The organism is Rhodococcus wratislaviensis (genome assembly GCF_041228765.1).
In the GTDB taxonomy this organism is placed as follows: Bacteria; Actinomycetota; Actinomycetes; order Mycobacteriales; family Mycobacteriaceae; genus Rhodococcus_F; species Rhodococcus_F wratislaviensis.
Genome location: NZ_CP150488.1, coordinates 6,906,346 through 6,963,459, shown reverse-complemented (window position 1 = coordinate 6,963,459; position 57,114 = coordinate 6,906,346). Strand labels below are relative to the sequence as shown.

Below are 57,114 nucleotides of genomic sequence, written 5' to 3'. Positions count from 1 at the left end.
CACCGACGGCATGTTCGCGAACTCGGGAGCCGAGCGCGCAGTCTTGTTCACCGGGATCTGTCCGACGCGCTCGTTCCAGTACGCCTGCGATTCCTGAGACGTCATGAACTCGACGAACTTCCACGCCGCGGCCTGATGCCGGCTGCTCTTGAACACGGTGTACGACGGGAACGGGTCCGTCATGACGGTGCGCTTTCCGTCCTCGTTGCGCGGCAGCGCCACAGCTCCGGCCTTGTCGCCGAGAGCCTTCTCGTGGTTGCTCAGCGAGCCGAGGTTGTGCTGCATCATGGCCACCGAGCCGCCGCCGAAGCTCGCGACCATCTGCGGGAAGCCGTTGTTGACGTCGGCGGTCGGGGTGTCGACGTCGTAGAGCGCTGCGAAGCGTTCGATGGCGTCGACCATCTCGGGACGGTTCAGCGTCGATTCGCCGTCTTCGAAGAAGCTCTCGACTCCGGTGCTGGCGAACATGTACTGCAACAGTGGGTAGATCGATCCGGCCCCGCCGCGAATCGTGAATCCGTAACGGCCGTCGTCCTTGTCGGTCAGAGTCTGTGCGGCTTGGTAGAACTCGTCGTAGGTGTCGGGGGGTTCGATCCCGGCTTCGGCGAACCAGTCGGCGCGGTACCAGAGGGTGGCGTTGTTGCTGGTGTAGGGGAGACCGTACAGGTGCTCGCCACCGCCGGATTCACGCGCCGACTCGAGAATTCCGGCGTCGTATTCGTCGTGCTGCGGTGACGCCGCCACGAAGTCGTCGAGTGAGATGACGGCGTTCTGGGCGACGAGCGGGGCGAGGTAGGCGGTCGAGACGATCCCGAGATCGGGTGCCGAACCGCCGGCGAGCGCGGTCTGGTACTTCTGCTGGGCGCTGTCCGACGGCAGGCCCACGTATTCGATGTCGATGCCGGGGTTGGCGGTCTCGAATCGCCGGATGAGCTCCTCGTACAGCGGAGTGCGGTCCGGACCGGCGTTGTTGTCCCAGAAGGTGAGCCGGGCGTTGTTCGGGTCGCCGAGGGCGCCGTCGGGAAGTGAGGTTTCGGAACTGCAGGAGGCGAGCACGAGCGTGGCCGCCGCGCCTACCAGGGTGGTACGCAGGAGCGTTCGCCGGTTCATGGGGGTCCTCTTTTCGAAAGTCATGATCAGCCCTTGACCGCGCCGGCGCTCAGGCCCTGGACGAGGTACTTCTGGATGACGGCGAAGACGGCGACGACCGGCACCGCGGCGATCAGACCGCCGGCGGCGAGAACTCCGAAGTCGACGTTGTAGGAGCCGATGGTGTAGCTGAGCCCGACCGGCAGGGTGAACTTCTCCTGGCTGCTGATGAACATCAGGCCGAACAGGAAGTTGTTCCAGCTGCCGATGAAGGCGAACGATCCGACGGCGATCAGGCCGGGCCGCAGCAGCGGCAGCATGATGATGCGGAACGCGCGCAGGCGTGAGCAGCCGTCGACCATCGCGGCCTCTTCCAGTTCTACCGGAATCTGCGCGATGAAACCTGCCATCAGCATGGCGGCGAGTGGAAGCTGGAACACGGTGTCGGCGATGATGAGGCCGGTCAGATTGTTGACGAGGTTCATCTCGCGGAACACCTGGAACAGGGGGATGAGCAGCATGGCGCCGGGCACGAACTGGCTGCAGAGCAGCGCCATCACCAACGGGATCTTGGCGCGAAATTTGAAGCGGGCCAACGCATATCCGGTGGCCAGTGCGACGAACGTGGTCAGGACGAGCGACAACGCGGCAACGATGAGGCTGTTCTTGAAGAAGAAGCTGAAGCCGAGGGTGTTCCACACGGTGTCGAAGTGCTCGAACGTGATGGGCCAGGGGAGCATCGAATTCGATCCGGCGGGCCGGAAGGCGAACACGATCATCCAGTAGAAGGGGACGAGGGTGAACAGCAGGTACAGCGCGAGCGGCAGTCCGACGCTGAACAAGCGCGGCTTCGTCTTGTGTACACGCAGCTTCCCGGTGGTGTCCGGCTCGGACAGCGCAACGGCGGGACGATCGGTGGTGGTGGTCACGACGGTCAGACCTTCTCACTGTTGAACTTGCTCAGGCGCAAGTAGAGGATCGAGCAGAACAGCAGGATCACGAATGCGACCGTGGTGAGCGCCGAGCCGTATCCGAAGTCCTGGGCAGTGGTTGCGAGCTGTGAGACGTACAGCGGCAGTGTGGTGGTGACGTCGGCCGGGCCACCCGCCGTGAGGGTGTACAGCAGATCGACGTTGTTGAACTCCCACACACCGCGCAGCAGCGTCGACAAGATGATGACGGCCTTCAGGTGCGGAAGGGTGACGAAGCGGAACCGCTGCCAGCGGTTGGCGCCGTCGACGTTGGCGGCCTCGTAGAGGTCCTTGGGCGCGCTCTGCAACTCGGCCAGGATGAGGATGGCGAAGAACGGCACCCCGCGCCACAGCTCCGCGACGCCCGTCGCCCAGAACGCGGTGTCCGGATCGGCGATGGGAGCGGCCGTGCCGTCGCCGATTCCCATGTTTCCGAGAAGCTTGAAGAGGCCGGTCGACGGGTTGTAGATGAGCAGCCAGATGCCGGTGGTGAGGACGCCGGACACCGCCCAGGGGGAGAACACGAGAGCGCGGGCCAGGCCGCGGCCCCGGAACACCTCGTTGACCAGCAGGGCCAGTCCGAGTCCGAGGATCAACTGGAACACGACCTGGAATCCGACCCACTTCGCGGTGGTGACCAGGCTGGTCCAGAAGAGGGAGTCGGCGAACATCAGCCGGAAGTTGTCGAGGCCGGCGAAGCCGTTGTCCCACGGCGTCGTCGGGTTGTAGTACTGCAGGCTGTAGTAGAAGACGCTGCCGACCGGGTAGAAGATGAAGACGGCCAGCAGGATGACCACCGGTGCGATCAGGATGTAGGGGGCAGAGACTCTGCGCCAGGCCGGTCTGCGCCGGTTTCGACCGGGAGAGGCCGGCGCCGCCGGCGCGGACTGCCCTCCTGGCCGGGGGGAGGTGGTGGTGACCATGGTGCACGCTCCGAAGTTTCGGTGCCGGTCGCGCCGGCGGGTCAGGGGATTGTGGCTACTGCTGCTGAGGCGAGATCACGGGGGTGGCTCGTCAGCGTGGAAAGCGAGGGGAACGACGCGGTCTTCGGCCTGCCCGGGGCGCCCGGTGTGTGTCAGGGGTTCCTGTGGCGGCCATTGCGCGTCACGTTCATGTATGTGAACTAACGTCCTCTATGTGAATTGTCGAACTCACTATGACGGCAGTCACAAGGTCTGTCAAGGGTGACCGCCTAGGCATTGCGGACGAGCCACTCGGCGGCCTCGACCTGCATTTGTGCCGAAAACCGGTGTCCGCCTGCGAACCACTGCGTGGTGAGCGCCTCGGACCCGTCGTACCCGCGCCGCAGCACGGCCTCGGAGTCACGCATCCCCTGCCGGCCGAAATGGGAGTCGTCCAGCGCGAACTGAACCAGCAGCGGCCGCGGCGCATGGCACGCGGCGATCTCGGGCCAGTCGCACACGGCCGGCAGGCCCGGAGTGATCATCAGCCACGTCGTATCGTCTGCCCTGCCGTCCGCGACATCCGCGAAAGTGCTCATCATCGCGGTGATCACCCCCGCTCGCAGGCGTGTCGAACACGCCAGCAGGTGTGCGACACGAGCGCCGCCGCCCGAGAATCCCGCGGCCGCGACCCTGTTCGGATCGACGCCGTCCGTCGTGAGGAGCACGTTCAGCGCCCGAAGATCCTCGGCGACGACCTTGCCGGCCAGTGACGTGCCGGTCAGGGCGGCGGCTTTGGCGAGGCCGTGTTCGTGCTCGCGGGCAGCCGCGTCGTATCGGCGCCGACGGATCCCGGGAGTGTCCGGACCGGGTGGGAATGCGGCGTATCCGGCTGCTGTGGCCCGGTCCGGTAGTTCCGGCCAGGGCACGCGCCGGCTACCCCACGGAAACACGTCGTGGACGAGTACCACGAAGCCCGCGTGCACGAGCGCAGTCGCGACTGCCCTGCCGTCATAACCGCGGGTCCGGAGTTCGCGAATGCCCGGTGGGACTCCGTCGGGACCGTCCGCCACCTTGTCCTTGCCGTAGAACTTCACGCCGTCGTGCGCGTGCATGAGCAGCACGGCGGGACGAGCCGTGGTCTCGCCCGGGTGGTCGGGGCGCAGGAGCCAGCCCGCGGTGTCCGGACCGTCGTCGCCGGCGGCCCAGGTGAGTTCGCGGCCTGCGACACCGTGTCGACTCCACGACCTGCCGTATCGCACGTCGGGTGTGCCCACCGTCGGTTCGTCCGTCACGCCGAGGACCTCGCGAACGGCGTCGCGACTCGCGTCGGCCGGGGTCGGTCGTGGACAGCCGGTCGAAAGGTGTGTTCCCATGTGTGAACTCCGTCTTGTCTATCGAACTCTGTACTCGAACCGTTGAGGGGACCCGCATGTCCGGAAGAACAGTCGATCGCATCGTCGCGCACGCGTATCCGTGGGACGTGCTCGGTGATCCGCACTTCGTCGACCGAGCGCGCACGCTCGGGGTCGCCGAGATCTCGCTCGCCGCCAGCTATCACTCGACCCGCGCGGCAACCCCGTTGCATCCGGCCCACAAGGTGGTCGACGCGCATCACGCCGCGCTGTACCGCCCCATCCGGCCTGCGGCGTGGGACGGACACCCGGTCACGGCCCGGGCGGCGACGTGGGGCGGATCCGAGGATGCGTTCGCCGATGCGGCTCGCATCCTGATCGACGCGGGCATCCGCGTGAACGCATGGATCGTTCTGTCCCACAGCACGATTCTGGGGCACGCGCATCCCGACGTCACCGTCGTCAATTGCTTCGGAGACCGCTACCCGTACGCGCTCGCGCCCGGGCATCCGGACATCGTCCGCTACGCCCGCACCCTGGCGGCGGAGTCGGTCCGCGGTGTCGACCTGCACGGGGTGTCGATCGAAGCATGCGGACAGCTGGGGATCGCCCACGTCGGCCCGCACGAGAAGACGGACGGCGCATTTCCGGGCATCGGCGACACGTTGATGTCGATCAGCTGCACCGAACGGGAACGCGCACTGTGGGCGGAGCGGGGCGTCGATCCGGACAAGATGACCGCGAAGCTGCGTTCCGGCGTGGACGCGCTGGCCATGGGGACGCTCGCTGCGGACGCCGCGATCACCGACGTCCTCGGCGAGGCGGAGGCCGACGCGGTGCTGTCCGTGCGCCACGCGGACGCCGATGCGCTTCGGGGTGCGGTGCTCGGCGCCGTACGTGCGGAGATCCCGTTGGCCCGCGTCACGCTGCACTGCCACCCGAACCCCTGGAAGACCGGGCCGTCGCCCGCGCTGACCTCGGCTGCTTCGGGAGACGTCGACGCCGTGCTCGTCTCGGCCTGGCCGGGGACGGCCGAAACCGTCGCCGTCACGAAGGACACCCGGGCGATCGTCGGAGAGACCGTCGACGTCGGCGCTTACGTGTCGGTGTTGCCGCCGAAGAATCTCGACGACGTGAGCGGTCATGTCGCGGCCACGGTCGCGGCCGGAGCCAACGAGCTGCACCTCTATCACCTCGGGTTGGTCAACAAGGTGCAACTCGACGCATTGGGGCGCATCGTCGGCGACCACTCCCTCTGACGCATCGGGGGTGGGCACCCCGCTGGTGCCCACCCCGGCTCGACGTCAGCGCATCCGTTGTCCGAGCGGGTGGTCGCAGAACGCGCCGCCGACACGCTGGAGGATCGGGTCGTCGAAACTCCATTCGTGGTCGGCCAGGAACTCGTCGGCGAACACCTCTGCGTCGTCCTGGGGTTCGTACCCGATGGCTGCGCCCTCTGCTGCGGACCACCAGCTGCGCGTGTTCCGCGAGATACCCCACACGGTATGAAATCCCTTGGCGGAGTCGGACAGTGCGGCCTCGATCAGGCGAGCGGTGTCGGCCGGTGACATCCAGGAGGCGAGACCGCGGTAGTTGGGCGGCCGGTCGAAGCTCGAGCCGATCCGCAGGTTGACGACGTCGATGCCGAAGCGATCGTGGTACAGCCGGCCGAGCGCCTCGACTGCTGCCTTGCTCCAGCCGTAGAACCCGTCCGGACGCGGCGGGACGTCGCCGGGCAGCGGGTTCGAGCCGGCTTCCGCGTGTGTCCAGAAGCCGACGGCGTGGTTGCTCGACGCTGCGATCACGCGCGTCACGCCGTGTGCGACGGCGGCCTCGAACACCGCCTGGGTGCCGTCCACGTTGACGGACAGAATGTTCTCCCACGAGTCCTCGGTGCTGAGTCCGCCCAGGTGAAGTACGGCGTCGACGCCGTCGACCGCAGCAGCGACGGCCGCGCGATCGGTGACCGAGCCCTGGACGAACTCCTCGTGTTCGGGGTCGGTGTCGGTGATGTCGGCGATGTCGAACAGACGCAGTGTGCGGCCGGGCTTGCGGAGCAAGGGTCGCAGCATCTCGCCCATGTTTCCTGCGGCGCCGGTGATCAGCAGACGCGAGGCGGTGTCGGTCATGTCTTCTCGTACCTCTCTGGGAGTAAACCTTGTAATGCACATCACGGTAGTACATACTTCGAAACGAAGTCACTATCTTGACGAAGATTCACGTATGTGAACAATCACGTGCTTCGTACTCCCACTCGGATCGTCCGGCACGTTCCTGCCGGTGAAGGGACCACCCACCATCATGGCAACAGTCGCATTCCAAGGCGTCACCAAGTTGTTCCCCGGCGGCGACAAGGCCGCCGTCGATCACCTGGACCTCGACATCGAGGACGGCGAGTTCCTCGTCCTCGTCGGACCGTCCGGCTGCGGCAAGTCGACGTCCCTGCGCATGCTCGCGGGACTCGAAGACGTGGACAGGGGCACGATCGCCATCGGCGGCAACGACGTCACCGAGTTCCAGCCGAAGGACCGTGACATCGCCATGGTCTTCCAGAACTACGCTCTCTACCCGCACATGACGGTGGGCGAGAACATGGGCTTCGGCCTCCGCATCGCCGGTGAGGACAAGGCCGAGATCAAGCGTCGCGTCCAGGATGCCGCCAAGATCCTCGACCTCACCAAGTTCCTCGACCGCAAACCCAAGGCCCTCTCGGGTGGTCAGCGGCAGCGAGTTGCCATGGGACGCGCCATCGTCCGCAAGCCGCAGGTGTTCCTGATGGACGAGCCGCTGTCCAACCTCGACGCCAAGCTACGTGTCCAGACCCGTGCGCAGATCTCGGCGCTGCAGCGCCGTCTCGCCACCACCACCGTCTACGTGACGCACGATCAGGTCGAGGCCATGACGATGGGTGACCGCGTCGCCGTCCTGAAAGACGGAGTGCTCCAACAGTGCGACACTCCGCGCCGCATGTACGAGCACCCGAACAACGTCTTCGTCGCCGGTTTCATCGGCTCGCCCGCGATGAACCTCCTCGAACTTCCCCTCGTCGACGGCGGTGTCAGCTTCGGCGGCTCCGTGGTCCCCGTCCCGCGTGGTGCGATCGCGGGCATCGGCGAAAGCTCGGTCACGCTCGGTGTGCGTCCGGAGGATCTCGTGATCACCACCGGGAGTGGACTCGACGTCACCATCGACGTCGTCGAAGAACTCGGCGCCGACGCGTACGTCTACGGCCAGGCGGACATCCACGGGCGCAAGCAGCCCATCGTCGTTCGCGCCGACGGTCGCATCCCGCCGAGGCGCGGAGAGGTGATCACCCTGTCGTACGCGGCAGAGCGCACCCACCTGTTCTCCACCGTCACCGGTGAACGACTCGTCGACTAGTCGCGACCCAGCTCTTCGACTGCCACACCCGACCATGATTCAAGGAGTCAACCATGCTTGACGGAGTTCTGTTCTTCCCCGTCACACCGTTCGACAGCAACGGCGACGTCGACCTTCCCGCACTGGCACAGCACATCGAATCCGGCGTCGCGGCCGGGCCGGGTGGAGTGTTCGCCGCGTGCGGCACCGGCGAGTTCCACGCGCTGTCCGCGGCCGAGTTCCGGACCGTGGTGGACACGGTCGTCACGGCCACGAAGGGCCGTGTCCCGGTCTTCGCCGGCGCCGGTGGAGCCCTGCCCGTCGCGAAGGAATTCGTGGCCATCGCCGAGGAGGCGGGAGCGGACGGCATCCTGCTCCTGCCGCCCTACCTCGTCGGCGCGCCTGCGCAGGGCCTGGTGGAGTACGTGAAGCAGGTGTCGGAGGCGAGTGACCTCCCGGTCATCGTGTACCACCGCGCGAACGGTCAGTTCACCGAGCAGAGTGCTCTCGCGGTCGCGCGACTGCCGAAGGTCGTCGGGTTCAAGGACGGCGTCGGTGACCTCGACCTGACGTCACGAATCGTGCGTACTCTGCGTGATTCTCTCGGCGACAAAGAATTTCAATTCTTCAACGGACTCCCGACCGCGGAGGTCTCGCAGCAGGCCTACCGGAGCATCGGCGTCACGCTCTATTCCTCCGCGACGTTCGCATTCGCTCCGGATGTGTCTCTCGCCTATTACCGGGCGCTCGAGGAGGACGACACCGAGTTGGTCGCCTCGCTCAACCGCGAGTTCTTCCATCCGCTGGTCCGGCTTCGCGACACCACCCCCGGATACGCCGTCGCGCTGGTGAAGGCGGGTGTGACGTTCACCGGCCTCGACGCCGGATCGGTGCGGGCGCCGCTCGTCGACGCCAGCGCCCAGCACCGGTACGAATTGGAGCAGATCGTGGCGGCGGGGCGGAAGGTGCTGGCGCAATAGCGTCTTCGACCATCGACGGGGCGGGACCCCGTCGATGGTCGAAGCGTTCGTCAGCGGCTCGTGGTCACTAGTCGGCGGCGGCCACGAGAGGCTCGAGCGTGAGGTCGGGCAGTTCCTTCTGGATGTACTGCAGGCGCCACTTGTCGCTGACCAGAGCCAGCATCACCCCGTCCGAGCGGGTGAACACCTCGACGCCGCGCTGACGGTTCAGCTCGTCGGCCGACTCGGCGTCGGTGCGCCGCGCCAACGCATAGCCCAGAGGTTCCATCCGGGCCTCGACGTTGAACTCGGCCTTCATCCGCGCCGCGACCACCTCGAACTGCATCGGACCGACGGCCGCCATGACCGGCGAGGCGTCGCCACGCAGGTCGTTGCGGAGGATCTGCACGACACCCTCGGAGTCGAGCTGATCCACGGCCCGCCGGAACTGCTTGTACTTGCCCGCGCTCTCCGCCCGCAGGATGGAGAAGTGCTCCGGCGCGAACGACGGGATCGGCGGGAACTCCACCTTCTTCTCGAAGAACAGGGTGTGGCCGGGGGCGAGCGCGGTCGCGTTGACCAGTCCCACCACGTCGCCGGGGTACGCCGATTCCACGGTCGAACGCTCGCGACCGAACACGGTCTGCGCGTACTTCGTCGTGAACGGTTTGCCGGTCTGGGCGTGCGTGACCACCATGCCGCGCTCGAACACGCCCGACACGATGCGCATGAACGCCAGCCGGTCGCGGTGCGCGGTGTCCATTCCGGCCTGGACCTTGAAGACGACCGCACTGAACGGGTCGGTGACCTCGCGAGGGGTGCCGCCGACGTCCTCTCGGGCGCGCGGCGGCGGCGCCAGCTCGACGAGCGTGTCGAGGATCTGGCGGACACCGAAGTTGAGCATCGCCGACGCGAAGATCACCGGTGACGTCTGGCCGCCGAGGAACAGTTCCTGGTCGTGGTCCTGACCGGTGGCCGACAGCAGCTCGCTCTCCTCCGCGGCGGTCTCCCACTCGGAGCCCTCCTTCGCGAGGGCGGCGTCGGCGTCCATGACCTCTTCCGGGGCGATCTTCGCGCCACCCGCGGTACGGGTGAACCGGATGTACTCCCGCGGGGCACCGTCCTCGCCGCGCCGCAGCAGGCCCCGGAAGTCGCCGGCGATCCCGACGGGCCAGTACAGGGGAGTGGGGGTGAGACCGATGCGTTCCTGAATTTCGTCGAGGAGCTCCAGCGGCGTCTGGCCCGGCCGGTCCCACTTGTTGATGACGGTGATCACCGGGATTCCGCGGTGACGGCACACCTGGAACAGTTTCAGCGTCTGCGGTTCGAGACCCTTCGCGGCGTCGATCAGCATGACCGCGGCGTCGACCGCGGTCAGAACGCGATACGTGTCCTCCGAGAAGTCGGAGTGACCGGGAGTGTCCACCAGGTTGATCACGTTGTCGACGGGGTCGTCCGCCGACGCCTCGGTGGAGCGGTAGTTGAACTGCAGGGCCGTGGAGCTGACCGAGATACCGCGGGCCTTCTCCATCTCCATCCAGTCGGACACCGTCGACTTGCGGCCCGCCTTGCCGTGGACCGCACCCGCTTCGGAGATGACCTTCGCGTGGAGTGCGAGAGCCTCCGTCAGTGTCGACTTACCGGCGTCGGGATGGGAGATCACGGCGAACGTTCGGCGACGCGACGCCTCCGCCCGGACACCCTTCTCGGATTTCCCCTCCGGTGAGCCGGACGTGGCGACAGGCGCCCCCTCGGCTGGAATGGTGTCGGCCGAGTCGGACGGGGTAGTCAACGAAGAACCTCTCGGGGGACGTGATGCGTGCAGGAAGGCCGTGTGGCCGCATACCAGGTTACTCGGGTGCCGAACACGTACTCGCAGCACAGTCACATCCAGGGAGGAGTAACGATCGGAGGCCGGTGAGGGATTTATATGGGTGAGTCGTCGGGGCGCTCCGGAGTTCACCGTTTCTGCGTTCGGACACCCGTATGTGCAGGAGGAAGACTGTGAGCAAGTTCACCGACGAGATGTACGCGACCGCGGCGAGCAGCACCCGTGGCCTCAACACGGGTGAGCCCGACGCGCCGCTGCGGCAGCCGTGGGGCGAGATCCACAAGGCCGCGCGCCGCATGGCGGGGGCGCTCGCCGAGACGGGTATCGGCCACGGCGACGCCATCGGCATCCTCGCCGGTCAGCCCGTCGACATCGCACCCTCCTGCCAGGGCACCTGGATGCGCGGGGCGTCCGTCACCATGCTGCATCAGCCGACGCCGCGCACCGACCTGGCCGTGTGGGCCAAGGACACCGAGACCGTCATCAACATGATCCAGGCGAAGGCCGTCATCCTCGGTGCGCCATTCGACGCCGCCAAGCCGCTGCTGGAGGAGCGCGGCATCACCGTGGTGACGGTGGCCGAGCTGAACGAGGGCACGGAGACCGACCCGGTCGAGACGTTCGAGAGCGACATCGCGCTGCAGCAGCTCACGTCGGGTTCCACCGGTTCCCCCAAGGCCGTGCAGATCACGCACGAGAACTTCTACACCAACGCGTACGCCATGATCGACCGCATCAAGTTCTCCATCGAGGACGACGTGATGATCAGCTGGCTGCCCCTGTTCCACGACATGGGCATGGTCGGGTTCCTGAGCGTGCCGATGCAGGTCGGCGCGGAGGTCGTGAGCATCACCCCGATGGACTTCCTCCGCACGCCGCTGCTGTGGGCGGAACTGATGGGGAAGTACAAGGGCACAGTCACAGCCGCCCCCAACTTCGCGTACTCGCTGCTCGCCCGCCGCCTCAAGCAGGCGGAGGACGGCGCCGTCGACCTCAGCACCGTCCGGTACATGTGGAACGGTGCCGAGCCCGTCGACCCCGAGACGATGAACAAGCTCGCCGAGGCGGGCGCCCGCTTCGGCCTGAACCCGTCCGCACTCGCCCCCGTCTACGGCATGGCCGAGACCACCCTCGCCGTCTCCATCCCGGATCCGGATCAGGGCCAGGTCCTCGACCTCGTCGACCCGGATCTCCTCGAGGCGATGCAACGCGCCGTCCCGTCGAGCAAACCGAACGCGCGTGCCCTCGCCACTCTCGGAAAGATGGTGCCGAACCTGGAGGGGCGCGTCGTCGACAGCGAGGGTGACCTGCTCCCGACCCGCGGTGTCGGCATCATCGAGGTCCGCGGCAAGGCGGTCACCCCCGGATACATCACGGTCGACGGGCACAAGCCCGCGCAGGACGCGGACGGCTGGCTGAACACCGGCGACGTCGGCTACTTCACCGAAGAGGGCCTCGTCGTCGTGTGCGGTCGCGTCAAGGACGTCATCATCATGGGTGGCCGCAACATCTACCCGACCGACATCGAGCGGGCCGCGGGCACCGTCGCCGGAGTGCGTCCCGGCAACGCGGTGGCCGTCCGCCTCGACGCGGGGCAGAAGCGCGAAAGTTTCGCCGTCGCAGTCGAAACCAACGATTACCAGGACCCCGAAGTGGTCAAGCGCATCGAGCACGAGGTCGTGCATGCGGTGTTCTCCGAGGTCGGCGTGCGACCCCGCACCGTCGCCGTCCTCGGCCCCGGCAGCATCCCCAAGACGTCGTCGGGCAAACTCCGCCGCGCCACGTCGGCGAATCTGGTCAGTTAGGCCCTTCGGGCCCGTGCGTGGTTGACGAGTCTCTGGACTCGCTCACCACGCACGGGCGCGAAGCGCCTAGTGCAGGCGGTTCTGCGCGGCCTCGAGCCCGACGCGCAGGACCAGTTCGACGGCGTCGGCCGACTCTTCGCAGACGAGGTCGAGTTCCTTGCGTTCCACCGACGAGAACGGCTTCAGGACGTACGACGCCGGATCCATCCGTCCGGGGGGACGACCGATCCCGACGCGGGTGCGCAGATAGTCCTTGGTGCCGAGTGCACTCGAGATGGACCGCAGTCCGTTGTGCCCACCCTCGCCGCCGCCCTGCTTGAGGCGAATCGTCCCGAAGTCGAGGTCGAGTTCGTCGTGGATGACCACGATATTGCCCGGATCGACGGAGAAGAACCGGGCCAGGCCGGCGACGGCGGAACCGGACAGGTTCATGAACGACCGCGGTTTGGCGAGGATCGTCGGACGGCCCTCGAGTCGTCCCTGGACGATCTCGGCGCCGCTTTTCTTGTGCGCGCTGAACTTGCCACCCATGCGAGAGGACAGCACGCCGGCCACCATGAAGCCGACGTTGTGCCGGGTCTTCTCGTACTGCGGTCCGGGATTGCCCAGGCCCACCACCAGGGCGGTGTCTTCACTCACCGACAGGGTCCTTCCGTGCGTGAGGGGGTCGTGTCAGACGACAGCGGCGCGTCACCCCGGACAATCCGGGACGACGCGCCGCCGACATCAGTGCGGTTGCGAGAGGATCAGCTCTCGGCGCCCTCTTCGGCCGGAGCCTCGGTGGGCTCGGCCGCGGCTTCGCCGGTCTCCTCTTCGAGGTCGGCAGCGGTCGGGGCTGCGACGACGTTGACGATGAGCAGTTCCTCGTCGGCCTGCAGGGTGGAACCCTTGGGCAGCTCGAGCTGGTTGGCCAGGATCTGGGTGCCGACCTCGAGGCCCTCGACCGAGACCTCGATCTGCTCGGGGATGTGCAGCGCGTCCGCTTCGAGGGAGATGGTGGCGGCGTCCTGCGCGACCAGGGTGCCGGCAGCGGCCTCACCGGTGACGACGACGGGAACGTCGACGGTGACCTTCTCGCCCTTCTTGATGACGAGGAGGTCGGCGTGCTCGATGTAGTTACGGATCGGGTGAACCACGACCGACTTGGTGAGCGCGACCTGCTCCTTGCCCTCGATGTCGAGGGTCAGGATGGCGTTGGTGCCGTGCGCGCGCAGGATGGCGGCGAAGTCGCGGGAGGGGACGTTCAGGTGGCGGGGGTCCTCACCGTGGCCGTACAGGACCGCGGGGACCTGGCCGTCGCGGCGCGCGCGGCGGGCGGCACCCTTGCCGAACTCGGTGCGCACGGCGGCTACGAGGCGATTTTCGTCAGACATGGTGAAACGGCTCCTACAACTCACGGTGGTAACTGGCGGGCGATTCGAGTCGACGAGGGACGAACACGCGACGGCCAGGAGCGAAACGCTCGAGCAGAGCCGTCGCCGCGTCGATCACGGTGAGCCAGTCAATGGGAACTTCTGGTTCACCCTCGCCGAGACAACTTATGGAACTCTACCGGATGGCCCGCTGACCTGCTAATCGGGTGTCCTCGGGTGGGCCGCGCGGCGCCGTGGCCCGTATCCCAGAGGTATCGAACGTCTCGATTCCCGACGGCGGAGGACCTCGTGACCGCCACGCTCGACGCCACCATCCCGCAACCGGGACACATCGCCGGGCGGTGGCTGACCGGATTCGGCGGTCGCGGTGTCGTTCGGCTGTGGCGCGACGTCGAGCGGCGCGCCTGGACCTGCTCTGGTACGACCACCTGCCGTACCTGAACTCCCCCTACTACTGGCCGGTCTTCCCCCCAAGGGCAGCTCGCGAAGGGTTCGAGTTCTACGCCGACGCAATGGAACTCGACGTGCGGACGGGAACCGAGTTCACCCGCGGCAGCTATGACGACGCCACCGGTGCACCCGCACGTTGCACCCACGGCACGTCGTCCCGCCACGGGAATGAGTGGGGTGCCGAACATTCCGCAGATCGCGATCGCCGACACGTTCGAGGGAACCATCGAGCATTCGAGCTGTTCGCCGGCGGCACCGAGATGCCGGTCGGTCGCGGCACTACTCGAAGTATCTGGCCGTCCAGATCAAGGCTCAGGAGGAAGGGTTGCAGCCGATCCGATGACGGACAGTGGTGTGGCTCACAGCGCCGGGGGTAGCCTCGGCGTTGTGAGCGCTGAACGTCCGACCACAGACCGGCTGACCGCAGTGGCAACCGGTGTGGATCTGCCGCGGCATGCGCGGCTGCTCAGCCGGGTGCACGACGCCGTGCTGTCCGGGCAGCAGCCGCCCGCCCCTCCGCGGGACGTGGTGGCACGGTCGTGGTCCCGACTGCAGGCGGGCGGGGTGAGCCCGGACCACTGCGCGGAGGTGGAGCCCGCCGACTTCTCCGAGATCGAGGCGCGGCGCACCCGGACGGCGCTGCGCACGGTGCTCCCGGAACTGCGCAGCACGTTGACGCAGGTCGCGGACGATGCGAACTTCATCGTGGTCATCGCCGACGCCGACGGTGTCCTGTTGTGGCGGGAAGGATCCCGCGGGGTCCGGAAAGCGGCCGACGCCCTCGGGTTCACCGAGGGTGCGCGCTGGGCGGAGCAGGCGGTCGGTACCAACGCGATCGGCACGGCGTTGATCGAAGATGCTGCGGTGCAACTGTTCTCGGCCGAACACTATGCCCCTTCGCATCACGGCTGGTCGTGCACCGGGTCGCCGGTGCACGATCCGCGCACCGGTGAGATCCTCGGCGTGGTCGACATCAGTGGGTCGGCGATGTCCGTACACCCGACCACGGTCGCGCTCGTCCGTACCGCGGTGCGCCTGGCAGAGGCGACGCTGTGGCGTGAGCACACGGCACAACTGGACAAGCTGCGTGGCCGGGCGGCACCGTTGCTGGCGTCGGCGGGTGGTCCGGCGCTGGTCGTCGACAAGCACGGGTGGGTCGCGGAGGCGAGTGGCATCGCGGCGCCGGAGCGGGTCGCGCCGCCGAGCCTGGACCGGCCACTGCTCGTCCCGGGGCTCGGGCTGTGCGTGCCCGAACCGCTCGGCGACGGCTGGCTGGTGCGCAGGCGCGTCGACGGGGCGGCCATCGAACTGGAACTCGACCTCGGTGACGCGCCGCACGTGACGGTCCGGGGCGACGTCAACTGGACGCGGGCGCTCTCCCCCCGGCACGCCCAGATCCTGCGGGTGCTGTCGGTCGCGGGACCGGCGGGCGTCGACGCCGCCTCGCTCAGCGAAGCGTTGTTCGGCGACCGCGACCACGTGGTGGCGGTCCGCGCCGAGGTCTCGCGTCTGCGCAAGAGTCTCGGCGCGGTACTGAGCACCCAGCCCTACCGGTTCGCGGCCGGTGTGACGGTCCGGCTCGTCGGGTAGGCCCGGTCAGGCCTGCCCCGCCGCACTGATGCCGGCGCGGCGGCCGTAGAAGCTGCCGTCGCCGAGGGAGGTGCCGCTGGCGTAACCGCCCGCGCACACGCCGGACGTGCACCGCCCCGCCGCGAAGAGGCCGGGGATCGGTTCGCCGGAGACGTGCAGTACCTCGGAGTTCACGGTCGTCCGCAGTCCGCCGAGAGTGAAGCCGAGGGTGAACCCGCGCAGGTCGAGTGCCGCGACGGGGGTGCCGATCGGCTTCACCCACTCGGACTTCTTGTGCAGCAACGGGTCCGATCCTGCGGCGGCGTGCTTGTTGTACACCTCGACGGTCGACTGCAGTGCGCCGGCGGGCAGGCCCATGTCGGATTCGAGTTCCTCGACGGTCTCCGCCGCCCACTTCGGCTGGACGCGCAGGAACGGCGTGGCCGTGGTGGCGGCCGCGCCCTCCTCGTACGACGCCTCGTCGATGATGAGGAACGCCTGGTTGTCCTGGTGGAACAGGGTCATCTGGCCGATCCGCCCGGAGTAGGTGTCTTCCGGGACGTAGCGCTGACCCCGGCCGTTGACGAGGATGCCGCGGACGATCAACTGGGGGTCGCAGACGAACGCGACCTCGGTGGCGTCCATGTGGGCGAGATCGGCGCCGAGGGCCTGCGCCATGAGGATCGACCGTCCGTCGTGCTCCTCGATGGCGGCACCGGGGCGGCCGATGAGCCGCGGCGCGTGGGCCTCGATCATCTTGTCGTTGTAGGCGAAGCTGCCGGTGGCGAGGACGACGCCGCGGCGCGCCCGGACTGCCACTTCCTTGCCGTACTGCTTGGCGACGATCCCGACGACGCGACCGGTGTCGTCCGTGACGAGAGTCTGGACGCGCATGTCGTATTCGGCTCGGACCCCGAGCTTTTCGGCGGTCTCGACGAGCGGCTTCATCAGCATGTAGCCGCCGCCCTTCTCGCCGGTCCGCTTGCCGTCCATCTGCGGAACGTGGCCGCGCGGTGCGGGGGTCGCGATCTCGTTGAAAGGCGCCGCGTTCTCGCCGCCGGAGTACATGAGTCCGTCGTCGAACGGGGGTTCCCAGCCGGGTTCGCCCCAGAAGCTTTCCTTGAACGGGACACCGCAGTCGACGAGCCAGTTGTAGTGCTCGACGCTGCCGTCGCAGTAGTCGGTGATCTTCTCCTCGTCGGCACCCGGGCCCAGCGCAGCCATCATGAACGTCTTCATGTTCTCGGGGGAGTCGTCGAACCCGCACGCCTTCTGCAGCGGCGTCCCACCGCCGAGGTAGATGAAGCCGCCGGCGAGAGCGGCGGCGCCGCCCCAACCGCTGGTGCGTTCGAGGACCAGGACGTCGGCGCCGGCGCGCGCGGCCTCGATGGAGGCGGACACACCGGCGATGCCGTAACCGGCGACCACGACGTCGGCCTCGTAGTCCCACTCGGCGACCGTTGCTGCGGACCGGGGGCGGATCGGTGTGGCGTCGACCATGGGTGGAAGTCCTCTCGGGCGGTCACAGGCGAGGTGTGACGTGGGTTACCCTCAAACTGTAACCTGTTACAAAACCCGATTCGGTGGATCTCCCGGTCAGTGGGACGTCGCGTCCGGAGGTCGGCGAGGGCCCGGCTGTCCGGGGAGGTCCGTCACGCCGGACAGCTCGTAGTGCAGCGTCGACGTGCGTGCCAGCCGGTGCGCGAGATGCACCCCGATCCGCTGCACCACCGGGTACTTCTCGTCGATCAGGGCGCCCGCGGCCCGCGCCTCCTCACCGGACAGCAGTCGCGCCGTGGCCTGCGCCTGCGGACCCGTCGGCTTGCCGGACCACGTGCACGGGCGGATCCGGACGTCCGGGAAATTGCGCAGCCGCTTGTTCTTGGACGCCCGGCCCGGGGTGCGGAAGTACGCCCGATCGCCCTTCACGGCGAAATTGACGGGAGTGTCCACCCACGAGCCGTCGCGTTTGCGCGTCTGCAATTGCACGACCTTCTCCGCGGCGAAGCGTGGCAGCGCCGGTGATCCCTGGTCCGTCATCGCGAAGTCCTGGTTCTCGGGTGAGTTCCAGCCTACTGCGCCTAGTTCGCGAGTGTCCGCACCTCCGCGAGGAACCGGTCGAGGTCGTCCGGGGAGCAGAAATAGTGCGGCGATGCCCGCACCACGGCGTCCAGTCCGCGGGCGCTCATGTCCAGCAGTGTCGATCCGCGCAGGCTGGCCGTGACGGTGACGTTGCGGGCGGCCAGCTGCTTCCGGACGTCGCCCGGATCGAACCCGTCGACGGTGAACGAGACGATTCCGCAGCGGCGGGCGCCGAGATCGCGCACGGTGACACCGGGGATCGCCGCGAGCCCCGACCGGAGGTGCTCCGCCCCGGCCGCAACGGCCGCCTCGACGTCGTCCACACCGAGGTCGAGGAGATAGTCGGCCGCCACCCCGAGACCGAGGCGTGCGGCGACGTCGCACTCCCAGAATTCGAACCGGCTCGCATCGGTCGCGAGCCGGTACGCATCGGCCGCGGTCCACTCCGCGCTGTGCAGGTCGAGGGCGGCAGGCTCGAGGGTCGAGGCCAGTTCCGGCCGGACGTACAGGAAGCCGGTGCCCCGCGGCGCGCGGAGCCATTTGCGGCCCGTGGCGGAGAGTGCGTCGACGCCCAGTTGGCCCACGTCGAGGGCGATCTGACCGACGGACTGGCACGCGTCGAGCAGCACCAGCGCGCCGTGCGAATGTGCCAGCTCCGACACCTCGCGGACGGGGTTGACCAGGCCGCCGTTGGTCGGCACGTGCACGAGGGACACCAGACGAACCCGATCGTCGAGAAGCGCCTCCAGGGCGGCGACATCGATCTGGCCTGCGGCGTCGCTGGGGATCACGTCGACCGTCGCGCCCACGGACCGCGCCCGCTGCAGGACGGCGATGGCGTTGCTGGCGTACTCGACCTCCGAGATCAGCACGCGATCGCCGGCCCGGAGCGGGACGGCATGGAAGAAGTCGTTCCAGGCGGTGGTGGCACTGTCCACCAGGGCGATGCTGTCGGCGCTCGCCCCGATCAGCCGGCCAAGGGACGACTTCACGGCCGCAAGATCGTCGGCCCGTTCGGCGGCCGCGACGTAGCCGCCCACGTCGGCCTCCCGGCGCAGGTGCGCGAACACGGCATCCAGGACCGGGGTCGGCGGAAGCGAGGAGCCCGCGCTGTCGAGGAACACCTTGTCGAGGCAGCCCGGGGTGTCCCGTCGCGCCTGCTCGAGGTCGAGCATGTCCGATACCTCCCTATTTGCAGTGAATGGACTCGAACGTACCCGTGCAGGTTCCTCGAAAAGTATGCCGTTGGGGCGTGCATCGACGGCCGAGGCGCTCTAATGTCGATAACGACGTTCAGGCGGCGCCCGAAGGGGAGGGTCGAATGGCTACTGCAGTTCAGTCCGTCGAGGCAACGTGTTTCACGTCGCGGCCGGCGGCAGAGGCGTACTTGGGTGGTGTGTGCTTCAAACTGGGGCCACCGCAGCTGATCGGCGCGGAATTGGAGTGGCTGACCGCGCAACTGCCGGATTACGTGCGACCCGACCTCGCCGCTCTCGCCGAAGCTCTCGGGCCGCACACCCCCAGAACCATCGATCCTTCCTCTCCTGCTCAGCCCCTTCCCGGTGGCAGCGCCGTCACGGTCGAACCCGGCGGACAGATCGAACTGTCCAGCGCCCCCTATTACTCCGCACGCGAATTGTGCGACTATCTCGCCGCCGATCAGGCGGTTCTCGCGGAACTGTTGTCGTCCCGATCGATCCTCATGTCGTCCGAGGCCGCGGACACCCGACGGCCCGCGCAACGTCTCCTCCAATCGCCGCGGTACTGCGCCATGGAATCCCGCTTCACCGGCATCGGGCCCTTCGGGAAGCTGATGATGTGCAACACCGCCGCAACGCAGATCAGCGTGGACGCCGGGGCCGATCCGGTTGCCGTCGAGAAGCGGTGGCACCTGCTGCACGCGATCGGGCCGGCATTGATCTCGGCCTTCGCGTGTTCGCCGCGGCTCTACGGGGTACCCGACGGCCAGTGGGCGTCGCAGCGGATGCGAACGTGGCTCGAACTCGATTCGCCGCGCACCACCGGAACCCCACACATCGCGGACTATGCGGGGTGGGTGCTGGACGTGCCGTTGCTGTGTATCCGCAACGACGGCACGGACTGGACGGCGCCCGACGGTGCAACTTTCGCGGACTGGGTCGAGGGCGCACTGGACGACGTGATCGGCCGCCCGACGCCCGCCGACCTCGACTATCACCTCACCACCCTGTTTCCGCCCGTTCGTGCGGCCGGTCATCTCGAGGTGCGCTACCTCGACGCACAACCGGGCGACCAGTGGCGGGTACCCATCGCGGCGATCGACGCGCTGCTGTCGGGTCCGGGTGCCATGGCCGAGGCACTCGACGCGGCGCTACCCACCGCCGAACGCTGGCGGGACGCGGCCGAGTTCGGTCTGGCCGACCTCGAACTGCGCGCTGCGGCAACAGCTCTCCTGTCCCTGGCGGCGGCGTACTCACCCGATCCCGAATTCGTCAGACTGCTCGACGCCGCCGCCGAACGATGTTGCCGGGGCCAGGCCCCGAGCGAGGATCGCTGATGGGTACCCGCGAAAAGATCGAGACGGTGTTGACACGGGCGCGGGAGCGCACCGCCGGGTTGACGGACTGTGTGGACGGGGAGGACCTCGTCGCACAGCATTCCCCGTTGATGAGCCCGCTCGTGTGGGATCTCGCGCACATCGGCAATCAGGAAGAGTTGTGGCTCGTGCGGGACGTCGGGGGCCGGGAACCGGTCCGCCGCGACATCGACGAGTTGTACGACGCATTCAAACATTCGAGGAACTCCCGGCCGTCCCTGCCGCTGCTGACCCCGGACGAGGCCAGGGAATACGTGCGTACTGTCCGAGCCAAGGCGTGGGACGTGCTCGACGGCAGCACGTTCCGTGGCCGGCCGCTCGAGGAGAACGGATTCGCGTTCGGCATGATCGCGCAGCACGAGCAGCAGCATGCCGAAACGATGCTCGCCACCCATCAACTGCGCTCCGGTGCCGCAGTGCTGGCCGCGGAGAGCGCGCCGCGTGTCGGCGGGGCGATCGACGAGGACGAAGTGGTCATTCCCTCCGGCGAATTCACGATGGGAACGTCGGACGATCCGTGGGCACTCGACAACGAGAGATCCGCGCACCCCGCGCACGTTCCGGCGTTCGTGATCGACGCCGTCCCCGTCACCAACGGCCGCTACCTCGAGTTCATGGACGACGGTGGTTACGTGCGGCCCGAGTTGTGGAGTGAGCGGGGATGGGCGCACCGCCTCGAAGCGGGGTGGGATGCACCCCAGTTCTGGGATTACGACGGCTGCGGAACCTGGTGGCGCCGGAGGTTCGGGGTGACCGAGCCGATCCATCTCCAGGAACCGGTCGTGCACGTGAGCTTCTTCGAGGCCGAGGCGTTCGCACGCTGGGACGGCAAGAGGCTTCCGACCGAGGCCGAATGGGAGAAGGCCGCGCGGTGGGACCCGTTCACCGGCCGCTCGCGCCGATTCCCCTGGGGTGATGGCGAACCCGACTCCTCGTTGGCCAACCTCGGGCAGCGCCACCTCGGTCCCGCGGTGGTCGGGGCATACCCGTCGGGGGCGTCCCCGCTCGGCGTCCATCAGCTGATCGGTGACGTGTGGGAGTGGACGTCGTCGTCCTTCGAGCCCTATCCCGGTTTCTCGGCGTTCCCGTACCGCGAGTACTCGGAGGTGTTCTACGGCGGCGACTACCGCGTGCTGCGCGGCGGTTCGTTCGGTACCGATCCGGTGGCCTGCCGTGGGACGTTCCGCAACTGGGACCACCCGATCCGCAGACAGATCTTCTCCGGATTCCGCTGTGCCCGGAACCTTCCGGGGGACGACCGCTGAGATGTGCCGACACCTGGGCTATCTGGGGCCGGAACAGTCGGTGGGCGACCTCCTGGGGCGCGGCGAGAACTCGCTACTGTGCCAGTCCTACGCGCCACGCGACATGAGGGGCGGCGGAACCATCAACGCCGACGGATTCGGTGTGGGCTGGTGGGGAACGGACGGATTCTCCCGCTACCGCAGTGCTCAGCCGCTGTGGTCCGACCCCGCCGTGCGAGAGATGTTGCCGAACATCCGCTCCCGCGCCGTGGTCGCCGCCACGCGGTCGGCGACGGTCGGCATGCCCGTGCAGCACACGGCCTGTGCGCCGTTCTCCGACGAGACCTGGGCCTTCAGTCACAACGGGGTGGTGCGTGGGTGGCCCGAGTCGCTCGCGGGGCTCGGCGCGGAACTCCCCGTGCGCGATCTGCTGCAACTCGAGGCACCGACCGATTCGGCCGCGCTGTGGCTGCTCCTGCGCCGGGCGCTCGGTGAGCAGGACCCCGAGAAGGCGATGTGTTCACTTGTACAGGCCGTGGTCGCTGCGGCCCCGAACTCGCGAGTGAATCTGCTGCTGGGCAACGGCAGCGAACTGTGGGCCACCACCTGGCATCACTCGCTGTCGGCGCTCGTCGACGACGAGCGGGCCATCGTGATGTCCGAACCCTACGACGACAACCCCGCATGGCAATCGATTCCGGACCGTCACTTCGTCAGCGCACGCCCCGGACACCTGATCGTCACCCCGCTCGAGATGGGAGCACGATGACCACCACACCGACACTCGAGGTGTACCTGCAGCCCGAGCAGCTCAAGGCAGGTCTGCGCAAGGACGCCACCGTCGGGCTCACCTCGAACCCGAAATGGCTGCCTCCCAAATACTTCTACGACGCCCGCGGGAGCGAGCTGTTCGAGCAGATCACCGCGTTGCCCGAATACTTCCCGACGCGTACGGAACGGGAACTGCTCAGACGATATTCGGGAGAGATCGCCGAGGTCGCGGCGCCGGAGATTCTCGTGGAACTCGGATCCGGGTCGTCGGAGAAGACACGGCTCCTGCTGGACGCAGGCACCCGCCGCGGAAACCTCCATACGTACGTACCGCAGGACGTGTCGGTGTCCGCGCTCGAGGGCGCCGCGGGGCAGATCGGTGCGGAGTTCCCGAATCTGACCGTGCACGGCGTCGTCAGCGACTTCACCGAGTCGCTGCACCATCTTCCACGCGGTGGTCGCCGCACGATCGCGTTCCTCGGTGGCACCCTAGGAAACATGGTGCCCGCCGAGCGGGCGGAGTTCCTCTCCGGAATCGCCGACGTCCTCGAAGCGGGTGAGCACCTCCTCCTCGGTGTCGGACTGGTGATCGACCCCGCCGTCCTCGTTCCCGCGTACGACGACGCCGCCGGGGTGACAGCCCAGTTCAACCGCAACGTACTGCAGGTGCTCAACAGTCAGCTCGACGCCGACTTCCCGGTGGACGAGTTCCGGCACGTAGCGCTGTGGGACGCCGACAACGAGTGGATCGAGATGCGGCTCGAGGCCGAGCGTGCGATGTCGGTCCGCGTGGCCGAGCTGGATCTGGACGTCGAGTTCACCGCGGGTGAGCAGCTACGAACGGAGATCTCGGCCAAGTTCACCCTCGACGGCATCCGGCGGGAGTTGGCGGAGGCGGGATTCGACGTCGACCGCACCTGGACCGATCCCGACGACCGCTTCGCGCTGGTGTGCGCCGCGCGGAACTGACCGACAAGATCAACTTCGGGCACGATCGCGCCTATAGTGACCGTTCAGTGCGCAATCGACCCGAGGAGAACTTGTGCGTCATTCGAAGCTCGCTGTCCTCGCTCTCGCCACCACCGCCGCGATCGGCCTCCCTGCCGCACCGGTCTCCGCTCAGCCGCTGCCCCTCCCGTTCGACACGGGAAGCCTCGGCTCGGGTAGCGACGGCCCGGGAATACCCACGGAGGACACACTTCCGGCGCTGACGGTCACTCCGGTCCTCGACGGGCTCGACCATCCGTGGGATGCAGTGCAGGCTCCGGACGGCGCGGTCCTCACCGGCCAGCGGTCGGGCGGGTTCTTCGTCCGGCGTGCGGATGGAAGCACCGGGCCGGTCACCGCCGATCTCTCGGACCTGTACGCGCAGTCCGAAACCGGATTGATGGGTATCGCACTCGCGAGCAACTTTGCGCAGACACGCACCGTGTACACGTGCCAGGGATTCCAGGGCGGCGGTATCACCGACATCCGGATCCAGTCGTGGACCGTCGATGCCGGCTGGACGACGCTGACCCGCGGTGCCGCAATCCTGACCGGTATCCCCGTCAACGAGGGACGTCACGGCGGTTGCCGGATACTGACGGCCGCCGACGGCACCCTGTTCGTCGGCACCGGCGACACCGCGCAGCCGACCGTGTCACAGGATCCGAACTCGCTGGGCGGCAAGACTCTCCACATCAACACCGACGGCACGCCCGCCGCCGGAAATCCGGACCCGGCGAGTCCCGTTTACACACTGGGTCACCGGAACGCGCAGGGCCTCGCGCAACAGCCCGGAACGGGTCGCATCTACGCAGTGGATCAGGGAACGACACGGGACGACGAGGTGAACCTCCTGGTCGCGGGAGGCAACTACGGGTACAAGCCCGATCGGATCCCCGGCATCTACGACGAATCCGTGCCGATGACGGATCCCTCGCGCGTGCCCGGAGCCCTTGCTGCGGCGTGGAGTTCGGGCAGCACCACCCTGGCGACCGGAAGCGCCGCCTTCGTGACCGGCTCCGGATGGGGGCCGTGGGACGGCGCACTCGTCATGGGCGGCCTCAAGACGAAGCAATTGGTCTTCCTCCGTCTGGCCGCGGACGGGCAGTCGGCAACGGCGCAGACGTTCGGCCTGCAGAATCAGTACGGCCGCCTCCGGTCGGTCACCCCGACCGCCGACGGTTCGTTGCTCGTCACCACGGACAACGGTTCCGCCGACCAGGTTCTCCGCGTCACCCCGCAAGCCTGACCCACACGTCAGAACCACGAGAGGGTCCGGCAGGGGCCGCCGGATCCTCCTGCGTGGGTGGGGGCGCCGACCATGACGGTTGCGCCGGACGGTGGCACCTGCGACAGGTTGGCGAGGGCCTCCACCGCGTACTTTCCGGCACCGAGCGCCGCGAGGTGCGCTCCGTACGTGGTGCTACGCCCCGCGTCGACACTGAGGGTGTCCGATCCCAATGCGACGATGTCGCGTTCCCGGACGAGGAACTCGACGGCGTCCGGGTCGAATCCGGGTGTGTGCTGCACACCCGTGACGTCTTGATTGGTGAACGTCGCGGGCCGTGCGGCGCGGCTGTCCCATTCGGAATTCATCGCGACCATGCAGCGGTCGGGGAGCGGGCCGTGATCGGACTCCCAATCGAGGAGGTCCTGCCGGGTGAGGAGCGTGTCGTTGTCGGCTCGCGCCCGCACCGAGATGTCCACGACGACGAGGGGCACCACCAGGTCGTGGGGCGGAATCTGGTCGACGGTGAGGCCGTTGACGCTCGCATGTGCCGGCGCGTCGACGTGAGTGCCGGTGTGCTCGTCGTAGCGAAGTTCATTTTTGTAGAACACGCTGGGATCGCCGATTCCGACGGAGCCGAGCGGGGTCGGAGCGTCACCGATCCGCACCACCGGCCGCATCGCGAACTGCTGAGCGCCGGGCCACACGGGAAAGCCGGGGGTGAGCACGTGGGTGAGATCGACGATCGACGCCCCCGCTGTCGGGGCAGCCGATGCCGTCGCCGGCGCGGCCGCCGCCGCCAATGCCGCCGCGCCCACGGCTCCGAACAGCGACCGTCGACTCATCGGGGCACCGCGCTTCTCGATGGTTCCGTAGACGTGAGTCATGATGCGGGGCGAGCACATACGCGGCTCCTTCGCTGGTCGGTCGCGGTTCGCTACATCATAGGGTTCGCCGAACCGGTATCCCGGAGTGCGCACGCGCGACGTAGTCGATCGATACAGTCGAAGGGCCGGAACACGATTCCACGACGTGACGAAGGGTTGACCATGGCAACGAGGAACAGACGTCTCGGCACGATCGTCGGCACCTGCGCCGCAGCGGTGGCGCTCACCTCCGCGTCGGCCGGCGTCGCTGCCGCCGTACCGGATCCGGTGTCGGTGACCACGACGGCATTCCAGGTCCCGTTCACCGGGGTCATCGGCGACCCGTTCCCCTTCGCCACTGTCTCACTCGCCGCATCCACCGGCGCGAGTCCGGGACCGGGCGTCGCGCGGCTGTCCGCCACCAGCATGTGCCCGGCGTTCACCCCGGGAGCGAATTGCACGACGTACACCTCCGCCACCGTGGTGCGGTGGCTCAATCTCAGCACGGGAGCGGCCGGAACGATGACCGTTCCGTCGGGCAGTTTCGGAGTGCCAGGGAAGGATCCGGTGGTCGACGTGCCCACGGGATCGGGGCACGTGACGGCGACCGTCCTCGGCGAATCCTCGGCCACGATCGTTCCGGGCCTGGGGTACTTCTTCGTCCCCTGAGCAGTTCTCCCCGGCCACTCCTTCCCCGACGAACGGGACGCTCGTTGCGTCAGATCGAACGAGCGTCCCGTTGGTTCAGCGGGACAGTTGCTTCCGGATCTCCTCGGCCGCGCGTGCTCCGGAGGAGATCGCTCCGTCGATGTAGCCGTTCCAGATGCTCGCGGTCTCCGAGCCCGCCCAGTGGATGTGGTCCGCGGGAGCACGCCAGCCGTCGTGTCCGTGCGCGAACCACGTTCCGGGGGTGGGGCTCGCCGCGTACCCTCCTCGGGCCCACCGGTCCTGCGGCCAGATCTTCTCGGTGTAGTCGACCGGTGACGCGGCGCGGTCGCCGAAGAGTTCGACGAGAGTGTCGATGATCGCTGCTCGGCGGTCGTCGTCGGAGAGCGCCGACCAGGACCGCTGGCGGTCACCGTAGACGAAGCACACGAGCACACCGTGTCCGGCATCTTCGGGGGAGTTGTCGAACACGACTCCGACGGCGCGGGCGCCGTAGATGGTCGCCTGGCCGGACAGTCCGTCGGCGCGCCAGAACGGGGTGTCGAAGACGGCGTGCACCTTCGCCACGTCGCCCATCGGGCTGCGTTCGACCCATCGTGTGCGCGAGACCGGCAGCGGGGGAGCGAACGTGACCCGCTGGGTGGCCGACGGCGGCAGCGCCATGACGACGGTGTCGGCGAGAATCGTTCCCCGGCTGGTCTCGATCCGAACACCGTCGGTGGTGCGCTCGATGTGGCGCACAGCCGTATTCAGATGGACCCGGTCGCCGAGATGATGTGCGACGGCCAGCGCGGTGGACTGTGCGCCGTCCCGGAATCGGCGCTCCTGCGCGCAGCCCTCGGTTTCCATCAGCTGGTCGAATCCGCCGGCGGATGCGACGTAGAACAGCAGATGGAACAGCGACAGATCGCGCGGCTCGATCGACCACACCCCCTCGACGGCGAGCGCGAGTCGCCGACGGGCGTCTTCGTTCGCGACGGTCCGCTCGAAGTAGGAGTGGACGGTTTCGCTGTCCCGCTTCTCGATGTCCGGGGTGGCCGTGGGGTCGTCGAGGTCGATGGTCCTCGCGAGTTCGTCGATGCGATCGGCGGCAGCCAGGTATTCGGGCATGCCGGGGCCGTCGTCGGGACCGGCGCCGGTGTAGCGCCGCTGCACACCGTCGGGCCAGAGTTCGATGTGCTCGCCTGTGTTGTACGTCGGGAAGGTGGGGCAGTCGAAGCGCTCGGCGAGGGCGAGCAGATGCTTCTGGGTGGGGCCGACCCATTGTCCGCCGTGGTCGACGACGACACCGTGGCTTCTCCGTTCGGAGCACACCCTTCCGCCGACTCGTTCGGATCCCTCGAGAATCACGGTGTCGATGCCGTCGTCGTGCAGCGAGAGTGCGGCGGACAGGCCTGCGTACCCCGCGCCGACCACAACGGTCCGAACGCGGGGCGGTAGGGCAGTCGGGTGATCCTTCGTGTTCGTCATGCCCAGCATCCTGTTCTTGATTGGCTCGCCAGTCAATACTCAATTCTGGTTTCCTGCGCGAGGATTCGAGGGTTGACACGATGTGACGCGTGCCACAGACTATTGATAACTGGCCCGCCAATCAGAAATGGGGATCGCGTGGACGACTCATTCGAACAGGAACTCGAGAGGCGATTGCTCCTCCTGGAATCCCCCGGCGGAGGCGGGATGATCCTGCCCGACCTTCCGTGGCGGGACGTCGCGGCGGCGATCGCCGGGATCGTCGCCACGATCTCCGTCATGCTGTGGTGGGGGTACTGATGCCGGACGGGCAGCGGCAGGACAGCGCCACGGCAATGGGAAGTGCGGGCGGAACCGGCGACGACGGCACGGACGCCACGCTGAACGAACTGCCACTGATGCCGGCGGAGCGGATCTGGGGTTTCTGGGACTACTCGGCCGTCAACATCGGCCTGGCCGTGGCCACCTGGGCGTTTCTGCAGGGCGCGGCCGTCGCGTACTACGTCGGCGCGGTACAGGCGATCGCGAGCATCGTCATCGGCTACGCGATCAGCGTCTTCCTCGTCTCGCTCGCGCCGTGCCTGCCGTCGGCGAAGTACGGCATCGAGCAGTTCGTCGGACTGCGAAGCGTGTTCGGCAGCAACGGCGCCCGAATCGTGATGGTCGTGATGTCCACGCTCTTCGCGGCGGCGTGGTCGGCAGTTCTGGCCATCATGTTCGGGCACGGCCTGGTCAACGTCATCGACAACGTCTTCGGGGTCGAGATCTCCCAGACCGGTGCGGCAGTGAGCCTGCTGGGGCTGGTGGCGGTGGCCCTGTCCTGGCTCGTCCTCGCCCGGGGGCCGGTCTCGGTCGAGTCGGTGTGCCGGGTGATCGCACCCGTCCTCGTCCTCATCATCGTCGGAATTCTCGTCATGGTGTTCACCAAGCGATCCTGGTCCGAATTGGCCAGTCTGCCACCGCTCGACCCGGAGAGCGATCCGCACACCAGTTTCATGGTCGCGATCGAACTGAACATCGCCGGCGGGTTCGCGTGGTGGCCGAATATCGGAAACCTCGCCCGGCTCACCCGTGATCCGCGTGCGGCGTTCTGGCCGAACTGGCTCGGACTCTTCGCCGCGTCCGTGGCCGCGGCCGTCGTCGGTGTGTTCGCAGCGCTGGCGCTGAACCTCGAGGATCCCACCGAGTGGATGATCCCGCTCGCGGGAGTCGTGCTGGGCGTCCTGGCCCTGATCGTCATCGGTTTTGCCAACGTCACCGCCATCCTCTCCCAGGGATACGCCTCCATGGTGGCGCTCAAAGGCGGCGGCGGGAAGCTACTCCGCGGAACGCCCTGGCCGGTGCTGGTGGCATTCATCCTCGGACCCGCGGCGATCCTCGTCTTCTTCCCCTCGGCCGTCTACGACAACTACGGTCGATTCCTGTCCTGGGGTGCGATCCTCGTGGCACCGCTGTGCGCCGTGCAGATAGTCGACTTCTTCCTGCTGCGTAGAGGTGTTCTGCGGATCCGCGACCTGTACCTGCCCAGTGCCCGCTCTTGCTACGGGTACTGGGGCGGTGTCAACGCCTTCGCGTTCGCCTCCGTGGCGGCCGGCGCGGCGACGTACGCTCTGCTGCTCAATCCGGTCACCTACATTCCATCCTCGCTCTTTCCGTACACCACCGCCTCGATTCCGGCGTTCCTCGTCGCCGGCACGCTCCATGCCGTGTTGACCAAGATGTTCGTGCAGCCGCTCGGACTCGGCGGCTACGACCGCCTGCCGCGGGTCGCAGCCGGTGTCGATAGGTGAAAGATATGACGTCACAGCTCTTTCCCCACCTGTTCTCCCCGCTTCGCATCGGGAACGTGACGCTCGCGAACCGCGTCGTGTCCTCCGGGCACGACACCGTGCTCGTGCAGCAGGGGAACGTGACCGACGAATTGGTCGCCTACCACGAAGCCCGCGCCGCCGGTGGTGTCGGCATGATCGTGGTCCAGGTTGCCGGTGTTCACGAGACCGCCCGCTACACGTCCCACGTGCTGATGGCGACGGACGACGACTGTATCCCGGGCTACCGGCGCATCGCCGACGCCTGTCACCGCCACGACTGCGTCGTCGTCGGGCAGATCTTCCATCCCGGCCGGGAGATCCTGGAGTCGCAGGACGGGTCCACTCCGGTCGCGCTGGCACCGTCCGCGGTGCCGAGCGAACGCTTCCACGTGATGCCGAGAGCGATGACGGCGGGCGAGATCGACGCGGTCGTGCAGGGGTACGGCGACGCTGCACGTCGACTGCAGCGCGCCGGACTCGACGGCGTCGAGATCGTCGCGAGCCACGGCTATCTACCCGCGCAGTTCCTCAATCCGCGCACCAACCTCCGCGTCGACCAGTACGGCGGGTCGGCGGAGAATCGCTTGCGGTTCCTGCGTGCGGCGCTCGCATCCGTCCGTGCGGCGGTCGGCCGCGACTTCGTGGTCGGGATGCGGATTTCCGGCGATGAGATGGGCAGCGACGGACTGCGGCCGGACGAATCACAGGCGGTGTGCGCGTCGCTGGACGCGGACGGACTGTTCGATTACGTCAGTGTGTGCGCCGGGAGTTCGTCGAGTCTGTCGGGCGCGGTACACATCGCCGCCCCGATGACCGAGTCCGCCGCCTACACTGCCCCGCTGGCGGCGGCCGTCAAATCCGTGGTCCGGGTTCCGGTGATCGTGGCGGGCCGGATCAATCAGCCCCACGAGGGCGACGCGGTGATCGCGCAGGGGCAGGCCGACGCGTGCGCGATGACACGCGCCCTCATCTGCGACCCCGCGATGCCGGCGAAAGCCGAACGCAACGACGTCGATTCGATTCGCGCGTGCATCGGCTGCAATCAGGCGTGCATGGGGCATTTTCAGCGAGGGTGCGCGATCTCGTGCATCCAGCATCCGGAGACCGGTCGAGAGCTGCGCTTCGGGGCTCTGCGGATCACGCGCCGGCCGAAGAGCGTCATGGTGATCGGCGGCGGACCGGGTGGGCTGAAAGCGGCCGCGGTGGCCGCGGAACGTGGGCACCGGGTGACCCTGTACGAGGCGGCGTCCCGGGTGGGAGGCCAGGTGCTGCTGGCCGAACTGCTCCCGGGCAGGAGCGAGTTCGGTGGCGCCGTCACCAACCTGGAGGGTGAGGCGCGCCGGGCCGGCGTGCGGTTCGTGACCGGGACGACGGTCGATCCCGGACTGGTCAGGTCGGAGCAACCAGACGAGCTGATCGTCGCGACCGGCGCGCGGCCGTTCCGGCCAGAGATCGAGACCCTCGACGAGCCGCACGTGGTGGAGGCGTGGGACGTGATCCGCGGGCGCACACTCCCCGCAGGCAGGGTCCTCGTCGCCGATTGGCGCGGCGATTGGATCGGGCTGGGTGTCGCGAACCACCTCGCCCGGCTGGGCCACCGCGTCACGCTCGCGGTCACCGGATACGCTGCGGGCGAACACCTCCAGCAGTACGTGCGGAACGCGATGGTGGCCGCGGCGGTGGAGGCGAAGGTCGAGATCCTTCCCAACGTCCGGCTGCGCGGTGCGGACGACGACACGGCCTATCTGCAGCACACGCTCACCGAGCGGCCGGTGCTGGTCGACGGTGTCAGTGCAGTGGTACTCGCCCAGGGACATGCGTCGGTCACCGACCTGCTGGAGGTCGACGGGTTTCCGCGGGAGCGGATCCATGCCGTCGGCGACTGCCTGTCGCCGCGCACCGTGGAAGAAGCTGTGCTGGAAGGGCTCACCGTCGCATCGGCGCTCTGACGGCTACTTCGCGGTGCGTTTGGCGGCGGTCGACGCGACCCGGTGCTTGTCGACGGTGATGGCGTCGATGAAGTCGTCGCACACGGCCCGCATCCGCGTCGGAGTCATCAGGGTGGAGCCGGTGAGCACCTGGATCGCGAGGCCGTCGAGAAGACCGAGGAGCATGTCGGTGGCGGCCCCGGGATCCTTCACCCGCAGAGCCCCCTGTTCGACGCCTGCCTCGACGGTCTCCCGGACCACCCCGCGCCACTCTCCGTACACCGTGTCGTTGAGCTCCTGGAGTTCGACGTTGCCGAGTGCGGAGGCCCACAGCTCCACCCACACCCGCCAGGCCGTGATCGTCTCCGGTCCGGCGGGCAGGTACGACTCCACGAGCCGGTGGAGCCGCACGAGCGGAACGTCGCTCTTCTCCATGATCCATCGCCGTCGTTCCAGCGAGTGCTCGAAGTTGAACTGGAACGCCGCATGCAGCAGCGCATCCTTGGAGTCGAAGTAGTAGTGGATCGTCCCGTTGCTCACCCCGGCCCGCGCCGCGACGTCGGCGATCCGGACGGCGCGGAAGCCGAGTTCGGCGATGGCTTCACACGTCGCTTGAAGGATCTGTTCTCGACGTTCCGCTTCAACGCTGGGGCGTGGCATCGCGCTCTCAACTCCTTGGATGTGACGTTTCGTCTACAGAGACCGTAGTCGAGAGTTCGGCCGAACCAGCGTAGCCGTCACACCTGCTGCGTTGCCCTGCTGTTCTCGCGGATGTGCAGGAGAGTCGGGCGGTCCGCGTCGAACGCCGCCGTGATCGCGTCCGTCAACTCCCCGGTGGACTCGACGGTCCGTCCGTGACAACCCATCGCCCGCGCCACGGCGGGGAAGTCGATGCCGCCGAGCGCGACCGAGTGGACGGTGTCGCCGCGGTCCGCCATCTCGTTGCGGATCTCACCGTAGCCGCCGTTGTCGACGACGACGATCGGCAGCGGCAGTCGGAGTTGCGCGGCCGTCGCGAGCTCGGGAAGCGTGAACATCACCCCGCCGTCGCCGAGAATCGCCAGGACCCGGGCGCCCGGGTCGGCCACGGACGCGCCGATCGCCGCGGGCAGACCGTATCCCAGCGTTCCCTGTCCCGTCGGGTACAGGAATCCGCCGGGGCGGTGCACGGTGAGGTTCGACAGTGCACCGTAATAGCAGGCCATCGTGCTGTCCCCGGCGATCACCGTGGATTCGTCGACGGCCGGTGCGATGGCGGCCATCATGTCCAGCCACGGAGCGCCTTCGGCGGCGGCATCGGCATGCAGCCCCTGTCGGAGCGACGCAGCCCGCTCGTGGGCGCCGGAATCCTCGCGCATCTTCGTGACGTCGAGCAGTTGCAACACCGTGGTCCCGGCATCACCCAGCAGGCGGATGGCGGGATCGGCGTTCGTGGTCATCGACGTGGGGTCGACATCGATGCGAATCAGCTTGTCATCCAGTTCGACCGGGCCGTACCAGAAATCGGAGGGTGCAAATTCCGTGCCGATCGCGAGAACACAATCGGCGGTCTCGAGCACCGCGCGGACCGATGGATGGTGAACGCCGGCTCCCACCGACAGCGGGTGGTCCTCGTCGAGGACTCCCTTCCCGTTGGTCGTCGTGATGACGGGCGCGGACAGACGTTCGGCGAGGGCACGAACCTGCGGGGCCGCCGAGCGGGCCCCGCCGCCCACGACCAGCACGGGAGACTGCGAGGCGGCGAGACGCTGCGCCGCGTCGGTCACCGCGTGCGGGGGAGCGGCGAGCGGAGCGGACTCGACCGGCGCGACGATCCGCACGTCCGCTTCCGCGTCGAGGATGTCGACCGGGATCTCGATGTGCACCGGTCGCGGTCTGCCCGAGCGCATGGCGGCGAAGGCGTAGGCGATCGCGCGGGGGATCTCGGCGACGCTGGTCACCCGGTGGCTGTAGGACACGATCGCCTCGAGCGCGGCCTGCTGATTCTTCACCTCGTGGAGGTAGCCGTTTCCCCTCCCCGGATGGGTGAGCGGCAGGGCCGGTGAGATGAAGAGAACCGGAACCGAATCCGACCACGCCTGCGCCGCTGCGGCAGCGGCATTGAGGATGGCGGGGCCGGTGGTGGTCAGGCACACGCCGGGTTTGCCCGTCACGCGGGCATATCCGTCGGCGGCGTAACCGGCCCCCTGCTCGTGCCGGGTCAGGACGGAGCGGATCGGCGAGTCGGCCAACGCGGCGTAGACGGCGAGGTTGTGGGTGCCCGGAATTCCGAAGACCGTGTCGACTCCGTGTGCGGCGAGAGCCGCGACGAGTGCCCGGCCGCCGTTCTGGCTTGTCATCGATGCCCTCCCATGGGCTGTGCAGTGTTCGTGTGCGGATGGTGCGCGGGTACCGGACGGGTGCGGGGCGAAGGCGTGTCTCCGCCCCGCACCCGTAGGAGTCAGTCCAGGTTCCGGGAAATGACGAGCTTCATGATGTCGGACGTGCCTTCCTCGATCTCCTCCAGTTTCACGTCGCGCATCCACTGCTCGACGGGGTACTCGCGGGAATAGCCCCAACCGCCGAGCGTCTGCACCGCGGCGTGCGTGACGAACATGGCGGTCTCGGACGCCGTCAGTTTCGCCATGGCGGCGATGCCCCGGGCGTTGCCGCCGCTGTCGATGATGCGGGCGGCGTGATGGACCAGCAGCCGGGCGGATTCGATCCGCGTCGCCATGTCTGCCAGCCGGAAGGCGACGGCCTGATGCTCGATGATCGGCACCCCGAACTGCTTCCGTGTCTTGGCGTAGTCGAGGGCGTACTCGTAGGCGGCGCGGGCGGCGCCGACGGCGGCCGCGCCGAGCACGACCCGCGAGATGTCGAATGTGCCCATCAGACCGTAGAAGCCCTGTCCTTCCTCGCCGAGACGATTCTCCTCGGGGACGAACACGTTGTCGAAGAAGATCTCCCGGCACACGATGGCGCGCTGGCCCATCTTCTTCATCGGCTCACCGAACGTCATTCCCTCGGCGCCCTTCTCGAGGAGGAACGCGGAGACGCCGCCGGACCGCTGGGTGCGGTCGGTTTTCGCGAACACGACGTAGAACCGGGCGGCGCCGGCGTTGGAGATCCACGCCTTCTGCCCGCCCAGCCGGTAGCCGCCGTCGACGCGCTCGGCCGTGGTGACGATCGACGCCGCATCCGAGCCGGATCCCGGCTCGGTGGTGGCCAGCGAGGTCATCGGGGCGTTCGGTCCGGTGAGGGGGCCGAGCCACTGCGTCTTCTGCTCCTCGGTGCCGAGGACCATGATCGGATCGGAGAAGAAGCCGTTGGAGCACACGAGGTTTCCGATGCCGGGGTCACCCCAGCACAATTCCTCCTGCACCAGGCACTGGGTGAAGACGTCGCTCATGCCGCCTCCGCCGAACTCCTCGGGGATCATGAAATCGGTGATGCCCACCGCGGCGGCCTTGGCGAAGATGTCGACGGGCGTCACGACATCCGCCTCGTCGACCTCCCGGCCGCGCGGCCGGATCTCCTTCTGCGCGAAGTCCCGGCACAGCTCGATGATCTGCTTCTGCTCGTCGGTCAGGGGCCAGGCGGGGATGTTGGTGGTGGTCATGTCGCGGTTCCTTCGCTTCGAATATGGTTGTGTCGGTGCGGGACTGTGGACTCTGGGGTGTGTGGGGTACGACGGGTCAGCGCTGCACCGCCGTCAGCTCGGTGAACTCCTCGACGCCGAACCGGCCGAGCTCCCGGCCCAGGCCGGAGGACTTCCAGCCTCCGAACGGGGCCTCGGGGTTGAACGGGGCGCCGTTGATGTCGACCTGGCCGGTGTCCATCCGGGCCGCGACGCTCAGGGCCCGTTCCGGGTCGGCCGACCACACGGCGCCGCCGAGCCCGTAGTCGCTGTCGTTGGCGAGCCGGATCGCGTCCTCGTCGCCGTCGTGCGGGAGGACGACCAGCACCGGCCCGAAGATCTCGTCGCGCACGATCGGGTCGTGCGGTCCGACGTCGGCGAGCACGGTCGGTCGCAGGTAGTGGCCCGTCTCGAGGCCTGCAGGGACGCCGGACCCTCCCGCCGCCAGGCGGGCCCCGCCGGCGACCGCCGCGTCGACCGCCTCCGCGATCGATCGTCGCCGCGCAGCCGAGATCACCGGGCCGAGCTGCGTCGAGCGGTCCCGGGGATCGCCCACCCGCAACGTGTCGGCGTGGTCGGCGGCGAGTTCGACCGCCTCCGCGTAGCGTGCACGCGGCACGAGGAGGCGAGTCCACGCGCTGCACGTCTGACCCGAGTTGAGCATGGCGGCATCGACGGTTGCGGTGACCGCTGCCGGCAGCGGGGCATCGCCCAGCACCACGGAGGCCGACTTGCCGCCGAGTTCCAGGCACGCGCGTGTGAGGGATTCGGCGGCGGCGTGTGCGACGCCCCTGCCGACGGCGGTGGAGCCGGTGAAGGACACCACGTCGACCCCGGGATGTGCGGCCAGTGCGGCCCCCACCGTGCGACCGCTGCCCGGAACCAGGTTCAGGACCCCCGCCGGAACGCCGGCATCGAGTGCGGCGTCGGCGAACAGGTAGGTGGACAGCGGGGTGAGCTCGGCCGGCTTGACGACGGTGGTGCATCCCGCCGCGAGGGCTGCTCCCACCTTGGCCGCGAGCTGGTAGAAGGGGTAGTTCCACGGCGTGATGCACGCGACGACACCCGCCGGGCGGCGCAGCAGCAGCGTCCGGCCCAGCCGTTCCCGGAAGGGAAGGTCCCTGGCCAGCCGCGCATACGATGCGAGGATCTCGATACCGAGGTCGATGTGCGCTTCCTCGGCCACGGTCACCGGGGCTCCCACTTCCGCGACGGTGGTGTCCACGAGGAGTTGCCTCCGCGCGCGCAGTTGGGTGCACAAATCGTCGAGAACATCCGCGCGATCCTCGGGAAGGCTCGCACCCCAGGCTGTTCCGGCGGAGCGTGCCGCCGCGACGGCCGCGTCGACGTGGGCGGCACCGGCCGACCCGGACCGGCCGATCACGGACTCGGTGGCCGGGTCGTGCACCTCCGTGCACTCGGTGACGGGAATCCAGTCCCCGCCGACGAGGATCGAGTCGCGTTCCCAGGCAGTGTGAATCGTGGTGGTCATCGGGCCGCCGCTCGCGAATCCGTGTACACGGACTTGCCGAGCCACTGACCGCCGTCGGTGACGAGGACCTCTCCGGTGACGTAGCCCGAGCGGTCGCTGAGCAGGAAGGCCGCCGATTCGGCAACCTCTTCCGGCGTCGTGAACCGAGCGGCCGGGACGCTCGACAGCACTCGGGCGCGGTCCTGTTCGGTGGGCCACAGTGCCGCCCCGGCACCTTCGGTTTCGGTCGGTCCCGGTGCGATGCAGTTGATCCGGACGCCGCGGCCACCCCACTCCACGGCCAGGGTGCGCGTCATCGCGACGACACCCGCCTTGGCCGCCGCACTGTGGACGGTGCCGGGATGACCGTGCCACGCGTAGCTGGCGATGGTGTTGAGGATGGTGCCGCGACCGGTCGCCAGCATGTGGCGGCCTGCAGCGCGGGTGCAGTAGAACGTGCCGTTCAGGACGATGTCCACCACAGCCTTCCACCCGCCCGGCGAGAGGTCCTCGCTGGGAACCACGAAGTTGCCTGCGGCGTTGTTGACGAGGGCGTCGAGGCGGCCGTAGCGATCGACCACCCCGTCGATCGCCGCGTCCACGGCGTCGGAATCCCGCACGTCGCACACCACGGCCTCGGCTTTGCCGCCGACGCGCTCGGCCGCCCGGACGGTGTCCTCGAGCGCGTGCTGCCTGCGGCCGAAGACGACGACGGTGCCGCCCGCGGCCGCCCACCGCATCGCGACGGCGCGTCCGATGCCGGAGCCGCCACCCGTGACGACGGCGACGCGGTCGCGGAATTCGTCGGCGGTGTTCGGGACGAGGACGGGGGAGTGGGTCTCGGTCATCGCATGGTTCTCCTGTGCTGTCTCGGGATGTGGACTCACGGGGCGGGTGTCGGTTCGGCGGCCACGACGAGCCCGTCGACGGTGAGCGCTCCGTCCGGGGCGACGCGGACCGGATTCAACTCGATCTCGGCGATGTCGGGCCGTTCCGCGATCAACCGGGACACCCGCGTGACCACGTCGACCAGGCCGTCGACGGACACCGCGGGGCGTCCCCGCCATCCGCGGAGAAGCGGCATGCACCGAAGGTTTTCGAGCATCGCGAGGGCGTCCTCAGGTCCGACGGGGGCCGATTCGAGACCGATGTCCTGGAGCACTTCGGTTTCGGTGCCGCCTGCGCCCACCACGATCACCGGACCGAGGTCGGGATCACGGCGTGCGCCGACCAGGATCTCCACGGTGCCCGCCCGGGTGTCCTGCTCCTCGAGCACGTAGTCACCGTCGCCGAGCCGGGCATGCATGTCCTGGAAGGTGCGCGCCAGTTGTTCGGGACCGTCGATGCCGACCACGACCCCGCCCGCCTCGCTCTTGTGCTCGAGCCAGCTCGCCTTGAGGACGAACGGGGCCCGCAGACGGCCGGCCAGTGCGACCGCCTCCTCGTGGGTGCGTACGACCCCGCCGTCGGGGAAGGTGACACCGAGTTCGGTGAGAAGTTCACGCGCGGCCCAGTAGCCGGACCGGAGCATGTCCTGCGGAACAGGCTCGGAGAGAGGGTAATTCGACGGCTGCGGCGGTCGCAGGCGGGACAGCCCGGACAGGGCGCGGACCGCGGAATCGACCGTGTCGAACACGGGGACGCCGTGCCGCCGCAATGCCTGCGCGGTGCTCGATTCCGGAGCCATGGTGTGGACGACGACGGGCTTGCCCGTCGCCGCGGATGCCCGGCCGATCCGTTCGGCCACGGCCGCTTCGCGTTCGGCGAGACTGGGAGCGTCCCGCGCGTAGCAGCCGAAGTACCCGGTCAGCACCACGGCGTCCGACTCGTCGGCACGGAGAAGGTGTTCGACGACGCTCGCGTAACTTCCCAGATCCTGCTCGCCGGCGCCGGCGAGGTCTACCGGGTTGTTGCTGGCCGCGCCCGTCGGTAGTTGCAGTGCAATGGATTCGGCGAGCCCGGGTGAGAAGTCGGGAACGGTCAATGCGCTCGCACTCGTCACGTCCGCGGCGATCGCGCACTGCCCGCCGCTGTCGCCGACGATGGCGACGCGGTTGCCGGCGGGAACGGTGGTGGAGAGGAATGCCCGGGCGACGGTGATCAACTCGTCGGGGGTGCTCACGCGGAGTACGCCTGCCGCGCGGCACGCGGCGTCGACGACGTCCATGGCAGAGGTGAGAGAGCCGGTGTGGGAACGCGCCAGGCGGGTGCTCGCGGCGCTGGCGCCGACCGTCAGCAGCAGGGTCGGTCGTCCGGTGTCGCGCAGGGCGCGCAACGTCCGGAACAGGGATTCACCGTCGCTGAAGCTTTCGAGGTACAGGGCGATCACGCGCGTCGGGTCGTGGCTGCCGAGATCGGCGAGCAGTTCGGCGGCGGTGACGTCGGACTGGTTACCGATGGAGACGAACCGGGAGACGCCCACGCCGTACCGGGCGCCGAGCGCGGCGAGTTCGGAGCCGAGTTGGCCGCTCTGCGAGATGACGGCGAGCGGCCCGGGTGTGAACCGTCCCCACGCCAGGGAGAGGTCGGTGGCGCTGTCGTAGATGCCGAGACTGTTGGTGCCGACGAGTCGTGCTCCGGCACTGCGGATCCGGGCCGCGAGTTCGGCTTCGCCGGGAACTCCTGCGGTGACGCCGAGGAAACCGCGGACGCCGAGTGCGAGGGCCTCGTCCACCACGTCCGAGACGAACGGCGCCGGCACGCAGAGGGCGACGAGGTCGGGGACCTCGGGGAGGGCGGACAGGTTCGGATGGCATGGATGTTCGAGGAGGGTGTCGGTTCTCCTGTTGACCAGATGGACTCGGCGGCGGTGCTCGCCGGTCAGGGCGCCGCTCGCCAGCCAATAGCCCCACTTCGCGGGATCGGCGGAGGCGCCGACGACGGCTACCGAGGCAGGGTCGGAGAACACGCTCAGTTGTGTGACGGACTCGGCCACCACAGTGGTCATAGGGGACTCTCCTCGATCTCGCGTTGCTGTCGATCGGAAAATAGATAACTGGCGCATCAGTCAATTTAGATTGTGGCGGCACTCACAGGGGCTGTCAACCCATCTCGCTCCGTCGCGGCGGGGTGCCGTCCGGGGGTGGCGCGCTCTTGACATCGAGTGTGATCGCCCTCACGATGATTCATAACTGGCCCACCAGCCAACTATTCGACACCCTCTGTCCCGTCATCCGCGAGGAGCGTTCATGAAGACTGTGCATGATGGATCGACCACGGAGGACACGATGATGTCCTCGGCGGGAATCACCGACGCCGAGGCCGGTCAGCTGCCGCGCGGAATCCTCCCGACGTGGGCAGTGTTCGGCGTGTCGCTCGGCATTCTGGCGCCCGCGTCCACGCTGGCCCTCGCGATCGGTGTCGTCGTCACGATTGCCGGCAACCTCAGCTGGATCACCTGGGCCGTGACCTCAATCCTGGTCCTCGGGTTCGCCGGCGGCATCGGCTGGCTGGCCAAACGCTTCACCACCACCGGAGGAACGTACGGACTCGCGGCCCGCGCGGCAGGGAAGCCCGCCGGATTCTTCGTCATGGTCACCCACCTCGCGTCGTCACTCGTCGCGGGACCCGCGTGCGTGATCGGCTCGGCGATCTACCTCGACGCCTTCCTGCAGAAGGTGGGTCTGCCCGCGAGCACGTGGACACTCGGCATCTGCGCCGGGGCCGTCGCGGTCGCGGTGACCGCCCTGAACCTTCGTGAGGTGAAGCTGTCCGCGAAGCTGCTGCTGGTGATCGAATTCTTCACGGTGGCAGTGATCGTCGTGCTCCTGATCGTGGTCCTCGCGAAGTCGGACACCGGTCCGATCGACAGCAGGCAGTTCGACTTCCACGGGTTCAGTGCCACAGCGATTCTCGCGACCGCAGGATTCTCCGTGTTCTCCCTCGCCGGATTCGACCACGCCGCCACCCTGGGCCGCGAGGCGCGCCATCCCAAGCGGGCCATCAGCTTCGCCGTCATCGGATCGGTCCTGGCCTGCGGGGTGCTCTACATCGTCGCCACCTACATCATCGTGCTCGGCTTCCGCGGGTTGCCGATCGAGAACATGAACGCACCCCTCGACACCCTGGCGGAGCACAACGGCGTCGGGTGGCTCGGCTATCTGATCGACATCGGTGTCGCCATCAGCTTCTTCGGGTCGACTCTCGGCGTCATGGCAGGCACCAGCCGGACGGTGTACACCCTGGCCCGCGACGGTCTGCTGCCCGCTCGCCTCGGCAAGGTCAGCGCCCGCCACGGCACCCCCGCCGGTGCGGTGACGACCCTCGGCGCCATCTATCTGGTGGCGGGGCTCCTCGGCGTGGTCGTGACCGCGGCGGAGACGTCGTACGGCCTGCTCGGGACGTACGCCGGCTACATGCTGATCGCCGCCTACGGACTCACCGCGCTGGCGGCCGGCTACTGCGCGGTCCGGTCGCGGTCGCTGCGCCTGGGCATCGGACTCGCGACCGTCCTCGCCGCGATCGGGTCCGTGCTGGTGTACTGGTACAGCTTCAACCCGTTCCCGTCCGGAGCACGAGGTGTGGTCGCGTGGATCTTCTTCGCGACCGTGCTCGGCTACGTCGCCCTGTACTGCTACCTGCGGCTCCGCAAGCCGCTCGTCTTCGCGCGGATCGGTGAATCCGACCGGAGGACGACCCTCGAGGTCGATGCGGACGAGCAGGCGGGCGCGGTGCGCTGACGGTCCCGCACCCGGACGAACGGGACGCTCGTTGCGTCAGATCGAACGAGCGTCCCGTTCGTCCGGCGGTGGCAGGAGTCAGGCGCGTCCGGAGTCGTGCTCGGCGATCGCCGGTGCGACGAACTGCTCGAGCATCGTGCGTTCGTCGGTGTCGTCGACGCCCGGCACGGTGAGCAGGGAGACGATGATGCGAACGAGCCACCGTGCCTTCCGGGACGTCTCCTCTCCGGAGAACCCCGCCTGCCCCAGAAAGGCGGTGCCCAGCGACTCGATGACGTCCGACGAGTGGGCGATCTGCGCGGCGAGGCCGGAGTCGCCGAGCTGGAACCAGGCGGCCAGAGTCGGGTCGGCGCGCACCAGCCGGATCGCGGCCAGCATCACCTCCACGATCACGTCCTTCGGGTCGCCGGCCGCGGACACCTCCTCCGCGACCAGCGCGCCGATGCGCCGGGCCTCGCGGTGGACGAACGCCAGCTGCAACGACTGCCTGCTGTCGAAGTAGCGGTACAGCGTGGCGCGGGAGCATCCGGCCGCCCGGGCGACCTCGGCCATACCGACGGCGGCGATGCCGTTCTCGACGTACAGCTGGGCCGCGACGTCGAGGATGCGCTCGGCGGCGAGGCGGGGGCGTTCGTCCCTCATCCAGTCGGCGGTCATGCTTCACGCACCCGGAACGGGACGCTCGTCGGGCGGCGCACGTAATTGCCGTCCGCGTAGACGACGGCGTCGATGTCGACGGTGAAGTCGGGGCAGCGGGCCAGCAGTTCCTCGAGCGCGATCCGCGCCTGCATCCGTGCCGCGGCCGCACCCAGGCAGTGGTGGGCCCCGTGGCTGAACGTGAGGATCTGCTTCGGACTGCGACGCACGTCCAGGACCTCGGAATCCGGCCCGAACCGGCGCGGGTCGCGGTTCGCGGAGCCGTACAGCAGGAGCACCTTCCGTCCCTCGGGAACGACGGTGCCGTCGATCTCGACGTCGCGGGTCACCGTGCGGGCGAGGCCCTGGACGGGGGCCGTGAGCCGCAGCAATTCCTCGACGGCGTCGCCGACCAGCTCCGGATGTTCGATCAGATCACGACGCTGATCCCGGTGCTCGGTGAGCAACTGGACTGCGCCGCCGAGCATCCCGGTGGTGGTGTCGTTGCCGCCGGTGACCATCGTGAACGCGAAACCGAGGATGGCGAGCAGCCCGGTGACGTCGCCGTCGGCTCCCATCCCTCCCGCGACGAGGTGCGAGATCGTGTCGTCTCCGGGGTCGGTGCGCCGCCGCTCGATCAGTCCGGTGAAGTAGCCCATCAGATCGGTGACCGCACCCGTCGCCTGCAACGTGTCGCCCTGCGCATTGGCCGCGACGATGGCCTCGGTCCACCCGTCGAACTGCGCTCGGTCCTCATCGGGGACACCGAGGTAGTGGGCGACGACCATGCTCGGCAACGGCTTGAACAGTTCTTTCACCACATCGCCGTCACCGGCCTCGCGCAGTCGTTCGATGCGCTCCACCACGAACGCCCGGACGTCCGGCTCGACGGCGGCGACCTGCCGTGGGGTGAATCCCTTCGACACGAGACGGCGGAACGCGGTGTGGTCTGGCGGGTCGAGCATCACCAGCGGCGGATTGTCCTGCAGGCCGATCTTCTCGAGCTCGCCGTACGTCGTCGTGAGGCCGGCCGCGGAGGAGAACGTCTCGGCGTCGCGGGCCGCCGCGTAGACGTCGGCGTGCCGGGACAACACCCAGTAGTCGTTCTCGGGTGCGCCCTCGGGGACGACGTGATGGACGGGGTCGTGGTCGCGCAGGCCGGCGTACATCTGCCACGGAGCACGCCACGATTGTCCGGACCTCGGCACGAACGAGACGCTCGACACATATGCGGTCATGTATCGATGGTGAGACACATAACCCATTGTGTCAATGGTGGGGCTACGACCTCTCTAGCCGAACAGGGCGAACGCCACGACAGCGAGGATCAGGACGAGTACCGGTGTGAGGATGAGCAGCAACCCGAGCAGTCCGGGATTCTTCACCGGCCGATGGTCGATGGCGCCCTTGCTGAAACTGCTGAACGGCGACGCGTAGTACACCGGGGGAGCCGGGTGGTACCGGTTGTCGACGGTGATCTGCGCCCTGCCCTGCTCCCAGATCCACGGGACGGAGATCTGGATGTGGTGCACGCCCGGCGGCGCCGGAATCTCGTTGTGGCCCCACCGAAGCGGCACGTGAAACCCGTTGATGCGGGCATTGGGGGTCACCAGCATCGGGCCCATCGGCGGCTTCTTCGCGTCGATGACGAGCGCGGTGGGTGAGGAGACGGGCTGCACGAAGGGCGACAGTATCACCCTGCGGCAGCCCGAAAGTGGTGGCCTACTGGCCGGCCGCGATCCGGGCCTTCTCCAGAGCCGCGAGGGTGCGGAGCACGGTGGCGCGCTGCTTCTCGAGGTCGCTGATCCGGGCACGCGCGGCGAGGCCGGCGGGCTCGCCGATCAGGTTCATCTGGGCGTCGATGGCCGAGAGCTGATCGAGCAGGCCCGTGACGCGCGATTCCAGTGCGGCGACGTCGACGGCGTCGGTGCGCACCGGTGCCGCCGGCGGCGTGGCGGACGTGCGGGACGTGCTCGGGCGGGTCGACGCAGACGCCGACGACGTTCCGGAATGAGCGGTGCTGCGCGGCTCCGACACCACACTGGCCGCCCGGGGACGGAGCGCCTTGCGCACGGCGGCCGGGTCCGGGAGTTCCGCGAGCTTCATCTCGTTGAGTTCGCGGCGCGCATCGCGGGCGTTGACCCGGTGCTCACGCTCTTCGTCGTCGTCCGACTGCAACGTGCCGCCGAGCGGCCGCAGGCCGTACATGCCGAGGAAGCGGCGGGCCTCGTCGATGACCGATTCCTTCTCGCGACAAGTGCCACAGCGAGGTTCGTTACGGAACATCTCGACGGCGTTGTCGTCTCCGCACCACACGCACGCCCCCGGCGACCAACGCCGGACGTTTCGAATTGCAGCGATATCGATAGGGCCGGAGAGAGTCTGCGCGTCGATCACGACGAGCCACAGTAGGGGAATTCGAGCGCGCGAGTCACATCGCCGTAAGTACGACCTGCGGTTCTGCGGCCAAGCGTGACGAAGATCATGCCGAGGCTCGCAAAGTGCTCCGCAAACGCTGTGTGCCACACGTGCTTTCCCGACCGGTAAGTTTCATTCTCCGGCGCCGATGACGGTGGTCAGCCAGTCGACGAGCGGCCGCATCGAACGCCACGCGGTGCGCACTTCGTCAGCGGCGCGGGGAGTTTCGATCCAGTCGGGGGAGAGGTAGCTCCGGCTGGCGGTGAGAGACTTGTGACGCATCAGGTCGAGTCGCGGGTGGTCCTCGGCGACGCCGCGGGGACGGGTCTTGAGTGTGTCGCCACCGATCTCGAACCCCGACGATCGAACCTTCTTCACGAGCCGGACGAGTTCGCGGCCCCTCCGGTCGTCGTCGACGGCGTCACGGAAACGCCCGACCTGGACCGGGGTATGCGAGTAGAAACCGCCGGCGACGAACAGTCCGGCCGCATCGATCTGCACGTAGTAGCCCACACCGGGGCGGGTTTCGACGAATCCGCCCTGATGGGTCTTGTAGGGCGTCTTGTCCTTGGAGAACCGGACGTCGCGGTAGGGGCGAAACACCTTGCCCGCGCCGAATTCCGATTCGAGTTCCGCGAGCAGGGCGGTCATGGGTGCGCGCACGGAGTCGTCGTAGACGGATTTGTGCGCGGTCCAGAAGCTCTTGCTGTTGTCTGCCTCGAGGTCCTCGTAGAAGTCGAGAGCAGCGGTGGGGATCCCGGTGAACACAGGGAAAGGCTACGCCTGTGAGTGGTTGACGAGTCCAGAGACTCGTCACCACTCACAGGCGCGAAGCGCCTAGGCGTTGCCGTTGAACAGCGACGTGACCGAGCCGTTCTCGAAAACTTCCTTGATGGTGCGAGCCAGCAGCGGGGCGATGGACAGCACCGTGAGGGTCGGGAACTTCTTCGACTCGTCGATCGGAAGCGTGTTGGTGACGATGACTTCCTTGGCACCACACGCGGCGAGACGCTCGGCCGCCGGATCGGACAGGACGCCGTGGGTGGCGGCGATGATCACGTCGCCCGCGCCGGCCTCCTTGAGGATCTTCACGGCGCCGGCGATGGTTCCACCGGTGTCGATCATGTCGTCGATCAGGATGCAGGTGTGGCCTTCGACGTCACCGACGACGCGGTTGGACTTCACTTGGTTGGGCACCAGCGGGTCGCGCGTCTTGTGGATGAACGCCAGCGGCGCGCCACCGAGGGTGTCGGCCCACTTCTCGGCGACCCGGACGCGACCGGAGTCGGGGGAGACGACGGCGATGTTCTCGGTGCCGTAGTTGCCGCGGATGTACTCGGCGAGCTGACCCTGGGCGTGCATGTGGTCGACGGGGCCGTCGAAGAAGCCCTGGATCTGATCGGTGTGGAGGTCGACCGTGATGATGCGGTCGGCGCCTGCCGTCTTGAGGAGGTCGGCGATCAGGCGAGCCGAGATGGGCTCACGGCCGCGGTGCTTCTTGTCCTGGCGTGCGTACGGGTAGAACGGCAGGATCGCGGTGATGCGCTTGGCCGATCCGCGCTTGAGCGCGTCGATCATGATCAGCTGTTCCATCACCCACGTGTTCAGCGGGGCCGGGTGGCTCTGCAGCACGAAGGCGTCGGAGCCGCGGACCGACTCCTCGAAACGGACGAAGATCTCGCCGTTCGCGAAGTCACGGGCAGTCTGCGGGGTGACCCGCACGTCGAGTTCCTTCGCCACCTGTTCGGCCAGCTCCGGATGCGCGCGACCAGAAAAAAGCATGAGGTTCTTCTGGTTGTCGATCCAATTCGCGGTCACTGCTCTATGCCATCCTTTAAATCTTGCTTCTCGGTTTCGTGCAGATCTGAACTGTGGTGCGGTCCCGCGGCGGCTGCCGCCTCGGCGGCGGCCGTACCGGGCCGATTTCGTTGCACCCAGCCGTCAATATTGCGCTGCTTCCCGCCGGAGACCGCGAGTGCCCCCGGTGGTACGTCGAAACGTAGCACCGTGCCGGCGCCGGTGTAAGCACCGTCACCGACCTGTACCGGAGCGACGAACATGGTGTCCGACCCGGTCCGGACGTGTGACCCCACCACCGTACGGCTCTTGGCGACGCCGTCGTAATTGACGAACACGCTCGACGCACCGATGTTGCTGTACTCGCCGATCGTGGCGTCGCCCACGTAGGTCAGGTGAGGAACTTTGGAGTGCGCCCCGATGTCGGCGTTCTTCGTCTCGACGAATGCGCCGAGCTTGCCGGACGCACCGAGGACGGTGCCGGGACGCAGGTACGAGAACGGGCCGACGGTGGCGCCTGCGCCGATCGTCGATTCCGAGCCGTGGGTGCGCACCACGCTGGCGCCTTCGCCGACCGACACGTCGGTGAGCGTGGTGTCGGGACCGATCATCGCGTCCTCGCCCACGGTGGTGGTGCCGAGCAGTTGCACTCCCGGATGGATGGTGACGTCGCGAGCGAGCGTGACGCCGACGTCGATCCACGTGGTCGACGGATCGACGACGGTGACGCCGGCCCGCATCCAGTTCTCGACGGTGCGGCGGTTGAGTTCGGCGGCCAGCCTCGACAGCTGGACGCGATCGTTGGCGCCCGCGACCTTCGCGGAGTCGGACAGATGCGCGGCGAAGACGGGTGCACCGGCCTCGCGGGCGATCTTGACGACGTCGGTCAGGTACAGCTCGCCCTGCGCGTTGTTCGCGTTGAGCTGCCCGAGCGCGGAGCGCAGGAACGCGGCGTCGAACGCGTACACACCCGCGTTGACCTCGGTGATGGCCGCCTGCTCCTCGGTGGCGTCGGCCTCCTCCACGATCTCGGCGATCTCACCGTCGTGGGGCAGTCTGACGATCCGCCCGTAGCCCGTGGGCTCCGGAGCGGTGAACGTCAGCACCGTGACCGCTGCGGGCGTGGGCTCGCTGCGGTGCTCGTCGACGAGAGCGTGCAGGGTGCGGCCATCGAGCAGCGGGACGTCCGCGGCGGTGACCAGCACGGTCCCGCGGAAATCGGCGGGCAGAGCGGACAGGCCGCATTCGACGGCGTGCCCGGTGCCGTTCTGCTCTTCCTGGACGGCGATTGCGATCGGGCGGCCCAGCTCGGTCTCCAGGGCAGTGACGGCGCCTCCGACGCGTTCCTTGTCGTGCCCGACGACGGTGACGAGATGCGCCGGATCGACCTCCGCGGCGGCGTGCAGGGAATGCGCCAGCATCGTGCGTCCGCCCAGGGTGTGCAACACCTTGGGGGTCTTCGACCGCATCCGAGTTCCCGCGCCGGCGGCGAGGACGACCACGGCGGTCTGCACTGGCATGAAGCTCCCTCTGGGTCGTTCCGCTCTTGCTGTTCTCGACAGCTCCGCCTGCAGGAATTAGCTCCGCAGGCTCCGCTCCGCCGCCAGGACTCGAACCTGAACTATCTGAACCAAAATCAGAGGTGCTGCCATTACACTACGGCGGATTGCCACACACACGGGGTGTCACGCCCGTTTGCGCGAGAGAATCCTCGCATGCCGACCCGCCGCCCGTCGAACCGCTGCGGAAATTTGTCTCGGTCGTCCCGATAGAGTGGGTGCTACCTGCAGTGTTTCGACGCTGCCCGCGGCACTTCATCGTCGCGAGTGTCAGGAAAGGATGGTGCCTCGGTGCCCCGACCCACCGACGTGGACGCGACCCCCGAGAGGGCGGTCCGCACCCGGATGACCGGTACGCAACGCCGCGAGCAGTTGATCGAGATCGGTCGCGCCCTGTTCGCCGAGCGAGGCTACGAGGCGACGTCGATCGAGGAGATCGCACAGCGGGCGCACGTCTCCAAGCCGGTCGTCTACGAACACTTCGGCGGCAAGGAGGGCCTCTATGCGGTGGTCGTGGATCGGGAGATGTCGCGGCTGCTGGAGATGGTGACGTCGTCGCTGAAGCAGAACCGCTCCCGGGTCCGGGTCGAGCGGGTGGCGCTGGCGCTGCTGACCTATGTGGAGGAGCACACCGATGGATTCCGCATCCTCGTCCGCGACTCTCCGGTGGCGGCACCGGACGGAACGTATTCGAGCCTGCTCAACGAGGCCATCGGTCAGGTCGGGCACATCCTCGCCGGCGATTTTTCGCGGCGTGGCTTCAATCCCGATCTGGCCCTGCTCTACGCGCAGGCGCTGGTCGGAATGGTGTCCACCACCGCGACGTGGTGGCTGGACGAGCGGACGCCTCCGAAGGAGGTCGTCGCCGCGCATCTGGTCAACCTGTGCTGGAACGGGTTGACCAATCTCGAGGCGGATCCCCAGCTGGGCACCGATCGGCCCCGCACGACACCTCAGTGAACGTGTTCTCGTTTTCCGACTCGCGGTTCAACTTCACTAGGGCTGCGCCTGTCAAGTGCTAGGGTTCGCTGGAGTTTGCGCGCCCCGTCGGGGGGGTTGTTCGGGAGGCAGTCGATGGCGAGACAGGTTCGAGCAGAGGTAACTCGGGCTTCGGTCCTCATGGCGGCGGCCGACGTCTTCTTGCGGCTCGGCTACGCCAATGCGGGTCTGAACGAGATCATCGAGCAGTCGGGTGTGACCAAAGGCGCGCTCTATTTCCACTTCAGTTCCAAGGAAGACCTGGCCCGCGGTGTCATCGACGAGGGGCAGATCCGGCTCACCGCCGGAATGACGTCCGTCAGCGACGGGCCGACGCCGGCACTCGAAGCGCTCGTCGCTCTGTCCTACGTGGCGATCGAGGCGGCGAGTTCCGACCCGATCGTCGCGGCGATGCTGCGACTGCAGCACGAGATCGGCGACTACCAGGGGACGCACGGCAACGTGGTCTCCTCGTGGCAGCAGGGTTTCGAACGACTCGTGGCACGAGCGGTCGAGGAGGGCGACGTCCTCGCGGAAGACGACGTCTCCACGGGAACACTGTCCACATTCCTACTCGGGTCGTTGCTGGGAGCCCACATCGTCGCCAGCGCAACCGGTGCCTTCGACGAACTTCCGCGCCGTATGGAGCGGGTCTGGTACTTCATCCTTCCCGGATTGGTCGAGCCGTCGAAGCTCGTGTACTTCCGCCAGTTCGCATCGCGACGTTTGTTGCGCTGAGTGCACTTCCGGCGGTGGTTCCGCCACCGCCGGCGCACCTCGCGCGCCTACCCGGAGCGGAACGTCGACAACCGAGGCACTAGCTTCTGTGGGGCAGGGTGGGTAGTCTCGAGACCAAAGTGATATAGCTCTCTTGTCTGTGTTGGGGGCCAAGAGATAGCTGTGGAAGCCGCGCTCACCCACATTGATGGAGCTAGCATGTTCCACTTGCGTACCGCTCTTGGTTCAATTGCGGTCGCTGCGGCCGTCGTCCTTTCCCTGTCGGTCACACCGCTCGGGGTAACGACAGGGGTGAGCGCCGCGCCGTTCACCACGCCGGTGGCCCGCACCTTCACCGGCGACTACAGCAGCGGCGACTTCTCGCAATGGCCGTCTGTGCAGACCAAGGACTACAACGGCTCCGGAACGGACTACGTCCCCAGTTACTCCGCGAGCATCGTCCCGGACGGAACCTACGGTAGCGCGGCCCGCTTCGAGGTTCGCAGCGGCGACGTCCCGTCGTTCGGGGACGGTGAGCGTTCCGAGGTGGCGGCCGGGAACGAAACCGGCGGATTCGAAGGTCAGACACGCTGGTATCAATTCTCCACCAAGTTCGACCCCGGATTTCCGCAGAACCATGCCGACCTCGGCTGGGGGCTGACGAACCAGTGGCACCAGGACGTCGGCGTCGGAAGTCCCCCGGTCGCATGGTCTGTGGGCCAGCGGAACGGCTACTGGTCACTGATCGTCCAGAAGCAGTCCGTGCCCGGCGCCTATCTGGAGACACTCACCCTCTTCGAGATACCCCTGGACGTGGGTCGGTGGCATGACGTGAAGATGCAGATCAATTGGTCGGCATCGGACACCGCAGGCTGGATCAAGCTGTGGCTCAACGGCGTACCGCAGACGTTCACCAACGGTGCCGACACGTACTTCGTCCGCACGCTGATTCCCGGCACGAGCACCGTCTACTACAAAGAGGGTTACTACCGGCAACCTATGCAACCCACCGGTGTCGTGTTCCACACGGGATTCCGGTGCGCCACCGACCAGGCGGCACTGTAGAAGGTGCCCGGTGTTCGCTCCACAGATTGTGGGTCACTCCGCACCGGCGGCCGACCGCATTGCACTGAGGCGCAAGTTATTTACGCTCGGCAATCAAGAGGACTTCACGGACCGAGAGAGGGCCGGCGAGTTTCGTGCGAACGGAGATCGGAGCCGCCTGCAACGGACGCTCGATGATCGCCTTGACTGCGACCGGTACGTACGCGTGACGCTTCGCCCTGCCGAGGTGTAACAACATCCGACTTGGCACGGCGCGACTGCGCACGCGCCGAAAGCCGGCGTCGCGCAGCATGGCGCCCAACTCCCCGTTGGTGTATTCCCGCAGGTGAAACCCTGTGGCCACAGGAGTAAAGCCGCGCGAAATGTCCCAGGGACCGGTCAGTCGGCTGGGTGTCTCGATGAGAAAGCGCCCTCCCGGCCGCAAGATCTTCAGAACCGCGGCGAGGTGTTCGGGAACATCGTCAGGGTGCAGGTGCTCCATGACCTGACGGCTTATCACGAAATCGGCCGAGGATGGCGGCAGTGGTGGGTCGAGCACGCTACCGACCATGAAGCGTGCGTTGGCCGGTCGCTCTTGGTCCGCAAGTTCCACCATCGCGTCCGAGGCGTCGATGCCGATGCATTCGCGCACGGCCGGCGCGAATCGCCGAATAAGACCTCCTCTCCCGCAACCTACGTCGACCACAGTGTCAGTCGGCCGAGTCAGCGCCCCGTACTGCTGGAACCAGCCTTCTTCGAAGGCTTCCTCGGAAGCGGCGTCTGTGACGTGCGCTTTATGCCAGGGAACCTCCTCGAACAGACGGTTGTATACATCTCGAGTGACGGACTCGCGCGTGTCGGGGGTGCTGGCCAATAGTTCCTCGCGCAGTCCTCGTTCGATTTTCCAGTGAACTCTGTCTCGGTCTTCTGGCGGGGGCCAGTCCTTCGAAGGCTCGCCCGGTGGTTGAGACATGTCGATCGAGACCTCCTGTGTGAAGTGAAGTGAGGGTTCCCGGCCGAGACCTCTGACCAGGACGTATCACTCGAGGACGGAGATTCGACTTACGTTTTACAGTGTAGACATCCGCGGAGCCGCGGCTGAGACGAACGCGTCGACTCACAACAAAGCAGGTTCACCAACACAGCATTCGGAAAGCCACGCATTAGGTCGATGCGTCCGACCCTTCCCGGTAGCCGTGCTTGCGCGGGACGGTCCGGGGTCGGGAATGCGGTGTACCAGGTCTTCCGGCGAGCAGTCTCCGGCGTGCGTCGAATGTCGGTACAAGGGGTTTGCCGGCGACTGTGCGGTCGGATATCAGAGCGGTCCACGCAGATCGTACGTGCCCGCCTTGTCGCGCGGTGGGATCCTCGAGTGCTTGTGTGGAGTAGGTCGTGTCGACGCGGTTGGTCCGCAGACGATGGGCGATTCGGCGGAATCGAGCCGGCGCGGCGAGGATGGGTTTCGCAGCGTCTCGGATACCGATTCTATTTTCGCAGAGCGCTTTTCGGTATTGCGATGTCCCCGAGGGTGCCGTCGCGCGTAGGCGTGGTCTCCGAGTGTCGAGCAACGGGTAGTCTCGGCGTTCGCCGCGTGATGCGCACCGACGGGTAGAACTCGTTTCTGTCGAGTCACTCCCGGCGGAAAGTATCAATGTGGTTCAGCTGCTGTGGTATCGATGGTTGGAGCATTCGTCGAAATCAATTCTGTCGCTGACGAATTAGTCTGCAACGCTGATCCTGCGGGGTGCGGCGTACCGGCGGAGGGCGGGGGCGACCGGCCGCCCGTGAAGGAATCCCGTCACACCCCCGGATTCGATCGCTCTGCTGTAGATCTCGAGTGCACCCCGGGTTGCCTCGAGGGTCTGGGTGATGTCCGTCGGGGTGTGCGCTGCGGATGTGACGAAGGATTGGCCGAGCACTCCACCCGACAGCAATTCCTGGAGGAAGAGCGTACGGAACTCTTGCGATGGTTGACGTTCGGGGTCTCGGGTGACGAAGACGAGGCAGGATGGTCGTCCGATCACTTGGACGTAGTCTGCGATGCCCAGCTCTGCCGCGGCCCTGTTGACACCCTCGGCCAAGCGTTGTCCCGACCGCACCATGTGAGATATGGGGTCCTCGGTGGCGTAGGCGTGAACGACCGCTCGGAAGGCTGCCAGTCCGCCGCGCTCCGGGCCGTGCGTGGTCGACAGGAGGAACACGCGCTCTCGGTCCGTATTCAGACCTCCTAGGTCCATGTACTCACGTTTACCGGCGAGGGCCGATATCGGAAAACCGTTGCCCATGGCCTTTCCCCAACACGACAGATCGGGTTCGACCGAGTAGAGCGATTGTGCGCCGCCGGCCGACCAGCGGAATCCAGTGATCATCTCGTCGAAGATCAGCAGTGCGCCGTGCCGGTCGCAGAGGGTGCGGACACCCTGGAGGAAGCCCGGTTCCGGCTCCGCCGTTGCGGTCGCAGCTTCGAGGATGACGCAGGCGATCTGACCGTCGTTCCGGTCGAAGAGTGCGGTGAGCGAAGGGAGATCGTTGAACGCGAAACCGGCGGACTTCGCGCCGGTGTCGGTGGGGACGCCACTGTTCATCGCTGTGGTGCCGATGAACCAGTCGTCGACCGAGAAGAACGGTTGATTGCAGATGGCCACCATGTCGCGACCCGTCACCGCCCGGGCGAGGCGGACCGCGGCGGTGGTGACGTCCGATCCGTTCTTGGCGAACTTCACCATGTCTGCTGCAGGAACCAGTTCGAGGAAGTCCTCCGCGGCGTGCAGTTCGAGCTCGGTCGGCCGGCTGAAGTTCGTTCCGTCGGCGATCGCTGCGCATACGGCGTCCGTGACAGGACGGTAGCCGTGCCCCAACGTCACCGACCGCAGACCCATGCCGTATTCGATGAAGTTGTTTCCATCCGCATCCCATACACGGGCGCCTGAACCGCGGACGAGAACGGGCGCCATGAAGTCCGGATACTGGTCGGGACCGCGCGCGTAGGTGTGTGCGCCGCCCGGGACCAATCGGTTCAGGCGGGACTGCAGTTCGTTGGAGCGTGTGAACGACGGGCGGGCCGAGCCGTCGTCGCGTGCATTCGACATAGCCGAACTCCGGGGTGTGGGGTGTGCAGTGCCTTCACGTTGTGCGGTACTGTCGACACGAGTCTCTCCCCGTCGGGGTGCACTCGCAAGCGGCGTCGATCGGAAATCTTTCGCCGGCTGCATCTGACGAGACTGTTGTCGGCCCAGCGTTGTCGCGCGAGACTGTAGCCATATCCGATTTCTCCGGACTCTTCAAGGACAGTAATGGCGAACTATGAGGCCGACTCGACGGGCATCGACAGTTCGGCTCTGCGCGTACTGATCGAGAACGGGGAGTACTGGCTCACCAATAGAGGTGATCTCGCCATCCTCGACGTCACCGTCAGGAGATTGAGCGAGCGATGGCCCGGTGCGCGGCTCGGCGTCCTGACCTATGCACCGTCGTTGTTGCGCGCGTTCGCTCCGAGCGCCGAGCCGGTCACCTATCGCCGTGGGAGCAGATGGGCGCGATCCGGACCATGGTGGCAATTACCCGCGTATGCCGGTCCCCAACTGGTCGGCCCGGTGTCGGAGGGCTGGTGGGCTGCCTCGGATCGTCCACGGCGTTACGCGCGCAGGGTTCGTGACTCCCTCCGCGGGTCGGTCGCCGTGCCCGACGACAGCGGGCGCATTCCGCGCATTCCGACGGCCGTCCGCGATGCCTCACTCGTGATCGCCATGGGCGGTGGCTACATGACCGACGTCGATCCCTATCAGGCCCACCGAACCCTCGATCTGCTCGAGCGCGCGGCTGACCTGCACATACCGACCGCGATGTGTGGTCAGGGCATTGGACCGCTCACGGGTGAACACCTCGTCGCCCATGCCTCGCAAGTCCTGCCGAAGGTCGATCTCATCGCGGTCCGAGAGGGAGTGCGAGGCCCGGCGCTCCTGCGGTCGCTCGGCGTGTCCTCCGAGAGGATCGTGGTCACCGGCGACGATGCCGTGGAACTGGCCTACGACTTGCGATCGGACCCTATCGGGACAGACATCGGGGTATGCCTTCGCGTTGCGGGATACTCCCAGGTCACCGACGGTGCACAAGATGTCGTCGGACGTGTGGTCCGGGAGTTCGCTGGTAGCGTCGATGCTGGTCTCGTTCCGCTGATCGTCTCCGAGTACGAGGCCGAGGATCGTCGCTCGACGATGCCGTTGGTCGACGGGTTTCCGGTCGTGAGACCCATACTGGGGCGCTTCGCCAGCGCCCGAGATCTGGTGACCGAAGTGGCGCGGTGCCGGGTGCTCGTCACCGGCGCATACCACGTTGCCGTTTTCGCTCTTGCCCAAGGTATTCCGGTGGTGGGATTGTCCACATCGCGCTATTACGACGACAAACTCGGTGGTCTGAGCGGGATGTTCCCCGGCGGCGTCGAGTTGGTGCAGCTTTCTGAGGCCGGGCTCGAGGAACGACTCATACACGCGATTCGCGATATGTGGCTGGCGGCTCCGCACTTGCGTTCCGACCTGCGTGCGGCGGCACGCAAGCAGGTGTCTGCGAGTAGGCGGGCGTTCGAGCGCATGTATGCGCTCGTAGAGTCGGAGCACCCGCGCCGGGCAACGGAACGCTAACGCGCCATTCGTGTTCCGGTCGAGTCATGCGCTGACGAATGCGGTGGTCAGGGTGTCGTCAATATTGGATGTTGTCGGGACGTGGGTCTCCCCGGTTCGAGGCCTGCGCCCACATATCCGACGTGATCGCCCACATGTCGTGATCTCTACGGCGGCCGCCGACGTCGAGGAAGCTGACCATTGTGCCCTCACGTCTCATGCCCACGCGCTCAGCCCGCTTCGCAGCCGCAGCATTGTCCACGCAGATGGGCGCGGTGACTCGGCGTAGTCCCAATGTGCCGAACACGTGGTCCGCGAGTAGCACGCCCAAGACTGAGCACACGCCTTTGCCGGTTACCCGTGCGTCGAGCCAAATTCCCAACTCTGCGGTCTTGGTGCGCACGTCGATGCGCTCGAGATTGCATTGACCCGCAAAGCGCCCGTCGATCTCGACCACCATCGGCAGCGCGAGGCCGGCACGAGCGGCCTTTCGTGACTGCAGGCATTCGTCGACCCACACCGTCTCGGTGTGGCGCTCCGGCCAGCTCAGTGCAGAACTGACCCAGTACGGTTCGATCAGACGCTGATCTCGCAGCCGAATTTCCCGCCAGGCGGTTGCGTCGGACAGCCGCGGCGAACGGAGCGCCACTTCGTGCCCGCCGACTTCTACCGGGCCGAGGCGTAAGGCCGGGGTCCGGCGTGCAAGATGAATCCGGCGGAGCGGCCGGAGGTGGAACCTGGCGGCCGCGACGACTGCAACTCTTGTTTTCGGAAGATCCAACGATCTCACCTCTGGCGATTGATGATACTCGGCCGCGTGTGCCAGTCGTCAAATATGAAAAATCCGCCAAAACCATACCGCAGGTACTCTTCTATGGAGTAAATTAATCTCCAGGTCGGGAAAATCGCTTAGTCGACATTTCGGGTCGGCGCCGTGGGTCGAACCATGGCGTGCCGAGTCGGCCCGACATCTCAGCGGGGACGCGCGATTCTCCGCAACCTGATGGTGGAGGGGCACATGACCAGCACATTGAACGTTCAGCTCGAGCGTATCTGGCGCCGTCGTGTGTTGGTCGTCCTCATCGCGGCGCTGGCGGTCCTCGGAGGGGTCGTGGCTGCGAAGGAAGCTGGGACCAGCTATACGGGGAGGGCGGCGTTGATCGTCTCCTCGCCGGGCCGGGCTCCCGAACAGGACGCAATCCTCGTGGTGGGGTACGTCGATTACTTCAACAACGGGCCCTACCAGGAACGGATCCGAACTCGAGCAGGCGTCCCCGACGACGTAGCCTTCGCGGCCAGCACAGCCGCCGCGAGTCCGATCCTCTATATCGACGCCACAGCCAAAGACCCCGAGACCGCGGCATCCGCGGCAACTGCAATGGCCGGGGCGTTCCGAGACGATGTCAACACCGTCAGGTTTGCCGGTAGAGCCGACACCCTCGAGGAGCTCAGGAAGCAACTCGACGAGCAGCGTGCAACCCCCGAAGCGGACCCCGTCGCAATGGCGCAGCTCCAGGACCGGATCACCGCGATCGAGTTGGACACGACGAACGAGCTGCAGGACCAGCAGCTCGCCGCCGGCGTCGCAGAGGAGAGCCCGTCTCTGGCGCGGAACGCGGTGCTCGGGCTGTTCGGCGGCTTGATACTCGGGTGCGTTGCAGCTCTCGCGCTGGACGCGGTGTCGAAACGCCTCACGACCGCCGACGACGTGCGTGCGAAGGTCGGCGTGGACACGCTGGTCGAGGTCCCGCGTGGCGGGAAACCTCGGGCGGAACAGCGTCGTGAGGCACAATTCCGACGTTTGGCAAACATCGTCGGTTTGGCCGATCTTCCCCGCCCGGCAACGATTGTGGTGACCGCGCCGCGGCCCACGGAGGGCGTTGCACAGGTTGCGCGGGCAATCGCCGAGCACAGGGCGATCCAGAGCGAACGGTCCTTGATCGTGCGGGCGGATCTGCACGGTTCCGAGCGCGCAACGAATGTCGATGAAGCTCCGGGCGTCGCGGATTTCCTCGCCCCGGTCACCCCACCTGCGATCGCCGGGTTCATCCAGGACGTGGTACCCGGCGAGATACCGGAGATGCCGAGCGGAACGGGGAACGGTGATCCCTACGCGCTGTTCACCCGTGAGCGGTTCGGCAACCTGCTCCAACAGGCCCGCAGTATCGCTGACGTCGTTGTCGTCGAGGCTCCGCCGATCACGGAAGCAGCTGAAGCGCAGGTGATCTGCGCGGCAGCAGACGCGGTAGTGCTGGTGGTCGAAAGGCGCAGCACGCGGGTCCCCGAAA

Annotated in this window: 50 protein-coding genes and 1 tRNA gene (2 of these 51 cut by a window edge); 21 read left to right on the top strand and 30 right to left on the bottom strand. The window is 67.4% G+C overall.

Going from position 1 to position 57,114, the window contains the following annotated elements; all coding sequences use genetic code 11:
- The 4 genes from WKC72_RS32105 to WKC72_RS32090 all read right to left on the bottom strand — a co-directional run.
- Positions 1–1,110, bottom strand: the 5' portion of a protein-coding gene (locus WKC72_RS32105) for a sugar ABC transporter substrate-binding protein (RefSeq protein WP_370180804.1). It extends 213 nt beyond the left edge of the window; the window shows 1,110 of its 1,323 coding nt (coding positions 1–1,110); its start codon is at positions 1,108–1,110; its stop codon lies off the left edge, out of view.
- Between the two features lie 26 nt (positions 1,111–1,136).
- A complete protein-coding gene (locus tag WKC72_RS32100) occupies positions 1,137–2,018 on the bottom strand; it encodes a carbohydrate ABC transporter permease (RefSeq protein WP_037243858.1) in 882 nt (293 codons plus the stop codon).
- A 5-nt stretch (positions 2,019–2,023) separates the two neighbouring features.
- Positions 2,024–2,983 carry a carbohydrate ABC transporter permease gene (locus WKC72_RS32095; RefSeq protein ID WP_370180803.1) on the bottom strand — a complete coding sequence of 320 codons (960 nt, stop codon included), beginning with the start codon at positions 2,981–2,983 and terminating at the stop codon, positions 2,024–2,026.
- A gap of 269 nt (positions 2,984–3,252) precedes the next feature.
- Positions 3,253–4,338, bottom strand: a complete 1,086-nt coding sequence (locus WKC72_RS32090) for a hypothetical protein (RefSeq protein ID WP_370180802.1) — start codon at positions 4,336–4,338, stop codon at positions 3,253–3,255.
- Positions 4,339–4,394: 56 nt separating this feature from the next.
- Between WKC72_RS32090 and WKC72_RS32085 the strand changes: the two genes are divergently transcribed.
- Positions 4,395–5,576, top strand: a complete 1,182-nt coding sequence (locus tag WKC72_RS32085) for a hypothetical protein (protein ID WP_370180801.1) — start codon at positions 4,395–4,397, stop codon at positions 5,574–5,576.
- Between the two features lie 45 nt (positions 5,577–5,621).
- Here WKC72_RS32085 and WKC72_RS32080 read toward each other — a convergent pair whose 3' ends face one another.
- Entirely contained in the window at positions 5,622–6,446 is an 825-nt protein-coding gene (locus WKC72_RS32080) for an NAD(P)-dependent oxidoreductase (RefSeq protein WP_037243863.1), read from the bottom strand.
- A gap of 172 nt (positions 6,447–6,618) precedes the next feature.
- Between WKC72_RS32080 and WKC72_RS32075 the strand changes: the two genes are divergently transcribed.
- Both WKC72_RS32075 and WKC72_RS32070 read left to right on the top strand, forming a co-directional pair.
- Positions 6,619–7,698, top strand: coding sequence for an ABC transporter ATP-binding protein (locus WKC72_RS32075; protein ID WP_037244246.1), 1,080 nt, complete (start codon positions 6,619–6,621; stop codon positions 7,696–7,698).
- A 53-nt stretch (positions 7,699–7,751) separates the two neighbouring features.
- On the top strand, positions 7,752–8,657 hold the full coding sequence (locus tag WKC72_RS32070) for a 5-dehydro-4-deoxyglucarate dehydratase (RefSeq protein WP_037244248.1): 906 nt from the start codon (positions 7,752–7,754) through the stop codon (positions 8,655–8,657).
- A gap of 67 nt (positions 8,658–8,724) precedes the next feature.
- Here the strand turns inward: WKC72_RS32070 and WKC72_RS32065 are convergent, their stop codons facing one another.
- On the bottom strand, positions 8,725–10,428 hold the full coding sequence (locus WKC72_RS32065; RefSeq protein ID WP_112300508.1) for a peptide chain release factor 3: 1,704 nt from the start codon (positions 10,426–10,428) through the stop codon (positions 8,725–8,727).
- 212 nt (positions 10,429–10,640) lie between these two features.
- Between WKC72_RS32065 and WKC72_RS32060 the strand changes: the two genes are divergently transcribed.
- Positions 10,641–12,272: a fatty acyl-AMP ligase gene (locus WKC72_RS32060; protein ID WP_128639369.1), complete on the top strand. Its 1,632-nt coding sequence runs from the start codon at positions 10,641–10,643 to the stop codon at positions 12,270–12,272.
- Positions 12,273–12,338: 66 nt separating this feature from the next.
- On the opposite strand, the gene pth is transcribed toward WKC72_RS32060, so the two are convergent.
- Together pth and WKC72_RS32050 are read right to left on the bottom strand one after the other, a co-directional pair.
- Positions 12,339–12,911, bottom strand: coding sequence for an aminoacyl-tRNA hydrolase (gene pth / locus WKC72_RS32055; RefSeq protein ID WP_037243869.1), 573 nt, complete (start codon positions 12,909–12,911; stop codon positions 12,339–12,341).
- Positions 12,912–13,018: 107 nt separating this feature from the next.
- Complete coding sequence (locus WKC72_RS32050; RefSeq protein WP_037243870.1) at positions 13,019–13,645, bottom strand: 50S ribosomal protein L25/general stress protein Ctc; 627 nt, start codon at positions 13,643–13,645, stop codon at positions 13,019–13,021.
- Positions 13,646–13,933: 288 nt separating this feature from the next.
- On the opposite strand from WKC72_RS32050, the gene WKC72_RS32045 reads away from it, so the two are divergent.
- Together WKC72_RS32045 and WKC72_RS32040 are read left to right on the top strand one after the other, a co-directional pair.
- The gene (locus WKC72_RS32045; RefSeq protein WP_370180800.1) at positions 13,934–14,086 is read left to right on the top strand and encodes a hypothetical protein; all 153 of its coding nucleotides are present in this window, start codon (positions 13,934–13,936) and stop codon (positions 14,084–14,086) included.
- Between the two features lie 348 nt (positions 14,087–14,434).
- Entirely contained in the window at positions 14,435–15,685 is a 1,251-nt protein-coding gene (locus WKC72_RS32040; RefSeq protein WP_370180799.1) for a GAF domain-containing protein, read from the top strand.
- A 6-nt stretch (positions 15,686–15,691) separates the two neighbouring features.
- Here the strand turns inward: WKC72_RS32040 and WKC72_RS32035 are convergent, their stop codons facing one another.
- From WKC72_RS32035 to WKC72_RS32025, 3 genes are all read right to left on the bottom strand, one after another.
- Positions 15,692–17,164 (bottom strand): FAD-dependent oxidoreductase, encoded by a 1,473-nt coding sequence (locus WKC72_RS32035; protein ID WP_370180798.1) that lies wholly within the window; start codon positions 17,162–17,164, stop codon positions 15,692–15,694.
- A 96-nt stretch (positions 17,165–17,260) separates the two neighbouring features.
- Positions 17,261–17,704: a PPOX class F420-dependent oxidoreductase gene (locus WKC72_RS32030; protein WP_052033789.1), complete on the bottom strand. Its 444-nt coding sequence runs from the start codon at positions 17,702–17,704 to the stop codon at positions 17,261–17,263.
- Positions 17,705–17,745: 41 nt separating this feature from the next.
- Positions 17,746–18,921, bottom strand: a complete 1,176-nt coding sequence (locus WKC72_RS32025) for an aminotransferase class V-fold PLP-dependent enzyme (RefSeq protein ID WP_370180797.1) — start codon at positions 18,919–18,921, stop codon at positions 17,746–17,748.
- A 146-nt stretch (positions 18,922–19,067) separates the two neighbouring features.
- On the opposite strand from WKC72_RS32025, the gene egtA reads away from it, so the two are divergent.
- From egtA to WKC72_RS32000, 5 genes are all read left to right on the top strand, one after another.
- Positions 19,068–20,282: an ergothioneine biosynthesis glutamate--cysteine ligase EgtA gene (gene egtA, locus WKC72_RS32020; RefSeq protein ID WP_370180796.1), complete on the top strand. Its 1,215-nt coding sequence runs from the start codon at positions 19,068–19,070 to the stop codon at positions 20,280–20,282.
- A complete protein-coding gene (egtB, locus tag WKC72_RS32015; RefSeq protein ID WP_370180795.1) occupies positions 20,282–21,586 on the top strand; it encodes an ergothioneine biosynthesis protein EgtB in 1,305 nt (434 codons plus the stop codon). Before egtA ends, egtB begins: the two co-directional genes overlap by 1 nt.
- A 1-nt stretch (position 21,587) precedes the next feature.
- The gene (egtC, locus tag WKC72_RS32010) at positions 21,588–22,334 is read left to right on the top strand and encodes an ergothioneine biosynthesis protein EgtC (protein ID WP_370180794.1); all 747 of its coding nucleotides are present in this window, start codon (positions 21,588–21,590) and stop codon (positions 22,332–22,334) included.
- Positions 22,331–23,305 (top strand): L-histidine N(alpha)-methyltransferase, encoded by a 975-nt coding sequence (gene egtD / locus WKC72_RS32005; RefSeq protein ID WP_370180793.1) that lies wholly within the window; start codon positions 22,331–22,333, stop codon positions 23,303–23,305. Before egtC ends, egtD begins: the two co-directional genes overlap by 4 nt.
- Before the next feature lie 73 nt (positions 23,306–23,378).
- Complete coding sequence (locus WKC72_RS32000) at positions 23,379–24,572, top strand: sorbosone dehydrogenase family protein (protein ID WP_370180792.1); 1,194 nt, start codon at positions 23,379–23,381, stop codon at positions 24,570–24,572.
- 8 nt (positions 24,573–24,580) lie between these two features.
- On the opposite strand, the gene WKC72_RS31995 is transcribed toward WKC72_RS32000, so the two are convergent.
- Positions 24,581–25,456 (bottom strand): cyclase family protein, encoded by an 876-nt coding sequence (locus WKC72_RS31995; RefSeq protein ID WP_370180791.1) that lies wholly within the window; start codon positions 25,454–25,456, stop codon positions 24,581–24,583.
- Positions 25,457–25,600: 144 nt separating this feature from the next.
- Between WKC72_RS31995 and WKC72_RS31990 the strand changes: the two genes are divergently transcribed.
- Positions 25,601–26,086 carry a hypothetical protein gene (locus WKC72_RS31990; protein ID WP_370180790.1) on the top strand — a complete coding sequence of 162 codons (486 nt, stop codon included), beginning with the start codon at positions 25,601–25,603 and terminating at the stop codon, positions 26,084–26,086.
- Positions 26,087–26,161: 75 nt separating this feature from the next.
- On the opposite strand, the gene WKC72_RS31985 is transcribed toward WKC72_RS31990, so the two are convergent.
- Positions 26,162–27,562: a flavin monoamine oxidase family protein gene (locus tag WKC72_RS31985; protein ID WP_370184598.1), complete on the bottom strand. Its 1,401-nt coding sequence runs from the start codon at positions 27,560–27,562 to the stop codon at positions 26,162–26,164.
- 129 nt (positions 27,563–27,691) lie between these two features.
- Here WKC72_RS31985 and WKC72_RS31980 point away from each other — a divergent pair, with 129 nt between their 5' ends.
- The 3 genes from WKC72_RS31980 to WKC72_RS31970 are packed head-to-tail and all read left to right on the top strand — an operon-like array spanning position 27,692 to position 31,313.
- Positions 27,692–27,853, top strand: a complete 162-nt coding sequence (locus WKC72_RS31980; protein ID WP_268791148.1) for a hypothetical protein — start codon at positions 27,692–27,694, stop codon at positions 27,851–27,853.
- A complete protein-coding gene (locus WKC72_RS31975) occupies positions 27,853–29,343 on the top strand; it encodes a cytosine permease (protein ID WP_370180789.1) in 1,491 nt (496 codons plus the stop codon). The genes WKC72_RS31980 and WKC72_RS31975 overlap by 1 nt, the downstream gene beginning before the upstream one ends.
- A 5-nt stretch (positions 29,344–29,348) precedes the next feature.
- Positions 29,349–31,313, top strand: coding sequence for an FAD-dependent oxidoreductase (locus WKC72_RS31970; RefSeq protein ID WP_370180788.1), 1,965 nt, complete (start codon positions 29,349–29,351; stop codon positions 31,311–31,313).
- 3 nt (positions 31,314–31,316) lie between these two features.
- Here the strand turns inward: WKC72_RS31970 and WKC72_RS31965 are convergent, their stop codons facing one another.
- From WKC72_RS31965 to WKC72_RS31940, 6 genes are all read right to left on the bottom strand, one after another.
- Complete coding sequence (locus WKC72_RS31965) at positions 31,317–31,952, bottom strand: TetR/AcrR family transcriptional regulator (RefSeq protein WP_037243902.1); 636 nt, start codon at positions 31,950–31,952, stop codon at positions 31,317–31,319.
- Positions 31,953–32,029: 77 nt separating this feature from the next.
- Positions 32,030–33,631, bottom strand: a complete 1,602-nt coding sequence (locus tag WKC72_RS31960) for a thiamine pyrophosphate-binding protein (protein ID WP_112300489.1) — start codon at positions 33,629–33,631, stop codon at positions 32,030–32,032.
- A 101-nt stretch (positions 33,632–33,732) separates the two neighbouring features.
- Positions 33,733–34,893 carry an acyl-CoA dehydrogenase family protein gene (locus tag WKC72_RS31955; protein ID WP_370180787.1) on the bottom strand — a complete coding sequence of 387 codons (1,161 nt, stop codon included), beginning with the start codon at positions 34,891–34,893 and terminating at the stop codon, positions 33,733–33,735.
- A 76-nt stretch (positions 34,894–34,969) separates the two neighbouring features.
- Entirely contained in the window at positions 34,970–36,403 is a 1,434-nt protein-coding gene (locus WKC72_RS31950) for an aldehyde dehydrogenase family protein (protein ID WP_370180786.1), read from the bottom strand.
- Positions 36,400–37,230, bottom strand: a complete 831-nt coding sequence (locus WKC72_RS31945) for an SDR family oxidoreductase (protein ID WP_370180785.1) — start codon at positions 37,228–37,230, stop codon at positions 36,400–36,402. The genes WKC72_RS31950 and WKC72_RS31945 overlap by 4 nt, the downstream gene beginning before the upstream one ends.
- Positions 37,231–37,265: 35 nt before the next feature.
- The gene (locus WKC72_RS31940) at positions 37,266–39,329 is read right to left on the bottom strand and encodes an acetate--CoA ligase family protein (protein ID WP_370180784.1); all 2,064 of its coding nucleotides are present in this window, start codon (positions 39,327–39,329) and stop codon (positions 37,266–37,268) included.
- A 241-nt stretch (positions 39,330–39,570) separates the two neighbouring features.
- Here WKC72_RS31940 and WKC72_RS31935 point away from each other — a divergent pair, with 241 nt between their 5' ends.
- Complete coding sequence (locus tag WKC72_RS31935; RefSeq protein WP_370180783.1) at positions 39,571–41,061, top strand: APC family permease; 1,491 nt, start codon at positions 39,571–39,573, stop codon at positions 41,059–41,061.
- A 78-nt stretch (positions 41,062–41,139) separates the two neighbouring features.
- Here WKC72_RS31935 and WKC72_RS31930 read toward each other — a convergent pair whose 3' ends face one another.
- From WKC72_RS31930 to WKC72_RS31895, 8 genes are all read right to left on the bottom strand, one after another.
- Complete coding sequence (locus tag WKC72_RS31930) at positions 41,140–41,718, bottom strand: TetR/AcrR family transcriptional regulator (RefSeq protein ID WP_370180782.1); 579 nt, start codon at positions 41,716–41,718, stop codon at positions 41,140–41,142.
- Positions 41,715–42,935 carry a cytochrome P450 gene (locus tag WKC72_RS31925; protein ID WP_370180781.1) on the bottom strand — a complete coding sequence of 407 codons (1,221 nt, stop codon included), beginning with the start codon at positions 42,933–42,935 and terminating at the stop codon, positions 41,715–41,717. Before WKC72_RS31925 ends, WKC72_RS31930 begins: the two co-directional genes overlap by 4 nt.
- A 54-nt stretch (positions 42,936–42,989) precedes the next feature.
- A complete protein-coding gene (locus WKC72_RS31920) occupies positions 42,990–43,376 on the bottom strand; it encodes a hypothetical protein (RefSeq protein ID WP_112300473.1) in 387 nt (128 codons plus the stop codon).
- A gap of 43 nt (positions 43,377–43,419) precedes the next feature.
- The gene (locus tag WKC72_RS31915; protein WP_370180780.1) at positions 43,420–44,094 is read right to left on the bottom strand and encodes a hypothetical protein; all 675 of its coding nucleotides are present in this window, start codon (positions 44,092–44,094) and stop codon (positions 43,420–43,422) included.
- Between the two features lie 153 nt (positions 44,095–44,247).
- Positions 44,248–44,883 carry a DUF2461 domain-containing protein gene (locus WKC72_RS31910; protein WP_037243928.1) on the bottom strand — a complete coding sequence of 212 codons (636 nt, stop codon included), beginning with the start codon at positions 44,881–44,883 and terminating at the stop codon, positions 44,248–44,250.
- A 69-nt stretch (positions 44,884–44,952) separates the two neighbouring features.
- Positions 44,953–45,933 carry a ribose-phosphate diphosphokinase gene (locus tag WKC72_RS31905; protein ID WP_005238800.1) on the bottom strand — a complete coding sequence of 327 codons (981 nt, stop codon included), beginning with the start codon at positions 45,931–45,933 and terminating at the stop codon, positions 44,953–44,955.
- Entirely contained in the window at positions 45,930–47,432 is a 1,503-nt protein-coding gene (gene glmU, locus WKC72_RS31900; RefSeq protein WP_370180779.1) for a bifunctional UDP-N-acetylglucosamine diphosphorylase/glucosamine-1-phosphate N-acetyltransferase GlmU, read from the bottom strand. Before glmU ends, WKC72_RS31905 begins: the two co-directional genes overlap by 4 nt.
- 75 nt (positions 47,433–47,507) lie before the next feature.
- A tRNA-Gln gene (locus WKC72_RS31895) sits at positions 47,508–47,578 on the bottom strand.
- 238 nt (positions 47,579–47,816) lie between these two features.
- Between WKC72_RS31895 and WKC72_RS31890 the strand changes: the two genes are divergently transcribed.
- The 3 genes from WKC72_RS31890 (at position 47,817) to WKC72_RS31880 (ending at position 50,231) form a co-directional block, all read left to right on the top strand.
- Positions 47,817–48,431: a TetR/AcrR family transcriptional regulator gene (locus WKC72_RS31890; RefSeq protein ID WP_206031502.1), complete on the top strand. Its 615-nt coding sequence runs from the start codon at positions 47,817–47,819 to the stop codon at positions 48,429–48,431.
- 114 nt (positions 48,432–48,545) lie between these two features.
- Positions 48,546–49,187, top strand: a complete 642-nt coding sequence (locus WKC72_RS31885) for a ScbR family autoregulator-binding transcription factor (protein ID WP_370180778.1) — start codon at positions 48,546–48,548, stop codon at positions 49,185–49,187.
- Between the two features lie 198 nt (positions 49,188–49,385).
- A complete protein-coding gene (locus WKC72_RS31880; RefSeq protein WP_370180777.1) occupies positions 49,386–50,231 on the top strand; it encodes a polysaccharide lyase in 846 nt (281 codons plus the stop codon).
- Positions 50,232–50,307: 76 nt separating this feature from the next.
- Here WKC72_RS31880 and WKC72_RS31875 read toward each other — a convergent pair whose 3' ends face one another.
- Positions 50,308–51,183: a class I SAM-dependent methyltransferase gene (locus tag WKC72_RS31875; RefSeq protein WP_370180776.1), complete on the bottom strand. Its 876-nt coding sequence runs from the start codon at positions 51,181–51,183 to the stop codon at positions 50,308–50,310.
- A gap of 745 nt (positions 51,184–51,928) precedes the next feature.
- Positions 51,929–53,299, bottom strand: coding sequence for a glutamate-1-semialdehyde 2,1-aminomutase (locus WKC72_RS31870; protein WP_370180775.1), 1,371 nt, complete (start codon positions 53,297–53,299; stop codon positions 51,929–51,931).
- A 204-nt stretch (positions 53,300–53,503) separates the two neighbouring features.
- Between WKC72_RS31870 and WKC72_RS31865 the strand changes: the two genes are divergently transcribed.
- Entirely contained in the window at positions 53,504–54,847 is a 1,344-nt protein-coding gene (locus WKC72_RS31865; protein ID WP_370180774.1) for a polysaccharide pyruvyl transferase family protein, read from the top strand.
- Between the two features lie 58 nt (positions 54,848–54,905).
- Here the strand turns inward: WKC72_RS31865 and WKC72_RS31860 are convergent, their stop codons facing one another.
- Positions 54,906–55,475: a GNAT family N-acetyltransferase gene (locus WKC72_RS31860; protein ID WP_370180773.1), complete on the bottom strand. Its 570-nt coding sequence runs from the start codon at positions 55,473–55,475 to the stop codon at positions 54,906–54,908.
- A gap of 369 nt (positions 55,476–55,844) precedes the next feature.
- Here WKC72_RS31860 and WKC72_RS31855 point away from each other — a divergent pair, with 369 nt between their 5' ends.
- Positions 55,845–57,114 carry the 5' portion of a hypothetical protein gene (locus tag WKC72_RS31855; RefSeq protein WP_370180772.1) on the top strand. The gene runs 200 nt beyond the window's last position, so 1,270 of the gene's 1,470 nt are visible here — the first part of the coding sequence; it begins with the start codon at positions 55,845–55,847; its stop codon lies beyond the right edge, outside the window.

Coding starts and splice junctions, on each gene's coding strand:
- WKC72_RS32025 (WP_370180797.1), bottom strand. CDS start 18,921: ATGCTCGACCTCGAGCAGGCGCGACGGGACACCCCGGGCTGCCTCGAC.
- WKC72_RS31875 (WP_370180776.1), bottom strand. CDS start 51,183: ATGTCTCAACCACCGGGCGAGCCTTCGAAGGACTGGCCCCCGCCAGAA.
- egtD (WP_370180793.1), top strand. CDS start 22,331: ATGACCACCACACCGACACTCGAGGTGTACCTGCAGCCCGAGCAGCTC.
- WKC72_RS31935 (WP_370180783.1), top strand. CDS start 39,571: ATGAAGACTGTGCATGATGGATCGACCACGGAGGACACGATGATGTCC.
- WKC72_RS31940 (WP_370180784.1), bottom strand. CDS start 39,329: ATGACCACTGTGGTGGCCGAGTCCGTCACACAACTGAGCGTGTTCTCC.
- WKC72_RS31985 (WP_370184598.1), bottom strand. CDS start 27,562: ATGCTGGGCATGACGAACACGAAGGATCACCCGACTGCCCTACCGCCC.
- WKC72_RS32040 (WP_370180799.1), top strand. CDS start 14,435: ATGACGGACAGTGGTGTGGCTCACAGCGCCGGGGGTAGCCTCGGCGTT.
- WKC72_RS32075 (WP_037244246.1), top strand. CDS start 6,619: ATGGCAACAGTCGCATTCCAAGGCGTCACCAAGTTGTTCCCCGGCGGC.
- egtB (WP_370180795.1), top strand. CDS start 20,282: ATGGGTACCCGCGAAAAGATCGAGACGGTGTTGACACGGGCGCGGGAG.
- WKC72_RS31945 (WP_370180785.1), bottom strand. CDS start 37,230: ATGACCGAGACCCACTCCCCCGTCCTCGTCCCGAACACCGCCGACGAA.
- WKC72_RS31955 (WP_370180787.1), bottom strand. CDS start 34,893: ATGACCACCACCAACATCCCCGCCTGGCCCCTGACCGACGAGCAGAAG.
- WKC72_RS31965 (WP_037243902.1), bottom strand. CDS start 31,952: ATGCCACGCCCCAGCGTTGAAGCGGAACGTCGAGAACAGATCCTTCAA.
- WKC72_RS31990 (WP_370180790.1), top strand. CDS start 25,601: ATGGCAACGAGGAACAGACGTCTCGGCACGATCGTCGGCACCTGCGCC.
- WKC72_RS31975 (WP_370180789.1), top strand. CDS start 27,853: ATGCCGGACGGGCAGCGGCAGGACAGCGCCACGGCAATGGGAAGTGCG.
- egtA (WP_370180796.1), top strand. CDS start 19,068: ATGGCTACTGCAGTTCAGTCCGTCGAGGCAACGTGTTTCACGTCGCGG.
- glmU (WP_370180779.1), bottom strand. CDS start 47,432: ATGCCAGTGCAGACCGCCGTGGTCGTCCTCGCCGCCGGCGCGGGAACT.
- WKC72_RS31995 (WP_370180791.1), bottom strand. CDS start 25,456: ATGTGCTCGCCCCGCATCATGACTCACGTCTACGGAACCATCGAGAAG.
- WKC72_RS32085 (WP_370180801.1), top strand. CDS start 4,395: ATGTCCGGAAGAACAGTCGATCGCATCGTCGCGCACGCGTATCCGTGG.
- WKC72_RS32035 (WP_370180798.1), bottom strand. CDS start 17,164: ATGGTCGACGCCACACCGATCCGCCCCCGGTCCGCAGCAACGGTCGCC.
- WKC72_RS32050 (WP_037243870.1), bottom strand. CDS start 13,645: ATGTCTGACGAAAATCGCCTCGTAGCCGCCGTGCGCACCGAGTTCGGC.
- WKC72_RS32090 (WP_370180802.1), bottom strand. CDS start 4,338: ATGGGAACACACCTTTCGACCGGCTGTCCACGACCGACCCCGGCCGAC.
- egtC (WP_370180794.1), top strand. CDS start 21,588: ATGTGCCGACACCTGGGCTATCTGGGGCCGGAACAGTCGGTGGGCGAC.
- WKC72_RS32095 (WP_370180803.1), bottom strand. CDS start 2,983: ATGGTCACCACCACCTCCCCCCGGCCAGGAGGGCAGTCCGCGCCGGCG.
- WKC72_RS31870 (WP_370180775.1), bottom strand. CDS start 53,299: ATGTCGAATGCACGCGACGACGGCTCGGCCCGCCCGTCGTTCACACGC.
- WKC72_RS31890 (WP_206031502.1), top strand. CDS start 47,817: ATGACCGGTACGCAACGCCGCGAGCAGTTGATCGAGATCGGTCGCGCC.
- WKC72_RS31865 (WP_370180774.1), top strand. CDS start 53,504: ATGGCGAACTATGAGGCCGACTCGACGGGCATCGACAGTTCGGCTCTG.
- WKC72_RS31970 (WP_370180788.1), top strand. CDS start 29,349: ATGACGTCACAGCTCTTTCCCCACCTGTTCTCCCCGCTTCGCATCGGG.
- WKC72_RS31950 (WP_370180786.1), bottom strand. CDS start 36,403: ATGACCACCACGATTCACACTGCCTGGGAACGCGACTCGATCCTCGTC.
- WKC72_RS31925 (WP_370180781.1), bottom strand. CDS start 42,935: ATGACCGCATATGTGTCGAGCGTCTCGTTCGTGCCGAGGTCCGGACAA.
- WKC72_RS31885 (WP_370180778.1), top strand. CDS start 48,546: ATGGCGAGACAGGTTCGAGCAGAGGTAACTCGGGCTTCGGTCCTCATG.
- WKC72_RS31930 (WP_370180782.1), bottom strand. CDS start 41,718: ATGACCGCCGACTGGATGAGGGACGAACGCCCCCGCCTCGCCGCCGAG.
- WKC72_RS32080 (WP_037243863.1), bottom strand. CDS start 6,446: ATGACCGACACCGCCTCGCGTCTGCTGATCACCGGCGCCGCAGGAAAC.
- WKC72_RS32070 (WP_037244248.1), top strand. CDS start 7,752: ATGCTTGACGGAGTTCTGTTCTTCCCCGTCACACCGTTCGACAGCAAC.
- WKC72_RS31960 (WP_112300489.1), bottom strand. CDS start 33,631: ATGACAAGCCAGAACGGCGGCCGGGCACTCGTCGCGGCTCTCGCCGCA.
- WKC72_RS32030 (WP_052033789.1), bottom strand. CDS start 17,704: ATGACGGACCAGGGATCACCGGCGCTGCCACGCTTCGCCGCGGAGAAG.
- WKC72_RS31880 (WP_370180777.1), top strand. CDS start 49,386: ATGTTCCACTTGCGTACCGCTCTTGGTTCAATTGCGGTCGCTGCGGCC.